We start from the raw sequence: 57,671 nt of genomic DNA, 5'->3' as shown, positions 1-57,671 counted from the left end.
TCTTCTGCAAGCTTTAATACTTCATTCGCTACAATCGCAAATCCTTTCCCATGCTCACCTGCTCTTGCAGCTTCAATATTTGCATTTAAAGCTAGTAAACTCGTCTGACTTGAAATATTCGTTATTACATCTACAATCTCATTAATTTGCTTCGACTGCATCATTAAATCTCTAAATATAACTCCTGATTGTGAAACAACATCATTTAAACTTTTCATATTTACTTCAAAGTTTCTTAAAGTATGTACACTACCCTTTGAAATTTCTAAGCTTTCATCAATACGAATCGATGCATTTCTTACTTGAGAAATGATTTGTTCAATATTTCCCTCCATATCATTCAATACTTCTACCGAACGATACATCATCTCTGATTGTGATTGAGTGCCAACTGCTACCTCTTCAAAAGCAAAATTGATTTCACTCATCGACTCCATCGATGTATTCATATTTTGTCTTAAATAATTGAAATTACGATCTAGTTTCACAACCGTTTCCTCAATAAGTCTTTGCGTTTCTTCTAACTCCTGAGCTTTTCTCATTACTTCTTGCTTCTCATCGCTTAAGCGAGCCAGCAAGTTAGAGCCAATCTTCGTGACGCCCCACATTGCAATCGTAACAATCGCTAACAAACTTGCGAAGTTTGCAGCTTCAGATGCTGCTGTATAAGCAAAAAATTGCTCCGGCCAATAACTACAAAGAATAAATGTGATCACAACCGCTACTCCGCCGAGAATTACAACGAGACGCTCACTTAAATAAATAAGTGAAACGGCTAGTGTAAAATAGACCATTTGAAATACAGCCGGGCTTTCATTAAAAGCTTGTACCATAATGAAAGACATCATAAGCAACATAAATGTCATGATATATTTATACATCGCTTCCATGCTTTCTATAAAAGTAAGAAGTGTCCCAAATACAACGACAGAAATACCACAAACCCAAAACGCGATTGCTCTCGCCGTAAAAATATATCCGTAATACCCAATCGCGATGATTCCAAGGAAGAAACTACAAATCGTAATAAACAGCAATAAATGATTTTTCTGCGATTCTTTCTCCAGGTTAGAAAAACAAGTTTTCTTTAACCATTCCATATATAGTCCCACCTTCTGCACTTAATTACTTCAGCTTAAATACCGCACTCACTGGGTTATGATCACTATTCTCAAACTTTAAATCTTTTCCTTGCACATTTACAATCTCAACATTCGGTGAAACGATAAAGCCATCAATAATCGTGACGAAGTTTTCACCTTCTACATATTTCTTCACATCGTCTCTCACCGTCATAACAGAAGGATCTACCGCCCATTTAAAGCCACCGTCAGTAAAGTCCTTCGGTAACTCTACTAACCACTCAGGACGCTCCTTCACAAACTTTGGATCACTTAATTGAACATCGGAAACTAATTGATTCCAATCTCCGCCCATTATTACGTAATCACCATTTTTATAATGCTTGTTCATATATTCTTTTAAAAACTCTACTTGCTGTTTTCTAATTTTTCCGCCTTCATCGTACGCAGACAAATGTAAGTTTACAAGTCTAACATACTTTCCATTATTAACAGGGATTGTATATTCAACAATCGCTCGATCTAAATCGAATAAACGCTTCGGCCAAGGCTCCATTCCAGGAAGCTGGAATCTCTTCGCTGTTTGAACTGTATATTTAGAAAATGTACTTAATCCAGCCTCCGCATATCCCATTGGATTTGTTATTGGCACTGGAACCCATTTCGTATCGTAGTTCTTGCCAAATGACGAAACATAATCAGGTAATCCTTTTTTCAAAAATTCATGTTCATTCACATCAAATGATCGAAGTGATTTTATATCAACTTCTTGTAGTAGCGCAAAATCACTATTCTCATTTTGTAAAAACGAAAGCATATTCTTTAGGTTAACTTCCGTTTGCTCTTTACTACTTGAACCAGATCCCTTTCCCCCATCCATAAAGAAATCTTGCTCCTTATCTAATCCAGCATATCCAATATTAAATGTTGTAACTTTAAATTCATTTCCTGTCGCTAATACGCGCTCTTTATTATTTTCCACCTTCAAACTTACACTATCCGCAGGCTGTTCTTTAGTAAGTGTCATATACCCTAAAAAACCACCTACAACTCCCACCCCTACTAAAATACATATAAGTACTATTTTTAATAACTTCTTCAAATAAACGCCCCTTTTCTAAAACACACAACTTAATTATCTTTATTTTCAGTTAACTAAAACTGAATGACAGACATAAGAAATATTTTATCACACCAAAAACCTTATATCACTATATTTAGTTTATAAGCAATATTTCTTACTCTTACATTATCAAAAATACAAAATGCTCCAACTCCTTCACTGGAAATCAAGCGCAATGTTTAGTACACTATATGTAATAATCATAGGCGATGGAGTTCGCCATAAACGCTGCTTAGCTAATGACTCCTACCAGTATCACTACTGGTAGGAGTCTATTTTTTTGAGCAAGCTATTTAAAGAGGTGAGAAAATTGATTTATATTATCGTCGGCATTGCCGGTATATTAGGGGCCCTTTCTCGTTATTATTTAGGTCTTACTATTCATGAATCTTGGCATCATACATTTCCACTAGCTACATTACTGATTAACTTAGTCGGCTGCTTCTTATTAGCGTGGCTGACTACGTATATCGCTAAGCTCAACATCTTAACTTCAGATGTAATCACAGGCATCGGGACAGGATTCATTGGTTCTTTTACGACGTTTTCAACATTTAGTGTAGAAACTATTCAATTGATCAATCATTCCGAGTGGAGCATAGCCTTCTTATATGTATCATGTAGCATACTTGGTGGCCTCATTATGTCTGGACTTGGCTATACACTAGGTAATTTCTTACTTAAGAAACATCTTACGGAAGGTGATCACTTATGATAGAAGCTTTATTAGTCGCAACAGGAGGATTTTTCGGTGCGATTACACGATTTGCAATTAGCAATTGGTTTAAAAAAAGAAATAAAACTTCCTTTCCAATTGCTACATTTCTCATTAATATAACAGGAGCTTTTTTACTCGGATATATAATTGGCAACGGAGTCACTACAGGTTGGCAATTATTATTAGGTACTGGATTTATGGGTGCCTTCACGACATTCTCGACGTTTAAACTAGAATCTGTTCAGCTTCTCAATCGTAAAAGCTTTAGCACATTCCTTTTATATTTAAGCGCTACTTACATAGTTGGTATCCTCTTCGCATTCCTTGGAATGAAGCTAGGCGGAATATAAAAAAGAAAGCGACTCTTATCAGTCGCTTTCTTTCATAAGAAATAAGTCCCACCATATGGAATGGAAAAGAAACTAGCTGGATACACATCATAATTCACACTTTGCATCGGAAATTGTGAGTAGGGCATATACTGTCCTTGCATCATTTGTGCCAAATATGCTTGTTGCTGCATTTGAATCGCTTGATTCATAGCATGAATGGTCTCCTGCGCCCCAGCGAGCGTAATAGCTGCTCCCACTTGTCTACCACTATAAAAATAATGATTCATCATTATTCAACTCACTTATTATTTTTCTTCCATATCGTATGTTTCTATTTCATGGTGAGTGTTTTATTTCAATTAACGGATTCCCTACTATAGCTCTTCCAAACGGTTATTTTGTGCCAAAGTATGCCTTTTGGAACATACACATTCTTATCGCATTATGATAGTTACCGTCAACGAAAAACTCGTCTAACAGTTCACCTTCTACCATAAATCCAACCTTTTTATAAACATGTACCGCTTTTTCATTTTCCTTATCCACCACTAAATAAATCTTATGCATATTTAATACAGAAAAAGCATAATCCATCGCTAAACGCGTCGCTTCCGCTGCATAACCATATCCTTGATAATTTGGATCAATAATAATTTGGAATTCTGTTCTACGGTGAATATAATCGATTTCCACTAACTCGACTAATCCAACCATTTCATTGTCTTTTTCAACGATAAATCGGCGTTCGCTTTGATCATGTATATGTTTATCGTATAAGTCTTGCAGCTCCACAAATGCCTCATACGGCTCTTCAAACCAATACGACATAATATGTGCATTATTATTAAGTTCGTGTACAAACTTTAAATCTTCTCGCTCTAATGGACGCAATTTCAATTCCTGACTCATTTCTATAACCTCCAAGTAAAAGAAACCTCTTCACTTAATTTCTCAATTTTTTTCAATTTCAAACGCCCTAATTTTATTGTAAACCTTTAAGTAACTTGAAGGTCAAGATGTAAAAACTAATGTAAAAATATTATGCCAAAATTTATAACTAATTAATAAAGAATGTAGGTATTTACAGTAACTTAACGAAAAAAAAACAGTCTTTTTGTTTTCCAAAAAGCTCAGTAAGATAAAATAAAATTATAAATATATGATCGCTAAAAATTAAGAAAAGGAGCTAAATCTATGAAAATACAATATAGAAAGTATGCGTTATCTATAATCTCCCTAGCCTTATTTACTCTTATTGGTTGTACTAATAATGAGAAAAAAAACAATACAAACGAGACATATACTTTTGAGGCTTCTAAAAAACGTGGTGATGTTATTGAAAAAAACGATAAAGTTTATAACTTAGAGAAATTAGATACTTTCGTAAAAAACTATAATTCAAATAAAGACGATTCCGTGAGAATTACTAAATTTAATACCAAGAACGAGCCTGTTATTATTGATTTAACTGTAAAAAAAGAAAAGGAGTCTACCTCCGTCTATTATGATGTTGACTATACAAAAACAAATGAGAAACATAGTGAAAATCAAGAAATTCAATATTCGAACAATACATGCCAAAAAATCACAAAAGATATTGAAGACAACAAAGTAACTTATAAATTAGAATGTCCTGACACTATTCATTTGATTACAGCCCCAAAATAATAAGATGACAAATTGCAAATAAAAAGTAGTGCAAACTTATGTCTGCACTACTACTCTTTTCTCAAATCTCTCATATTTGATATGTATAAAGCGATAACTAAAATAAGAATTGCTCCTGCGTATAATAACGTCTCCATCGGTTCCTCATGAGACACAATAATCAATCGAATTAACGCCGTGATTCCGATATAAATGAAATAACGTAACGGGAAATGATAATTCGATTTAAAATACTTAATGATTAATGCTATGAACTCGAAGTATAAGAAATAGACGATGATACTTTCAACTAATTTATATGACGTATACTTCTTCGCTGAAAATATGTATTGAATAAAAGTAATCGTCTCATTAATTAAAAAGATAGATAAGACAATGGATAATATAATTAGCGCTATATTTAATATCCACTGTAAAATACTCGCGATAAAATGATCGATATTGAATGATTTCATTTTCTCATTAAACTCCCCTTCGTATAAGTACATATTTATTATAGCAAAATTATAATTGGAGGTGGGTTAAATCATAGGTTCGTCCTTTGTTGGTGCCGGTGTGTGGGATGTTCATTGTTTGGAGGAGTCTTTTAACCGCAGAACTAGATTGCATATTAAGAAAATCCCTCAACTTGCTATTAGTAGTTATCATTCCAAACAGAAGTGTGTAGTCTTGTGAAGCACGTAAATGAGCATTTTTAGACGTACTATTACAGTTTGAGCAGCGCCATCCCTGTTTTTCTTTTAACATTGCCATTGTAAAACATTCCTCACATTGCACGCCCTTTAGCAATTCCTCTTTTTTCACTTTATATTGTGCAAGAATATTTTGTCGCTGCGGAATGTGCTCATTCATAATTTGATTTATAAGTCCATCTACATTATCAATTACGTCTTCTTTATATTGACTTTCCATTTGCTTAATTCTATTAGGTAAATTTGCACCGTGGATAATTTTATTAGGAAGCATTTCATCTGAAGTTTTAATAATTGTACGAGGAGAACTAATTACAACGAGAGATTCAATCGGAATATTATATAAACCATGCAAACTCAGCCATTTTCTCAGCTGCATCTCTTGCCGTTTCACTTGTAAAAGCGGATCTGGAAAACCCTCTTCTGAAGTACCATCTGCGATTCGAATGAGTTGATTAAACTTTGCATCAAAAATTAACGTACCAATGATATTTTTTATTTCAAGAAAAAGAAGAAAACATGAGGAAACTATGAGGGCATCAATTTGAAAATAATGTTTCTGATCAAACAATCTGATGTCATGTAAAATGCTATATTTTGTTTCAGATAGAAAACTAAGCGGATATTCAATTGCCTGCTCTCCTTTATAGCCAGCCATAAATTTCGCTAGACTTTCAACCACCACATTCCTTTTTGGATGATGAGCAGGCAATCTTCTAAGTAAAGCTTCTAATTGAAGCAAATGTACGGACATTTTCCGTTCTTTCACAATCATCTTTATTCCCCTCCAAAATATATCAGCGATTTTTCAAATATATCAGCGCAACTCAAATTATATCGGCGATTTTCGAAATATATCGTCGCAACCCAATTTATATCAGCGATTTTCATAATATATCGACTTACCGACAAAAACCGACACAACATACACCCATAAAATCCTATACACAGTATATCACCACATCTAAAATCGCACTGTAAACATAATATGAATCCGCCCATTTAATTACGCCGTTTTCAAAATGAGAGATTTACATTCACCTCATGTAAAAGACCTTTTTATAAGTATGAAAAAATTTTAGGAATTAGTTTATCTTTTTTTAATGTTTTATTTAGAGGCAGTTAATACTCGAGTATTAACATAATAAACGTAGTAACTATTACTATAATCACAAACCGTACTACTTACATTTATAAAATGAGGAGACGATAAAACATGAACAAAAAAACGAAAGCACTATCATCTATATTGCTCGGATTCACACTAGCACTAACAGGGTGTGTTGGTACGAAAGCCGAAGAAAATCATAGTAAGCCGAAACAAGAACAAGCTGCTAAAGAAACAAAAAAGGAAAATAAGTTAACGAAAGGCCAAAAAATGGCTAACATTCTTAGCGATACAAATTGGCAAGGTACAAGAGTGTTAGACAAAGATAAAAATGACTTAACAAAAGAAAATGCAAACTTCATTGGTCTTGCAAAATATGATGCAAAATCAGGAAGATATGAATTTTTTGATGCTAAAACAGGTGCAAGTCGTGGCGATAAAGGAACTTTCTTTATCACAAATGATGGGAAGAAGAGAATATTAATTTCAGAATCAATGAAATATCAAGCTGTTGTTGACATGACAAAACTAAATAAAAATGTATTTACTTATAAACGAATGGGGAAAGATGCTAACGGTAAAGATGTAGAAGTTTTCGTTGAACATGTTCCATATAAAGAAAAAGAGCTTTCTTTCACTGATCCGGACAAGCAGCTGAACACGACTACAGGCGATATCGTTAAAAACGTTGATGGAGATAAGATTTTAGGTGGAACCCTTTGGCACGGAACTAAAGTATTAGATGAAGCTGGTAATGATATAACACAATTTAATTCGAATTTTATAAGTCTAGCAAAGTTCGATGACAAGTCTAATAAATATGAGTTCTTCAATAGCGAAACAGGCCAAAGCCGCGGTGATTATGGCTACTTCGATGTTGTACACGAAAATAAAATAAGAGCTCATGTTTCAATTGGAAATAATAAATATGGTGCGGCTCTTGAACTTACTGAACTCAATAATAAGAAATTTACGTATAAAAGAACTGGTAAAGACCAAGCAGGTAAAGACATCACTGTATTTGTTGAACATGAACCTTATACAGGTGATATAAAGCCACAATTTAGCTTTTAAAAACGTTTGATTACAAATCCTGTACTTAAAATGAATCCACTTTTTATATTCGAAACATGAATTAGCATAAGCTGACCGTTTTTGGTCAGCTTATGCTAATTTTTACATGTAACAACCACTACAGCTCTCCAATTACTTTCGTTAGCTTTTGAAGCGCTGATAAAAGGTTTGTTAATTCTTCAGATAAAAAAACTGCTGCCTACAAAATATAGACAGCAGCTACAGTATACATTTTATAACTAATAAACAGCAATCGGCCCATAAGGACCTTTAATAATTTCTATTCTTGTTTCAAAAATATCTGTCAAAAGTGTTGAGTCCATAACTTCTTCTACTGTTCCAAAAGCAGCAATTTGTCCATCTTTCATCGCACAAATTTTGTCAGAGTATTTAGCTGCAAAATTTATGTCATGCATAACAGTCAAAATTGTTCTTCCAAATTCATTAGCCGCACGTCTCAAATGCTCCATCATTTGAACAGAACGCGCAACATCAAGATTGTTCAGAGGCTCATCCAACAGCACATATTCAGTCTCTTGGCACAATACCATCGCTACATATGCCCTTTGTCTTTGACCACCAGAAAGCTCATCTAAATATCTATTCTCTAAATTAGTTAAATCTAGGAAGTCGATATATTTAGAAATAATAACTTCATCCTCTTTCGTTAATCTTCCCTTTGAATAAGGAAAGCGTCCAAATCCAACTAATTGTCTAACAGTAAGCCTCGTTACAAAATGATTTTCTTGTCGCAGTATAGTCAAAACTTTTGCTAAGTCTTTTGATTTGGATTCAGAAACATCCATATTTGCTACCTGGATTTGACCTTCATCCATATCTAAAAGTCTGCCAATCATCAAAAGTGTCGTTGACTTTCCAGCGCCATTTGGTCCGATTAAAGAAGTAAAGCCTGCTTTTGGTATTTCAATATCCAAAGGTCCTATTTTTACCTTATCCGTATAGAACTTTTTAACATTATCAATTTTTATCATAAAGCCCTCTTCCTTAAAACTATAGTTAAGAATATAATTCCACCAAATAATTCAATAATAACTGAAACTACACCTTGAGCATGGAATACATGATACATTAAAAAGTATGCACTCGTCATTATTAAAAATCCGATTGCAAAAGCCATTGGGAAAATATATCTGTGATCATACGTCGATGCCGCCTGATAACTCAAAGTTGCTACTAAAAATCCATAGAAAGTAAGTGGCCCAATTAGAGCTGTTGAGATAGACATTAAAATAGCTACTAACACAAGCGTATAAATTACACTAGGTTGATATTTAACCCCAAAAGAAGTAGCAACATCCTTTCCTAGTGACAAAACATTCAATTTCTTAGAATGAGTAAAAATTAATAACGCTACAATTATGATCATTGGAATTACAACAGGAAAATATGCAGGGTCTGCATGATTAACAGAACCAAATAATCTCGCTTGTAAAATATCAAATTCTGAAGGCGCAAGTAGTTTTCTCATGAAAGTTGACACAGAATTTAGCCCGGTACCAATAATAATTCCAACTAAAAGCATAAGTTGTAAATTCCCGTATTTACCGGAAAGTAACCATCCATAAAGTATCAAACTCATGAAGACCATCACAACAACTTGAAATAAAAACGATCCAATTCCATTAAAGTTTATTAATGCACTAGCACCAAAGAAGAATATTGTACTCGTTTGAATTGCCGAATAAAGTGATTCGAAACCTAAAAGTGAAGGAGTAATAATCTTATTATTCGTAATAGACTGGAAAGCGACTGTCGATAAGCTATGGCAAACTGCAGCAATAATCATTGCAACAATAGCTACTATCCTTCTCTTAACAACTGGGATAAAAGAAGGTGAATCTATCGGAACTGGATTGTTATAAACTAAAAGTCCATATGAAGAAAGGAGACCTAAAGCAATCAATGCTATGAGTAAAATCCAATAACGTCTTGCTTCCTTCTTAGAACGAAAAGCACTAGCTGATCTACTTTCATTATGAAGGCTAGAATCGACTTCGACATTTTCTTTATTTCTATAATCTAATGTGATCATCGCAGCCTCCTTGGTTTTCTTTGTCTCAATAGAATAGTAATAAACACGACCGCTCCCACTGTTGCAAGTATTAAAGAAACAGGTAATTCAAACGGCTTTATAATTGTTCGAGAAATGATGTCACAGGCAGTAATTGCCCCCATTCCGATCACACATACCCAAGGTAAATTACTTCTAAGATCATCACCTCTAAACATGGAAACAATATTTGGCACAATTAATCCCAAGAAAGGTAAGTGTCCAATAACAGCTGCAACAATTCCAACTGCCACAGAGATAAGAGCAGTCCCAAAAAGAACAATTCTATTGTAATTAACGCCAAGGCTTGTTGCGACATCTTCTCCTAGTCCAGCTAAAGTCAATCTATTCGCATACATAAAAATAAGCAAAGTAATGATAACAATCAGCCATAAATATTCATACCTTCCCACCTGAATGTTAGCAAATGAACCTACGAACCAAGTTTCAATGCTTTGCGTCATTTGAAAAAGAAGTCCCATAAAAGTAGACACTGCAGAAATAACTGCTCCAAGCATCAATCCAATAATCGGGACAATTAAAGACGAACGAAGCTTAACTCTTCTTAAAAATAGAAAGAAAATCATAGTTCCTATAAAAGAAAAAATGATTGCACCAGTCATTCTTTGAACTAAAGTCGGGGCAGGAAATAATAAATACACAAAAAGCAGGCCTAAGCCTGACCATTCAATCGTCCCCGTTGTAGTAGGTTCAACAAAGCGATTCTGTGTAATGAGTTGCATTACGAGTCCTGCCATCGCCATTGCAGCTCCAGTAAGCATTAATGCAACTGTTCTTGGAACACGAGTGATGAAAAACATCTCCATTCCGTCCTCTTGTCCACGTATATCATAAACTCCAGTAAACAGTGATATAATCCCTAAAATTATAACAACTATAACCGCTATTATAAAAGGTTTTGTCCATATTTTATTGTGATTATAAAACTGGGGTTGAGAAATATTCTCAACCCTAGAAATCATATTTTTTGACACTGTTTCGTACCCCTTTACACTACTTAGCTAAAGTTTTTGCAATATTTCCAAATAACTCTACATAAGTCTGAATTGATTCATTTGTGTAAGTATCTTCTGGTGCATAAACAACTTGTTGTTTAGAAACAGCAGTTGTGTTTTGAAGAGCTGGTGATTTAGAAATAACATCCTTAGCAGGTGTTGACTTAGCTGCATCAGATGTTGCAGCATCACGATCTAATACGAAAAGCCAATCAGGATTCGTTTGTGCGATCGCTTCAACAGAAACGTCATCACCTTTATGACCTGCAGTAGAATTCGAAACTTCTAATGCTGGAGTCCAACCGAAAATTTCATACATAGGTCCCCAAACGCGACCAGAGTGCGGCGCAGCAAAGCCAATATTTCCACCAGTAACAATAACACTCATAACTTTATCTTTTCCGTTATAAGCAGATTTTGCTTTTTCAATAGATTTATCGAAATCAGCTATTAATTGTTTAGCTTCTTTATCTTTATTAAAGATTTTTCCTAAAGTAACTGTAGAATCTTTAAGTCCTTTTACTAAGTTTTCGCCAGGCTTAGTAGCTTTCTCAGAAACATCAAAATTAAGATCAATAACTGCTGCATTTGGTACTAATTTTTTGATTTCTTCGTAATGGTCAGCAAATCTTTGACCAACAATTACAAGTTCAGGGTTTGCCGCTGCAATAATTTCAAGATTTGGTTCGCGGTGATTCCCGATATTTTTAACTGAATCATCTTTTTTATATGCTGAATCCGCAGGCATGATATCCTTTGGAGCAGCCGCTAATTTAATTCCCCAATCAGCTAAAGTTTCAAACGTTCTATTATCTAAAGCAACTACATTCTTTGGATTTACAGGAACAGTAACTTTTCCATGTGCATCAGTGATTTCAACCGTTTTTGGCTTATCACTACCATTATCTTTAGTAGCCTTCGAAGTTTCTTTACCTGAATCTGAGCAAGCTACTAACATTAAAGTGAAAATTGCTAGAATACTTACTAATTTTAAAAGCATAGTTTTTTTCATACGTATACTCCTTATTATGTAATTTATTTCGAAAATGATGACTTCCAAAGATTGAATTAGATAATAACTGCTATTCACCTAAATCAATATTGATAATCATTTTCATTTGAATATCCTGTAAATAAGTATAGTCATTAATCCTGTGAAAATCTTGTGAATGGTGTGAGTTAATAAAATTAAAAATGAATTTGATACGGCCTCAACTAATACGCATCAGATCCATCCTCCACACCTTATAAAACATGCTTTCTACTGCAAAAAAATGACCATTTCCTGATAGCAATCTTCTTTTTATAGTTTCTGTCTTTTCATATTTCACAGAAACTACTTTATGATCTTATTTTTATCATTCAACCATTGAATAGCCTCTGCCATGTATTGTTTGAATATATCTATTTTTCTTCTCACACTTTAACTTTTTTCTTACATACCCAATATATAAGTCTACTACATTTGGATTTACGACTACGTTATGTCCCCAAACTTGGTTCAAAAGCATTTCACGGCTCAATATTGTATTTTTATTCTTGATTAAAAATACAAGTAAATCGTACTCACGCTTCGTAAGCGAGAGATTTTTACCACCTTTTTTCACAATATTGCTAGATGCATCAACAAAGAGATCTTTAAACTGATAAAAGGTTATCTCATTTTGCTGGTTACAGTCGCTTCTCCTTAAAATAGCTTGAACCCTTGCTACTAGTTCTTCTTTCGCAAATGGTTTTCTTATATAATCATCAGCTCCAGCTTGTAACCCTGCTACGCAATCCTTGCTAGAAATATTGTCGGTCACAATAATGATGGGTGTCATTTTAACAAGTCGTATTTGTCTGCAAATTTCTGGTCCGGATATGCTTAATGAATCCCAATCTAATATGATAATATCCCAATCTTGTTCATATATTATATTTAAACCTTCGTTTTCATTGTGAAGTTTTAAAATAAAATGGCCTTCTTGCGTTAAACCGCTTACGATTTTCTTCGCTAAAGACCGTTCATTCTTAATTACTAACACCTGCCTCACCGATGGTTCACCTCTACTTCAATATAACTTAGTTACATAAAAAATTATTTAAGATTTATAAATATTAAATCCCTAAAAAATCCATTAAAACAGCTTATTAGGAGAACTCTATATAATCTTACAATAGGTATAGATAGAAACACAAAACATATTAACATTTGAATAAAATGAATTTTTAATTTATCTCAATTGGACTTTTACAGGCATCTTGGCAGATAATAGGATAAAAGAAAACATAACAAAAGCACTTATCCATAAAATAAGTGCTTTTGTTATGCCTTCGCGATTGTATGATATTGATTTCCTTTAGGGAAATGTATTGTCACTTTTGTATATTCATTCTCTTTCGATTCGATAGAAACTTCATGCCCTAATTTATAAGACAAGCGTTTCGCTAAATATAATCCTAATCCCGTTGATTTCGTATGGACTCTCCCGTTCGCTCCTGTAAAACCACGCTCAAACACACGCCCAATATCCTCAGGCTTAATACCAATTCCATTATCTTGAATAATGAGGCGCTTTTCCGCTTTATCTTCTTCCCCGATAAACTTAATTTCTCCATGTGAATCAGTATACTTCAATGCATTTGCTACAATCTGATCGACAATAAAAGATAGCCATTTTGTATCACTCTCTACTAGAAGTTGTAAGTTTGTATGTTCAAATTGAATGCGGTTTGAAATAAATGACTTAGCATATTTCTTCATACTAGCACCCGTAATCGCCTCTAGAGAAACTTCTTGAATGAAATAATCTTTTGAAAAGGAATCAAGCCGTGAATAATACAAAGCTTGTTCAACGAAGTGATCTATTTTCCCTAACTCATCTTCTAATTTATCAATTAAAATATCCGCTGGTTTGTTGCTACGCATCAATAGTTGACTAGCAGCAATCGGTATCTTAACTTCATGAATCCAAGACATAATAAAATCATGATATTCTTTCTTTTCCTCATGCAATACGTACATTTTCTCTTGTTGCTCTAAATACAGTTTTTTTAATATATCTGTATACATTTCCTGTTCATATGTGTGTGGATTTGGGATTGCAATCACTGTATCCTGCTCTAAATGAAGAGCAATATGAAGTTCTTTATAAAATCTTTTATGATAAAAATACCCGATTATAAGATAGATAAGAATAAAAATTGCACTTACAACATTGATATATATAAGATTTGCTTTTGTATTACTTAATCCCTCACTTAAATAAATCATGGTAGAAATAAATAACATAATCAAAAAGTAAAGAAGCATAAAATACCGACGTTCTTTTATGTAACGAAAAATACTCATGTAATAATGTAACCTTGCCCTTTCTTCGTATGGATAAATTCCTCTTTTCCAAGTTCAGCAAGCTTCTTCCTTACACGAGCGACGTTTACTGTTAATGTATTATCATCAACAAAACTTTCATTTTCCCAAAGTTTACGCATAATATTATCTCGACTTACAATCGATCCTATATTCTGCATTAATATCTGTAAAATTTTAAACTCATTTTTTGTTAATTCCAATATTTGATTATGATAGGTTACTTCCCCGCTCTGTAAATTTAATACGACACCTTCATATTCAACAACATTTGTTTCCGTTTGTGTATAAGAATATGTACGTCTCATAAGAGCCTGAATTTTAGCAACTAAAACATCTGTATAAAATGGTTTCTGCATAAAATCATCTCCCCCCATATTCATAGCCATTACCATATCCATAGGATTATCACGAGATGACAAGAAAATAATTGGTACTTTCGATACTTCACGAATTTTTCTACACCAATAAAATCCATCAAAATAAGGAAGGTTAATATCAAGTAAAACAAGTTGCGGAGATTGCGCCAAAAAATCGTTTAAAATATGTTCAAAGTTTGTACTCGTCCATACTTTAAATCCCCATTTCTCTAACTCATCGGCAACCGTTTCACGAATGGTTGGTTCATCTTCAACTAATAAAACTTTCATAAAAAGTTTGCCTCCTAGCACTATTTTAACCTTACAAGTTTGTAAGGTTTGAATTATAATTTGTAAGGTTGTCCTATGGTTTAGGGTATAAAATTACCATACAATAAGCTTATCATACAATAGAGGAGGATCCATATTGAACCCCGTATTACAGGCAAAACACATAAGGAAGGTCTTTAGTAATAGAGGTAACATATTTACTGCCCTCCATGATATTGATCTAACAATTTTTGAAGGTGAATTCGTTGGCATAATGGGTCCATCTGGATCTGGAAAATCTACTTTATTAAATATATTATCGACAATTGATATACCAACCACAGGAGAAATTATTGTTAATGGAAAAAATATTATAAAAATGAAAGATGAGCAGCTTACTACATTCCGTAGTGACACATTAGGCTTTATTTTTCAGGACTACAATTTACTTGATACGTTAACGATAAAGGATAATATACTTCTACCACTTGCTTTAAGAAATATAAATGCACACGAAATTGATGCGCGTGTAGATGAAGTTGCAACAATGTTTGGCATTCAAGAATTGCTAAATAAATATCCGTATCAAATTTCTGGTGGACAACAGCAGCGTACTGCGGCAGCGAGAGCTATTATAGGAAAACCGAAATTAATTTTAGCTGATGAACCTACAGGTGCACTAGACTCTAAATCAGCAGCTGGTTTACTGCACAGCCTACAAGCGTTAAATAAAAAACAACTTGCCACCATTTTGATGGTTACGCATGATCCCTTTGTAGCAAGTTATTGCAAACGCATCCTCTTTATTAAAGATGGAAAACTCTTCACGGAACTTGTAAAGGGCGAGATGCCACAAGAGGAATTTTCCCAAAAACTATTACGTATTCTTTCTGCTCTTGGAGGTAGCGGGCATGACACCATTTAGTATCATCAAAAAAAACTTACAAAGAAATCTTAAAAATTATGTACTATACTTTGCATCTATGATACTTAGTATTGTCATTTATTTCATTTTTGTATCCTTACAATATAATGATTATATCGTAGAACAAACAAATACAGCCAAAGGAATTGCAGATGTTTTTCAAGCTTCTTCTGTTATTCTAATCATTTTTGTAGCAATATTCATCTGGTATTCAAACTCATTTTTCACAAAGAAAAGAAAAAAGGAAATTGCACTATATTCCTTACTAGGCGTTCCAAAACGGCAAATTGGTACCATGTTATTTTATGAAAATCTCATCATAGGAATTATTGCACTCATTATAGGAATGAGCATCGGAGCTTTACTCTCAAAGGTGTTTTCCATGTTACTTTTAAAAGTAATGCAATTATCAACTACTATTTCATTTTCTTTTTCTTTAGAAGCAATAATACATACCACGCTTGTATTTACCATTATTATTTTAATAACATCTTTTCACGGTTATAGCATCATTTACAAGTTCAAATTGATTGAATTACTTCAGGCTGAAAGACAAGGTGAGCTCATTCCAAAAGGATCCATATGGACTGCTTTATTAGGAATTATTTTAGTTATCTCTTCTTACTGGTTCGTACTTCAACCTATTTTCTCTTCTACATGGCTGGATCATAAGACACGGAATATGTGTATTATTTTAGGTGGTTCTATAATCGGTACATATTTCATATTTCGTTCTTTTACTGTTTTTTTATTACTTGGCTTACAGAAGAATAAAACACGCTATTACCGCGGGATTAATGTGGTTAGTGTATCTCAACTATTAGCACGCATTCAAGCAAACGCAAAAACTCTAACTGCCATTGCACTATTAAGCGCAGTCACACTATGCGGAATCGGTGCTTCTTATAGCATGTATTATAAAAATAAAGTGATGATTGATAAAACAGAACCGTTTAGTTTTATGTATGTAAAAACAGATTCACAAGTAGATCAACAAATTGAAAATACAATAAAAAATTCTAATCATACAATAAAAGAGAAGATTACTATTCCTTTAATAAAAGTAAAAGCGGATTTACAGGTGAATGGTCTCATGCCAATTAATTTTGAAAGAAATCCTAATGAGTTAAATCTATTATCTGAGAGTACATTCAATATGCTAGCCGATAAGACTAATAAGGATATAAAAGTATCCCTTCAAAATACAGAAGTGGTTGCTCTCGATGCAAATAAAAGTCATACGTTTCAAACTGAATATAAAAACGGCAAAGTAGACCTGCATCTTTCAAATAGTGATTATTCATTGCAATTTGTAGGAAAAATTCAAGACAACATCCTAAATGATTCATTACACGAATTCACTATCGTCGTGCCCGACCAAATTTTTTATGATATGAGCAAACAACAAAAACCTTATATGCTACAAGCATATAAAGTATCCGATGACAAAAATACAAAGAAGCTAACAAAAGCTATTCAAATACTCCTTAAAGATATTCATTTAATATCCAAATACGGTGCTTATAAAAGTGTCGTGGAAGCATCAGGATTAGTCATCTTCGCTGGTGTATTTTTAGGACTCGTCTTTTTAGCTGCAACTGGAAGCATTATTTACTTTAAACAATTAACAGAAGCAACTATAGATCAAGACAAATATATCATTTTACGTAAATTAGGTGTAAGCAAGCAAACCATTTTTAAATCGATTGCAAAACAAATTGCCTTTATATTTATTCTGCCACTTACTATCGGTAGCTTGCATAGTATTGTCGCTTTAAAGGCACTTTCTAATACACTTGGCATAGATATTTTCATTCCAGTTTTAACTACCATTGTCGCATATACACTGATTTATTTTGCTTACTATATACTGACAGTAAAATCCTATAATAATATCGTGAATAAATAAAAAAGCATCTCAACAGATGCTTTTCTTGTTTTATTGAATCACCTTATTTCTACTAGCTGCAATTTGTTCTCTCAACTTCATACCTTGGATATGTTTAAAAGGATATATCCTTCGAATGAATGTACCCAATTCTCAGGACGCTTCATATAACGTGTTTTCTTTACTATTATTACTCCGCTTTCTGAGAAGTGTGGAAGGCAGTATCCTCCCAACTTTAATAGACAATACAATTTAAAATACATATCAGTAATCATTTCAAATTAATTCCCGATCAACTACATCATTAAATAAAGACGTATTTTTGTTACAGTCATCGGCATGCTATAATAAAAAAATTGGAAATTAAGAGTAAACAAACACTCTAAAGTTTCATTTCTTTTTGTTTTAAATCGATTGTATAGCTAGGGGGTATATGAAAGAAGTTTTAAAAGTTGCTATAACGTATCTGTATAATATCAATTTATTGAGGTGTTAAAAACTTATGTTTTACGCATTTATTCCAATCATTTTACTCATTCTTTTTCTAGGTTTTTATTTAACAGATCCTAGAAGAATAATAAACGGTTTTTTATTTAACTTGTTTATAATTTCAATAATTATTGCCAGTTCGTACTTCTCTATGATTACAGGGAATCAGTATTTACTGTTCATCGCCCTAATCCCTGCTGCAGTCGTTCTCTTTATGTTAAGTTTCGGCTTAGTAGCCTTAATATTGGGGCTGTTTTTAAATGCTAAGATTCTTATGAGTAAAGAAAGCCGACGTTTTGCAAATAGTTTAACTTTCGTTCTCGGTATAGGCCTTGCAATCTTTTGGGTAATTTCTTTAGTTGAACCCGTTAACTTCTTCCCCGAATCAATTCGAACACTTTACTGGGGAGCAGTTCTTATTTCTATATATTTATTTGTAGATCTATCTAATTTCCTAACAGCCTATTTCCTGTACCAATTCAATAGACCGAAATACAATCAAGATTTTATCATTGTTCTTGGGAGTGGTTTAATTAATGATAAAGTTCCACCACTTTTAGCTAGCCGCATTAACAAAGCTATTGAATTTTATCGGAAACAAGAAGCAGTCTCTTCACCACCTAAAATTATTTTTTCTGGTGGACAAGGACCAGATGAAAATATTTCGGAAGCGGAAGCTATGCAGGATTATGCTGTAAAAAATGGGATTCCTTTAGAACATACAATAAAAGAGAATCGTTCTACTACAACATATCAAAATATGCTGTATTCAAAGGAAATTATGGAATCATTAAAAGGCTTTCAGTATAACTGTATTTTCTCCACAAACAATTTCCATGTGTTTCGCGCAGGATTATACGCTAAAATAGTAGGGCTAAATAGCCAAGGAATTGGTTCAAAAACAGCCTTTTATTATTGGCCAAATGCGATGATTCGAGAGTATATTGCTATTTTTGTTATGAATCGTGTACGTCACAGTATTGTAATAGCAATTATTATGGGATTCTCTATCTTAGCAACCGGAATAAATTATTTGTTGTTTTGAGGATGCTGTGCAATTTATGAATAAGATTCAATTGTAATGAATAAGAAGACCGTTTCATTTTATACGTTATAGTCGAAGAGAATATTAATAAATTGTATTTACTGTTTAACCAAGTCATTCATTAGTCAGGATTGATTTTTTTATTCATCATATGCATTATCTCTATTTTAAAGAAATCAAGCCTTACGGTATAAAATGCTTTTATCCCTTCTTTTAAAAAATGCCCTGAACCATCAGGGCATTTTTATTTTTTTACTAAAAGGCTTTCAGGTAAGTACCTTTTTAATTGTATTTCGGATGACAAATAGGTTTCCATGATTCCATATTATAATTTTGAAAAAAACCTAAAGAATTACTAAACCAGTAACTCTTTAGGTTTTTTTTCATGTAAATAAAAAGCAAAATGGTTCCTTACAAAAATGTAAGATTCCAGTTAGATACATCGATGTTTGCAACCTTTAATCACTTGTAAACTAACAATAGTTAATCAAGCAATACCGGGGCGTTAATCTGTTATCGTCACAGACTTAATATATGTACTAAAAATCATCATAGAAAGGATGTATGGATTATGAATGCAATAAAACAAAGTTTACCTCAAAAGAATCGAATTGTTGATTTAGATGTCATACGAGGTTTTGCCTTAATTGGTATTTTCTTAGTGAATATAAATATGTTTTTTACCGAAGCGGGTGTCTCCAATAAAGGATTACCAGGTGCCAAGTGGATTGACATTCTTGTTGATGCCAAATTTTACGCGATTTTCTCTTTATTATTTGGTGCAGGGGTATCTCTATTCCTCACTCGAGCAAAAACAAAAGGTCAACCATATTTGGTATATATACGCCGCATGGTTGTACTAGTCCTCATCGGTTTATTACATGCTAATGTTTGGGGTGGAGATATACTACGTTCATATGCAATCATTGGCTTGTTATTATTAGCTCTTCATAAATTACCAGGTAAATGGTTGTTAGTAATTTCTTTAAGTTTACATGTAATGGGAATTGTCGTTAATACATTATCCTATGATTATATACTAGGCGGGCATCCGAACATGCCACCTTTACTCAATATTCTTCAACTCATTCTCTCATTATTTGCACCTTTAATATACTTTATAGAAGGTTTCTCATTAATGCAGATTGATGCTCTAAAGAAATTAAAGAAGAGCCCTAAGCTTCATACAGCACTCATTATGATTCTTAGTAGCATTTGTATCGTTGGAGTAGCTATACAGTTTCTAACACCTAGTGCAAAAGCATATTTTATCCTAAAAATTATTTTACAACCTCTTCTTGCATTACTTTACACTTTAATCCTTGTAGCTCTACTGAAGAGTACGATAGGGAGCACTGTGTTAAAACCATTACAAGCTTACGGAAGAATGGGAATGAGTAATTATTTGGGACAGACTATTATGGGGATGTTTATTTTACCACTATTCCTAAACGTATTTTCATCAGCATTCGCTATGGTGAGTGTGTGTTTCCTAACATGGATTCTCCAAATCGTGCTTAGCAACGTTTGGCTAAAATATTTTAGTTTTGGACCTATAGAATGGATTTGGCGCTGCTTAACTTATTGGAACTTAATGCCTATCCGAAAAAATAATAGTAAGAAATAACATATAGGAGGATATAAAAATGCAAAGACCTGTTGTAGACGTAAAAAATGTTCAGAAAGTATATGGTAAAAAAGGTGAGAATCAATCATATGCCTTAAAAGGTGTATCATTTTCAATCCGAGAAGGTGAATTTGTCGGTATCATGGGACCATCTGGATCTGGAAAAACAACATTACTAAATGTAATTTCTACATTAGATAATGCAACGGACGGAAAAGTTGAAATTGCTGGAACTGATATTACAAAAATGAAGCAAGGTGCACTCTCTGATTTCCGCTCCAAAAAATTAGGATTTATTTTTCAAGACTTTAACCTTTTAGAAAATTTATCAATCTATGAAAATATTGCATTGCCACTTTCCTTGCAAGGTGTTCCTTCTCGAAAGATTGGACCAAAAGTAACGAAAGTAGCAGAGATGTTAGGAATTTCATCATTACTGCAAAAGTATCCTTCAGAAGTATCTGGTGGACAAAAGCAACGTTCTGCTGCTGCACGTGCACTCGTTCATGAACCAGCGATTATTTTAGGAGATGAACCAACAGGAGCACTTGATTCTAAAAATGCAACTAGCCTTTTAGATGCAATGAAAAGTCTTAATGAAGAGCAAAATGTTTCAATTATGATGGTTACCCACGATCCATTTAGCGCAAGTTACTGCCAGCGCATTTTGTTCATTCAGGATGGAGAGCTGTATAAAGAACTACATCGTACAACAAACCGCGAAATGTTTTATAAAGAAATTTTAAATGTACTTGCTGATTTGGGTACACAAAAAGCATAAGAAAGGAATTTACAACATGTTACTCAAACTTTCCATGTCAGGACTAAAAAGTAAAATAAGAGACTATATTGTCTTATTAATTGGGCTTGTTATGTCCATTTCAATCTTTTACATGTTCCAAACACTAGCAATGAATGATTCATTTATTAAAGCAAATTCAATGATTAGCTCTATTGGGATCATCTTCCAAGTTGGTTCATTTTTATTGGCAACTATCACGTTCTTCTACATCTTATACGCTAATTCATTTTTACTATCATTAAGGCAAAAAGAGTTCGGTATGTATATGATGTTAGGTGCGAAAAAATATAAAATTACGCTACTCATGTTTATGGAAACTTTAGCTATCGGGATCACTTCACTTATTATTGGGATTGGAATCGGTATCGGACTTTCTAAAGGAATTGGACAACTTCTTATGAAAGAATTAGAATTTGCTTCCGATGGATACCACGCTCTTTATATTCCATCTATTCGTGTAACAATAATATTTTTCTTCATCCTGTTTTTCTTAGCTGCCATTATGAATATAGCGAAACTATCTCGCATTACAATATTACAACTTGTTCATTCTGAGATGAAAATAGACAAACCTTCAGTAAAAGGGATTAAAACATTCTTTGTAGCAGTAATGGGTGCTGGTTCATTAGCAATTGGATATGCAGCATTAATAAATATAAAGGCTTTATCATTAGCTGGATTTCCTATCGCTACAGTAGCAACGACATTAGGAACATATCTTATTTTCATCTCTTTATTACCACTAACTATTAAATTACTGAAAAAAATTAAACCATTAAATGAAAAGGGATTAAATTCATTTACTTTTTCTCAATTAAGCTTCCGCGTAAATGATTTAACAAAAGTATTAGCAACTGTAGCAATGTTAATTGCACTTGCAGTTGGAGCAATTGCTGGCGGAATGGCTTTTAAAAACAATATTAGCCTAACTACTGATATTGCTAGCCTATACGACGTATCAGTTCATAATCCAACAGCAGATGAGAAAAAAATATTAAACAAGATCAAATTTGAAGAAAAAGCGAACTATCGCTACAAAGTAGATCAAAAATTCGTTTATTACTTGAAAGAAGACTTAGAAAAAAATCGCCCTCTTGTTCAAAATGGTTTCGGGCAAAAGAAAGTCGGTCAAGTAGAACGAACTGCAAATGAGCTTCCAGTGGGAGCAATTGTAAAGAAAGGCGCAAATGATACAATTAATGGTCTCGCTCTTTCTGAAGAATGGAAAAATGCATTCAAAGAAATACAACCTGATTACTTATACAAACAACAACATATAAAAATTGTAGACCAAAAAATGTACAATCAAATAAAAACAAAGGAACAATATGTTGTAATTGGAAAAACAAATGATTTCGCAGCGTATAAGAAAGAATGGAAAGAACTTGATCAACTACAATTGGAAAAATATAAAGATGTAACTAAAGATCAGTTAAATAGTAAATTTAGCTTTTACGAAATTATGTACACTTTCACAAGTGGCACAGTCTTTATGGGCTTTTTCTTAGGAATTGCTTTCTTAGCTATGATGGCGAGTTGCTTAATGTTCAAAATCCTATCTGGTGCAACGAAAGATACAAAGCGCTATCAAATGTTACGTAAAATAGGAGTTCGTCGTGAGCTATTAGCGAGATCAATCTATAAAGAGTTATTGTTAGTATTCTTATTCCCAGCTACCATCGGTATCTCCCATGTAATTGTTGGTATGAATATGTTCTCTTTCATTTTGATTGACCCATACTTCCGTATTTGGGTTCCACTCGTAATTTTTGCGGTAATCTATACTATTTACTACTTAATTACAGTTCAATTATACAAAGGTATTGTACTTCCGAAAGAAAGATAATAAAAAAGCTGATGACATGCTGTCATCAGCTTTTTTATATCCCATACCAGTGATTTATTTACTATACTAGTATATGTACTTGATTTTATTACTAATTTTCAACACCTTATATAAATGAAAGAAAGGAGCTATGTTATTGCAACATGTGAAACAACTACTGAGAAATTTTTTATATTTTTTCTTCAGTAAACAAATTGAAAAGTTTCTAACCTATAATTTAAGAAAAAAAACAAATACATTTATTCGTATCGCTATTTATATTTATTTGGGAACCAAAATTATTTCCGTACTCTTTAATCTTAAGACATCTTACGGAGTAGGACTCTTTAATATTGGCTGGCTTATAAGCATGTCACTCTATCTATATTTCGCTAAAAATATTTACTTCGAAATGAAACAAGAGCATCAAAAAGTGAAAGAACTAACCTTCTTTTCTCTCTTTGACTCCAATAAAGATTTACCTTATCGAAGATATATTTACAAGTGTTATACAAAAATATTGTATAGCTTGCTTATCGCTGCATCAAGCTTCAATAGCTTATTACAAATTAATGCATCCATCTCACCGTCTATTTCAGACCTAGTCTCTAATGTGATGCATATGATTTTACTTTTAAGTGCGGTCACAGTAACCAGCCTTTATCTTGCACTACAATGGACAAATATATTAATGACCATATTATTAATACTCTCTTCAGTAATCACTGGAGCGATAATAAGTACTGGTTTATTATCAACAATAGGTAGTTTAACTCATTTTGATCTTTTAAATAACTTTTCCATCATCTTAACAATTTTCATTGGCATTATTGTTCAAATGGGAATTGTATGGATACGCCCTCCTTATCAGCTAAGTCGTACAGAAAATGCTTTTTTTATATCCAATTCAATGATTGCTACAACGTTATTATTACTAGTTATTTTTATTCAAGATATTTCTGTACTAACTGGCGGGGAAACGAATTTAGAAAAGAAAGCTCAATTAGCCTTATTACCTTATACAATTGGCGCAACGATTAATTTTATGTATATAAAGTTTAAATCTAATCGTATCGCCCAAAAAGCAGAAAAAAACATGCTAGAAGTTATTTATTTGTTAGAAGAAAATGATATTGATCGTCTTTCACCTTCACAAAAACAAAAAATAGTTACTAAAATCAAGAAATGTATCTATTACGGTGGAACATCATTCCGCTTACTTCTCCTTATGAATCCAGAAACGAAACAATTTATAAAAAACATGAAATTAGATGATAGAACTTCATAAAAGCATCTACTTCAGACCTCGGCTATTCTTTCAATAGAATAGCCTTTTTTCATACTTCTGTAAGATTTCTTACAATACTGTAAGCCAATCGTTAGTTACTTCGATGTTTCCAATCTTACATTTTATATAAACTAAAAGTAGATAATCAATCAAAAATAAAAACACTATTAAAGGAGCGAATTCTCATGAAAGAAAACCAAGACTTATTATTCAACCAAATCGTTACTGTTTCTTGCTTAGGCGGCTTCGTTTTACTATCTGGTGTTGCAGCTGTTATTAAAATCGCTCAACAACTTTTCATGTAATATATAAATTCATTGCAATTATAAATTATCAAATCACTTAAAGGAGCGAATTCTCATGAAAGAAAACCAAGACTTATTATTCAACCAAATTGTTACTGTTTCTTGCTTAGGTGGCTTTGTTTTACTATCTGGTGTTGCGGCTATTACTAAAATTGCTCAACAACTTTTTATGTAATATATCTTCATTACTACTTTAAATTTAAAATCATTCAAGATGACTAAAAATCACTTTTTATATAGATAGATTTCAAAATAAAGGTTCCTTACAAAAATGTAAGTTTCCAGTTAGATACATCGATGTTTGCAAACATTTATTCCTTGTAAACTAATAACTAGTTAGTCCAATTTAAACACACAAATAACTTATAGAGGAGTTTTCATATGAAAAAATTACTTGCTTCATGCGCTACTTTTGCACTATTCGCTAGCTTTGCGGTTGGTTGTGATTTATCTTCCCCAATCAAAATGGGTTCAAAGGAATACTACGTTCAAATCCAAGGTGAGGGTAAAATGGAAGATAATCAACGCCTTTATACTTTACCTACTTACGATGAAAACGGAAATGAAAAAACAGTTACATTTAGTAGCCAAAAGAGAGAAAATGATAAAAAACTTAAAGAAAATGCATTTTTACGCCTTTACATTAAACAAGAGGATGAAAAGAAAACAGATATACCAAACACAGAAGTTAAATCTTATGAAGAAGTACAGAAATCAGATTTACCTGCAAAAACAAAAGAAAAATTAGGTGTAAAATAATTATTAAAACAAATAAAGGGGGTATCTCTTACTTAACAAGAGATACTCCCTTTATTTTTGGAATCATAAATTTGCCGCAAACAAAAAGAACCATAACCTCACCAAACTGGCAAAATTATGGTTCATATCATACAAAATAAAAAACCACCAAATATGTATTGGTGGAGACGGTGGGAGTCGAACCCACGTCCAAAAATATCGGCACTTAAGCTTCTACGAGTGTAGTCGATATATTAGCATTTCGCGAACTCTTCGGCCTATCGACAGGCTTCCAAGTTGCTAGTCTGGTTGTTCTCTTCCTTTGTCCTCAGACGGCGAACTCCGGCGTAGTCCACTTAGTTTGAGTCCCTTACCCTACCACATGGACGATGGAGGGAGGAACCTTTAGTGCAATTAAGCAGCTAAAGAAAGATTGTTTTGTTTGCCAATTATAGGCTTTGACGTTTTAACGAGGCCGATCCCCTCGACTCGCAACCTAAGCTCGAACTATCCCTGTCGAATCCGTAACGTCCCCATGATAAAAATGGAGCATACGAAGAAAATTTCGTGATAGCTACTAAGAGCTGTTTTTCAATGTGCAACAACCTTACATAAGTTATTATAACATACGCGCGCCGTTTTACAAATGTAAATATCTGTATTACATCTTTTGACGATCACGGAACGCGCGTGCAATTTCACGTTTAGCTTCTTTCTCTTTTAAATCGTGACGCTTATCATATTGTTTCTTACCTTTTGCTAAACCAAGTGCCATTTTCGCAAATCCATTTTTCAAATAGATTCTAACTGGAACTAGTGCATATCCTGTTTCTTTTGAAGCACCCGCTAACTTCTCAATTTCTTTTTTATGCAGAAGTAACTTTCTCGTACGAAGCGGATCGTGGTTGAAACGATTTCCTTGCTCGTACGTACTAATATGCATATTATGAACCCATACTTCACCATTATGTACACGTGCAAACGCATCTTTCAAGTTCACGCGTCCAGCGCGAATCGACTTAATTTCCGTTCCTTGAAGGACAAGCCCTGCTTCGTATGTTTCTTCGATGAAATAATCATGAAAAGCCTTTTTATTTTGTGCAATAACCTTACCTGAACCCTTTGGCATATAACGTCCCTCCTCTATTTTTACTATTGTAACAAATGTGAACAAAAAGCGAAAGTGGCTCGCTTAGAATCTTTGGACATTGGAACTCCCGACAGAGAAGCGCTTTTTGCTTCGTCCGAGGGAGTGAAATGGCCAACAGATTCTAGCCACTGTAGCTGGATTCTATAAAAAGCGAAAGTGGCTCGCTTAGAATCTTTGGGCATTGGAGCTCCCGACAGAGAAGCGCTTTTTGCTTCGTCCGAGGGAGTGAAATGGCCAACAGATTCTAGCCACTGTAGCTGGATTCTATAAAAAGCGAAAGTGGCTCGTTCAGAATGTGAGGTGGATGGAGCTTCTGACCTTGAGGCGCTCTTTGCCTCTCGGGAAGAAGCGAAGCCGCCGAACATTCTAGCCACTGTAGCTAGATTCCAACAAAAAGCGAAAGTGGCTCGCTCTCAAGCCACCAATAAAAAAGAAAAAGCCTCGCTTTTCATCAAAGCGAAGCCATCCTTTTCTTACTTACGCTTTTTCTTCTTCTTCTTGAATCCTGGTACGTTTTCGAAGAATGCTTTTTTCTTCTTGCCGTTACCATCTTTTTTCCCTGGTTGGCTAGCGGACGCGGATGCAGATCCTCTTCCTTTACCTTTGCCACCACGGTCAAATTTTCTACCTGTGCCACGTTCTCCGCCGCGCTCATTACTGCGTTCGCTACGTCCACCGCGTTTCTTTCTGCCTGTTCTTGGCTGTTCGATCACGACTGGACGATCTTTGAACTTACGACGAGGCGTACCTTTCATGCCAACGATTTCAAAGTCGATTGCTCGCTCGTCTTTGTTTACATTAATAACGCGAATTGTAATTTCGTCACCAATGCGGAATACGTTACCTGTACGTTCTCCGATCATTGCGAAATGCTGTTCATCATAACGGTAGTAATCATCCGTTAAGTAGCTAACATGTACAAGACCTTCAATTGTATTTGGAAGCTCTACGAATAAACCGAAGTTTGTTACAGAGCTAATCATACCGTCATACTCTTCGCCGATCTTATCAACCATATACTCTGCTTTTTTCATTTCGTCTGTTTCACGCTCAGCTTCAACAGCACGACGTTCCATATTAGAAGAGTGCTCTGCAATCTCAGGTAATTTCTCACGCCATTTTGCTTGCGTTTCATTGTCGACTTTACCATTAATGATGTATTCACGAATTAATCTATGAACAATCGTATCTGGATAACGACGAATTGGTGATGTGAAATGCGTGTAGAACTCCGTTGATAAACCGAAATGTCCTAAGCTATCTGCATCGTAACGTGCTTGCTTCATTGAACGAAGCATAACTGTTGAAATGACTACTTCTTCAGGCTGTCCTTGAACCATTTCAAGAATTTGTTGTAGCGCACGAGGATGTACTTCATTTGCACGTCCTTTTACCGCATATCCGAAGTTCGTTACAAACTCGAAGAAGCGCTCCAGCTTATCTTCTTTCGGATCTTCATGGACACGATACATGAATGGTACGTTCATCCAGTGGAAGTGCTCTGCTACTGTTTCGTTCGCAACAAGCATAAATTCTTCAATTAACTTCTCTGATACAGAACGATCACGCATGACAACATCTGTCGGTTTTCCTTCTTCATCCACTAATACTTTCGCTTCTTTAAAGTCAAAGTCGATTGCACCGCGGCGCATACGTTTTTCACGTAAAATTTGTGCTAATTGCCCCATCTCTTTAAACATAGGCACTAACGGCTCATAACGCTTGATTAGCTCTTCGTCCTCATCTTCTAAAATGCTTCTTACGTCAGCATACGTCATACGCTCTGTCGTTTTAATTACACTTTGGAAAATCTCGTGTTTGACAACGTCACCTAAATTGTTGATTTCCATTTCACAAGATAACGTCAGACGGTCTACTTTCGGATTTAATGAACAAATACCGTTAGATAGACGATGCGGAATCATCGGGATTACACGGTCAACAAGATACACACTCGTCGCTCTCTCCGCTGCTTCTACATCAATTGGAGAACCTTCTTGAACGTAATGACTTACATCCGCAATGTGAACACCAAGCTTGTAGTTACCGTTCTCAAGTTTCGTTACTGTAACAGCGTCATCTAAATCTTTCGCGTCTGCACCGTCAATTGTTACGATCATTTGATCACGTAGGTCACGGCGATCTTTTAAATCTTCTTCTGAAATCGTTTCTGGTACACTGTTTGCGTGTTCCATCACTTCTTCAGGGAACGCTAAAGGCAAGTGATGTTTATGAATGACAGATAAAATATCTACTCCTGGATCATTTTTATGACCTAGAATTTGAATAACTTCACCTTCTGCACTTAAACGATTCTCTGGATAGCTCGTAATTTTCACAACTACTTTATGACCTTCTACAGCGCCCATTGATGCGCTTTTCAATACGAAAATGTCACTTGTCCAGCGCTTATTGTCAGGTATAACAAATCCAAAGTTTTTCGATTCTGTATATGTACCAACTAATTCTTTCGTTCCACGTTCTAAAATGCGTACAATGGAACCTTCTTGACGCGAACCACTCGATTGGGAACTAAGGCGTGCTAATACTGTATCGCCATGAAGTGCACCGTTTAATTCTGTAGGCGGGATGAAAAGATCATCGTCTCCTGTTTTCTTCTCGTCTGGTACAACAAATGCAAAACCACGCGCATGTCCAATTAACTTACCACGTATTAAATTCATCTTTTCAGGAAGACCGTAACGGTTGCTACGAGTACGAATAACAAGTCCCTTTTCTTCCATCGTTACAAGTGCTTTTACGAAATCTTTAAAGCCCTCAGAACCTTCAATCCCAAATGCCTCTTCTAACTCTTGTATCGTTAGCGGTTTATACGCTTCTTCTCTCATAAATAATAACAACTTATCAATATGTTCTTGTATGATTTCTTCCAAGCAAAAATACCTCCTTTAAAACCTTATATTATTTAGTGTATCCGAAAGATAGGGGATGTATAAAGCGAAACTTCAATACTCCCCTTATGATTTTTACAGTTTTCACAAAAAATTCCTTATGAAAAAAAGAGGCAACTAGATCTTACCAATCTAGTTGCTCCAAGAAGTTATATACATCCTCATGTAGCTCGTCACGCTGCTTATCAAGTGTAATGACATGCGTAGAGTCTTCATACCATTTAATGTCTTTTAACGTTGATTCTACACCGTTATAAATAATGTTCGCACTATCTGTATTAATCATTTCATCATGACGCGCTTGTACAACAAATGTTGGTGCATAAATCATGTCCACATTGTTACGTACGTCAGCAATTAATTGTTGTAATGCTTTTAATGTATTCATCGGTGTCTTTTGGAATTCCAACATTTCTTGTTCGATTTGCTCTGGTGATTTTTGCTCACGCTTTTTATATTCGCGGGCATATGCCAATATACCTTGGTACATCGTTTCTTCACTCTTAATATACATTGGTGCACACATTGGTACTACACCTAAAACCGGTACTGTATAACCTAATTTTAGTGAAAATACTCCGCCAAGTGACAATCCAACGACAGCAATTTTCTCAAAACCTTTATCTTTTAAAAGCTGATATGCCTCTGTTACATCTTGCCACCAATCTTCAGGACCTGTATGAACAAGCTCTTCTGGTGGTACACCGTGCCCTTTATAAATTGGCGCATGACAAGTGTAGCCTTTCTTTTCTAAGAAACGCCCTAACATACGTACATCAGCTGAGTTTCCTGTGAATCCATGTAGTAATAAAACAGCGCGGTCTCCACCCTCAAATGTAAATGGTTTCGGAGATGCTAATTTCATCATGTACTTCTCCTCTTTCTCTTCTGTAATCTAGTCGTATTCTTTCTATATCTAGTGTACCATATTTATATTTCTATAATCTAATTAGAAACATCTTTCAAATGACAAAACAAAAAAAGAAGAACCATTAGTACATCTTACTAACGCTTCTTCTTTCGATTTTATAAATTGAAGTACGTAACACCAATTGTTAATACAAAGAACAATACAGCTAAAACAATTGTAATACGGTTTAATACCGCTTCAATTCCACGTGCCTTTTGCTTACCAAATAATTGCTCCGCACCGCCTGAAATTGCACCTGAAAGGCCTGAGCTATTACTAGATTGCATAAGTACCATAACAATCATTAAAATCGATACAATAATAAGTAAAACTGATAATAACGTATGCACTTGGCGTACCTCCTACAAAGATTCAGTTATTGTAACTGTAGCATAAATTCTATAGAAAAGCGAGAGCTATAGAGGCGCTCTCGCTTTTCTTCCCTTACATAAACATCATTGCAAATAACGGTCCGAGCAAACATGTTAAAATGGCTGTTAATGTCATTGTTACCGATCCAATAACACCTTCATGTTCGTTATTTTTCATCGCTCTCATCACACCCATAATATGAGAAGCACATCCAAATCCGATACCTTTACCAACTGAATTTGTAACGCGGCTCCATTTCAATAAAAGCGGGCCAGTAATCGTTCCTGTAATACCTGCAATAACAACGAAAGCTGCTGTTAATGACGGTACACCACCAACTTGCTCCGAAACACTCATCGCAACTGGCATTGTCACTGATTTTGGTAAAGAAGATAAAATTAAGCTTTTATCTGTTCCCATAAGTGAGGCAATAGCAAAATCACTTGCAATGGCAACTGTTGTACCTACTAGTACCCCACCGGCAATTGGTACAACATATTTTTGCAGAACGTGACGTTGTTTATATAGAGGAATTGCAAATGCTACAACACCGGGTCCAAGTAGCTTCGCAATCCAGCCACCACCACTTTCCATATAATGTTGATAAGGTATATCAAGCACGATAAATAAGAAAGCCATTAATCCTGTTGCTACAAGCATTGGAATGGTGAATGGTGTTGGAAATAATTTATAGACTTTTTTAGATAATTGATATAATAGCACCGTAAAAAGAACCCAACCGATCCCGATTAATATTTGACTCATCGCGACTCTCTTTCCTTTCTATTCGCAAGATATTGTCCTGTATGTCCTGCGACAATAATAATTAAAAATGTACTCGCTACAACTGTAATGAAAAGAGAAATTCCTTTACTCATAAAAAAAGCACCGTAATTCATTAGGCCAAGCGTTGGCGGAATTAATAAAAACGGCATAATAGCAACGAGTGTTTCTGCTCCTAAATCGAACCATTTCACTGGAAGAACTTTTAGGCTAAGTAAAACAAGTAAGAGGAACATTCCAATCAAACTTCCTGGGATCGGAATATTTAACATTTCTTGTACCCAAGTTCCAACCATATAAAAAACGTAAAGAGCAGCAATTTGGACAAGAATCTTTGTAAATTTCATGTTCATCATCCCTCTTGTTTATACGATCTTCTGTTAATATCTTTATCATAGTATAAATTGTAAAAAGCTGCAATTTATCAACTTGACAGCAAAAAACACCTATGTTATACGCTTACAACCTTGATATGACTACATTTTCAACAGAAAATTAAGTCAAAAACCTTGACCTAATATAAGAAGTTTTTATTTTCTGAATTTTAAAGGTTATTATTTCAATAAAATAATCTTTTTACCTTTAAGCTTACATATATATAAAGTGAAACTTTAATCAGTGGGGGGTTCTTTATCCCCCACTGATTATCAGCCCTCACCAATCGGACTTTAATGGGCAGCCCGACCCCACCTAAATTCTTTGCTTTCGCTGAATTTTGAGGTGGGGGTCTTACTGCCCATTAAAGTGGGATAAATAAGATAGGTGGTGAACATATGCCCAAAAAAGTTCTCATTTTTTGTGATCCTGGGATTGATGATACGATGGCTCTCCTCTTAGCGTTCTTTATCGATGAAATAGAAATCATCGGCATTGTTGCTGATTACGGCAATGTTCCAAAAGAGATGGCCGTACAAAATGCTCATTTTCTTAAGAATGAAACAAGGAATAGAAATATTAAGATATTCGGTGGTTCAGAACGCCCTCTTACTGGTGCCCCGCCTGCTTTTTTTACAGAAGTACACGGGAAACAAGGGCTTGGGCCAATTATTCCAAATGGGAATGTGACTAACGGAGAAATGGAGAATTTCTTTGAAGTGATTCCTCTTATTGAACAGTATAAAGATGAATTAATCATTGTAAGTTTAGGAAGACTTACCTCTCTAGCAATTTTATTTATCATGTGCAAACAGTTAATGAAACAAATTAAATCTTACTACGTAATGGGCGGTTCCTTTTTACATCCTGGTAATGTTACCCCTATTTCTGAAGCAAACTTTTATGGTGATCCTACTGCCGCTAATATAGTCCTTCAATCCTCACCTAACATGTACATCTATCCATTAAACGTCACCCAATATTCCATCATTACACCAGAAATGGCTGAATATATTGAAGCAAAAGGAAAAGCCCCACTCGTCAAACCGTTATTCGATCATTATTACTACGGCTATTATAAAAATGCTCTACCACATTTAAAGGGTAGCCCCTTCCATGACACAATGCCAATACTCGCTTTACTTGATAACTCTATGTTTACGTATCACAAATCCCCTATCGTTGTCATGACAGAATCCTCTGCACAAGGAGCAAGCATAGGGGAATTTCGTTCTTTAGTGAACCAAAAGCCATTTATTGATTGGCCGGGTCATCAAATTGCAATTGATTTTGATTATAACCGTTTCTTTAAACATTTCATGTCACTTATGACGGGGGAACAATTTTAGCATAAAAAAACAGACCGTGATTTCTCACGGTCTGTCGTTATTTTCTACAATTATCGTTTGATGTTGTAGAAAGATTTGATACCATCGTAAACAGCGATTTCGCCTAGTTCGTCTTCGATGCGTAATAATTGGTTGTACTTAGCAATACGGTCAGTACGGCTCATAGAACCAGTTTTGATTTGGCCAGCGTTAGTTGCAACTGCGATGTCAGCGATTGTAGCATCTTCAGTTTCACCAGAACGGTGAGATACAACTGCTGTGTAACCAGCACGTTTAGCCATTTCGATAGCTTCGAAAGTCTCAGTTAAAGTACCGATTTGGTTAACTTTAATTAAGATTGAGTTAGAGATACCTTTTTCGATACCTTCAGCAAGTTTTTGAGTGTTAGTTACGAATAAGTCGTCACCAACTAATTGTACTTTGCTTCCAAGACGCTCAGTTAATAATTTGTGACCATCCCAGTCGTTTTCGTCTAAACCATCTTCGATAGAGATGATTGGGAAGTCTTTGCAAAGCTCTTCGTAGAAATCAACCATTTCTGCAGAAGTTAAGCCAGTACGGCCTTCGCCTGCAAGGTCATATTTACCAGTTTCTTTGTTGTAGAATTCAGAAGAAGCAACGTCCATTCCTAAGAATACGTTCTCGCCAGCTTTGTAACCAGCTTTTTCGATAGCTTCGATGATTACTTCTAATGCTTCACGGTTAGAACCAAGGTTTGGAGCGAATCCACCTTCGTCACCTACTGCAGTGTTAAGACCTTTGTCATGTAATACAGCTTTAAGTGCATGGAATACTTCAGCACCCATACGGATTGATTCTTTGAATGTTGGAGCACCAACTGGTAAAATCATGAACTCTTGGAAGTCTACGTTGTTATCAGCGTGAGAACCACCGTTGATGATGTTCATCATTGGAGTTGGTAATTGTTTTGCATTGAATCCACCAAGGTAACGGTATAATGGAAGACCTACGAAGTCAGCTGCTGCGTGAGCTACTGCCATAGATACACCAAGGATAGCGTTAGCGCCTAGTTTACCTTTGTTTGGAGTGCCATCTAATTCGATCATAGCACGGTCGATACCAGCTTGGTCAGTTACGTCGAAACCAACGATTTCTGGAGCGATAATTTCGTTAACGTTGTTTACTGCGTTAACAACACCTTTACCAAGGTAACGAGATTTGTCACCGTCACGTAATTCTACTGCTTCGTGTTCACCAGTAGATGCACCACTTGGTACGATAGCGCGTCCGAAAGCGCCACTTTCTGTGTAAACTTCTACTTCTACAGTTGGGTTACCACGAGAGTCAAGGACTTCGCGAGCATAAACATCAATAATTGTTGACATAATAAATTCTCTCCTTTTTATATAAGCAAATTATTTAATAATTGTTTTACCTGTCATTTCTTTCGGTTGCTCAACACCAAGAAGTGTAAGCATAGTTGGAGCGATATCACCTAAGATACCATCTTCACGTAATTCTACGTCGTTTTTAGTAACAATGAAAGGAACCGGGTTAGTTGTATGAGCTGTCATTGGCTCTCCTTCAGAAGTTAATTCTTCATCCGCATTACCATGGTCAGCAGTAATAAGTGCTACACCATCTTTTGCAAGAATCGCTTCTACAACTTTTCCTAAACATTCGTCAGTTGCTTCTACTGCTTTAATTGTTGGTTCCATCATCCCAGAATGGCCAACCATATCACAGTTCGCAAAGTTAAGAATGATAACATCATGTTTATCATTTTCGATTTCATTTACTAAAGCGTCCGTTACTTCGTAAATGCTCATTTCAGGTTTCAAGTCATACGTTGCAACCTTCGGTGAGTTAATTAAGATACGCTCTTCTCCTGGGAATTCAGCCTCACGACCACCGCTAAAGAAGAATGTAACGTGCGGATACTTTTCAGTTTCCGCGATGCGAAGTTGCTTTAATCCCGCTTGCGCAACAACTTCACCTAAAGTGTTATCAAGGTTCATTGGCTTAAATGCCACGTAACCATCTACTGTTTCACTAAAGTGTGTCATACATACGAATTCTGGAATGCGAGGTACTTTTTCACCACGATCGAACTCACGGAAGTCTTCGTTTGTAAATACACGAGCAATTTGAATTGCACGGTCTGGACGGAAGTTATAGAAGATAACTGCATCATCATCATTGATTGTTGCAACTGGCGTGTTATCTTCGTTAACAATTACAGACGGCAATACGAATTCATCGTAGATACCATTTGCATAAGAGTCTTCTACACACTCTTCTGCTGATTTATAAGTAGGGCCTTCACCATTCACCATAGCACGGTAACATTTTTCTACGCGATCCCAACGCTTGTCACGGTCCATGGAGTAATAACGACCAGAGATAGTCGCGAATTGTCCTACTCCTGTTTCTTTAATTACTTCATTTGTTGCATCGATATAGCTTTGTGCTGTTTTTGGTCCAACATCGCGGCCATCTAAGAATGCATGAATGTATACTTTCTCAACGCCTTCTTTAGCTGCTAAGCGAAGAAGAGCAAACATGTGGTTCATGTGACTGTGCACACCACCGTCAGAAAGTAAACCGAATAAATGAAGTGCAGTACCTTTTTCTTTTACGCTTTTAATTGCACTTTGGAACGTTTCGTTCTTATCGAACTCACCTTCACGAATTGCAACGTTTACGCGTGTTAAGCTTTGATATACAATGCGGCCAGCACCGATATTTAAGTGACCAACCTCAGAGTTACCCATTTGACCTTCTGGAAGACCTACTGCCTCGCCACAAGCTGTAAGCGTTGTGTGAGGGAATTTGTTCCAGTAACCATCAAAATTAGGTTTCTTAGCTTGTGCTACAGCATTCCCGTAAGTTTCTTCACGAAGTCCGAAACCGTCAAGAATGATTAAAGCTGTTGGCTTTCTCATTTTACCGCCCCCAGAAGACCTAAGAACGAAGCAGGCTCTAAGCTAGCACCGCCAACTAAAGCGCCGTCGATGTCAGATTGTGCCATGTACTCTTTAATGTTTTCTGGTTTTACGCTACCGCCGTATTGGATACGAACAGCTTCTGCAGCTTCTGGAGAAACAGCTTCTGCAACAACTTTACGGATGTGCGCACATACTTCGTTTGCATCTGCAGAAGAAGAAGATTTACCTGTACCGATAGCCCAGATTGGCTCATAAGCGATAACAGTTGCTTTAACTTGCTCTTCTGTTAAACCTGCAAGTGCTTTTGTTACTTGACCTGCTACTAGATCAAATGTTTTTCCGCTTTCACGCTCTTCTAAAGTCTCACCACAACATACGATTGGTGTTAAACCATGTTCAAATGCTGCGATAGTCTTTTTGTTTACTGACTCATCTGTTTCAGCAAACATTTCACGACGCTCAGAGTGGCCAAGTACTACGTAGCCTACTTTTAAGTCGCTAAGTGCTACTGGGCTAATTTCGCCAGTGAATGCACCATTTTTTTCGAAGTGCATGTTTTGTGCACCTACTTGTAAATCAGTTCCTTCAGTCGCTGCTACAAGGCGCTCTAAGAATAGAGCTGGAGAGCAAACTACTGCATCAACAGCTGAAGCTGCTGGGATTTGACCTTTAACTTCCTCTACGAAGCTAACTGCTTCAGATAGAGTTTTATTCATTTTCCAGTTACCTGCGATAATTGGTTTACGCATGCTTTGCACCGTCCTTTTTCTTTGGCTGCTACTTATTTGTCGTTAAGACAAACTACACCTGGAAGCTCTTTACCTTCCATGAATTCTAATGACGCACCGCCGCCAGTAGAAATGTGGCTCATTTTATCAGCCATACCGAATTTTTCAACAGCTGCTGCAGAGTCACCACCGCCGATAACAGAGTATGTACCTTCTGCATCTGCTAATGCTTGTCCTACTGCTTTTGTACCTTGTGAGAATGGAGTCATTTCGAATACACCCATTGGTCCATTCCATACAACAAGCTTAGAGTTTTTAATTACATCTGCATAAATTTCACGTGTTTTAGGACCGATGTCCACGCCTTCCCAGTTAGAAGGGATAGAATCGATATTAACGATTTTAGTTGTTGCAGTTTCAGAGAATTCCTCAGTGATTACAACATCAACTGGCATGTAGAAGTTTACGCCTTTTTCTTTTGCAAGTTGCATAAATTCTTTAGCTAGTTCAATCTTGTCGTCTTCACATAGAGATAGACCAATTTCATGACCTAAAGCTTTAACGAATGTGTAAGCAAGTCCGCCACCGATGATTAAGTTATCTACTTTGTCTAATAGATGACGAATTACACCGATTTTATCTTTTACTTTCGCACCACCGATGATAGCTGTGAATGGACGTTCTGGGTTAGAAAGTGCTTTACCTAATACTTCTAACTCTTTTTCCATTAATAGACCAGATACTGCTGGTAGGTAGTCTGCGATTCCTGCTGTAGAAGCATGAGCACGGTGAGCTGCACCGAATGCATCGTTTACGAAGATGTCAGCAAGAGCTGCAAATTCTTTCGCAAGTTCTGCATCGTTCTTTTCTTCGCCCGCATAGAAACGTACGTTTTCAAGAACTAATACGTCGCCTTCGTTCATTGCTGCAACCATTTCTTGTGCAACTGGTCCGAATGCTTCGTCTGCTTTTTTAACATCTTTACCAAGAAGCTCGCCTAAACGTGCTGCTACTGGAGTAAGACGTAATTCTTCTACTACTTGACCTTTTGGACGGCCTAAGTGGCTTGCTAAAATAACTTTCGCACCTTGCTCTACTAAATATTGAATTGTAGGAAGAGCTGCACGGATACGAGTTTCATCTGTAATTTTGCCTTCTTTCATAGGTACGTTGAAGTCAACGCGGCAAAATACACGCTTACCTTTTAAATCTACGTCACGAATTGATTTTTTGTTCATTGGATTTCCCTCCGACTACTAGTTAGGATTGACAAAACCCACTCAAAAGCTTAACACATTTGCTTTTAAAACGAAAGAAGAGAGAGAGGGAACAAACCCTCTCCCTCGTTTTGTCATTGATAACTTATATAATTAAGAATTAAAGACCTTTTGAAGTCATGTAAGCTGCTAGGTCTACTACGCGGTTAGAGTAACCAGTTTCGTTATCGTACCAAGAAAGTACTTTAACCATGTTACCTTCCATTACCATTGTAGATAATGCATCGATTGTAGAAGAAGCTGTACATCCGTTATAGTCGATAGATACTAATGGCTCTTCGCTGTATCCAAGGATACCTTTTAATTCGCCTTCAGCTGCTGCTTTGAATGCTGCATTTACTTCTTCAACTGTTACTTCTTTATCAAGTTCAACAACTAGGTCAACTAGAGAAACGTTAGCAGTTGGAACACGTACAGCGCCACCGTTTAATTTACCTTTAAGTTCTGGTAATACTAATGCTACTGCTTTAGCTGCACCAGTAGATGTTGGGATCATGTTTTCAGCTGCTGCACGAGCACGACGTAAATCTTTGTGTGGTAAGTCTAAGATTTGTTGGTCGTTAGTGTAAGAGTGAATTGTTGTCATCATTCCGCGTTTTACGCCGAATTTTTCGTTTAATACTTTAGCGAATGGAGCTAGACAGTTTGTAGTACAAGAAGCGTTAGATACTACGTTGTGGTTAGCTGCATCGTATTGTTCGTGGTTAACACCCATAACTACAGTGATATCTTCGTCAGAAGCTGGAGCTGAGATGATAACTTTCTTAACTGATCCACCTAAGTGTTTTTCAGCGTCTGATTTTTTAGTGAAACGGCCAGTAGATTCTACTACTACTTCTACTCCGTAGTCGCTCCATGGTAATTGAGCTGGGTCACGCTCAGCGATAACTTTAATTTCTTTACCGTTAACAACGATGCTGTTTTCGTTAGCAGATACTTCTGCATTTAAAGTTCCGTGAACTGTGTCATATTTTAAAAGGTGAGCTAATGTTTTAGCATCTGTTAAGTCGTTGATTGCTACTACTTCTACCTCAGAGTTGTTAAGAGCTGCGCGGAATACGTTACGTCCGATACGTCCAAATCCATTAATACCAATTTTAGTCATTTGAATTTCCTCCTTGGGGGATTATATTAAAGGGTAATACCCTTTGTTAACTGTTTTGCTGCACCTTCATCTGTAATTAGAATTGAAGTGTGCCCTTGTTTAATTACAGCCTGTATTGCCTTTGCCTTTGAAGAACCTCCAGCGACCGCAACAACGTGAGATACATTTTGTAAATCCTCTAGTTGCATACCAACTGTTCTTACTTTATGAACAACATTTCCTTGTTCATTAAAGTAGTAACCGAAAGCTTCGCCAACTGCTTCGCTTGCCTGAATCTTTAACCAATCTGCTTCCGAAGTATTTCTGCGACGTGCCATTGTTAACGCATCACCTATTCCATGAATGACGATATTGGAAGATCGAATCAACTCAAGAACTTCTTTCACGGAAGGCTCTGTCACAATAGACGCATATGCTTCGCTGCTAACATGATCTGGAACATACAATAAGCGATAATTACTCATCGTATTTTGCGCCATCTTGGCACAAATGGTATTGGCTTCTAACTCGACGCCTTCTCCAATTCCACCACGTGCTGGGACAAATAGCATATGTAAATCTTTGCAATCAAGCTGCATCATGTCCGCAACAGCAGCTAGCGTAGTTCCTCCAGCCACAGCAACGATATTATTCGCTGTCAGACGGTCTTTTATACAAGTCACACAAGCACGGCCCATCTCCAGTTTGACCCAAGGCGATTCATCACTATCACCAGGGACAACGAAAACTTCATCCAAGTCTAATGTTTCCTTAAGTTGCTTTTCTAAAACCTTTAACCCGGAAATTTCTTTCATAAAGTCTTCCAAAGCAAGAACTAAAGCTGTTCCTTCTTCTGTCAATGTCATTCCAGAAGAAGCGACGTGAACTAAGTTTTGTTCTTTCAAAACTTGAACTTCACTTCGCAATACTCGTTCTGTCATACCGAGACTTGCTGATAAGTTTCTTCTTCCAATTGGCTGCATGAGCCTAATGTATTGAAGAATTTGCATTCTCGTTTGCATAACAGGTAGCAGATCAGGTAATAATTTTTTTGTGTTCTGAATCCATGAGCGCATATCTTTTCTCCTCACTACATCGGTTCATTTTCCCTCTTGGTCACTTTACGTCCCGTAGTGACATTTTGTGTCCCACATAGGTTAAAAAAATAATCCCTGCTACGTGTATTATTGTAACAGGAGATAGAAACTTATTCAACTCTTAACTGCATTCTTTATATAGTTTATTATGACACCTTTGTGAATGTTACCATATTCTACTTGTTTTCCGTCTATTTCTACAACCGGAATCATTAGATGATATTTTTCTAAAAGGTCATTATCTTCATATATATCTATTTCCTCAATTTGAAAAGAATATTCACATTGTACTTCCTGTAAAACTTGTTTTGCCTTCACGCAAAGGCCACAATCTTTTTTTGTATACAGTACAACTTTCATCTTCTTCACCTATCCGATTGTTTTTCGTAATGACGACGCTGGGATGTGCATTTGCTCTCTATACTTCGCCACTGTTCTTCGAGAAATAACGATTTCATGCTCTTCTTCTAATAATTTTGAAATCTTTTGATCTGAAAGTGGCTTTTTCTTATTCTCTGCCTCAACAAGCGTTTGAATAAATTGTTTTACACGCTTTGTAGAAACTGCTTCATCTTCAGTAGTCGAAACGGCATTACTAAAGAACGATTTCATCTCAAATAAACCGTGTGGTGTTTGCACATATTTATTTCGCGTTGCACGACTAATTGTCGATTCATGCACGCTTAACTCTTCTGCTACTTCTTTTAAAGCAAGTGGCTTTAAATACTCCGGACCTTTCCAGAAGAAATCACGTTGTTTTTCCATAATAATGGTCATCACTTGCAGAAGGGTTTGTTTTCTCTGTTTTAAACTACGCATAATCCACTGCACATGCTGATACTTTTCTGATACGTAAGATGCCACTTCACTTTCACTATTATTAAGAAGCGCACTATATTCAGAATGAATTTCAATTCTTGGCATATTTCTCTCGTTCATTTGTAAAACGAGACGATCACCATCTTTTTTCACCGCCATATCAGGTACAATATAAAGTGGTTTATCAGAAGAAAACGCAAGACCTGGTTTTGGTTGTAATGACGTTATACAATTCACAGCACTCTGTAATTCCTCATTACTACACTTCAACACTTGAGCGAGCTTTCGCCAATCTTTCTTAACGAAATAAGCGAAGTGATCCTCTATAACCTCTTCTGCTAATCCATTCCGCCTTTGTAAGCGCTTCAATTGCAAGGTTAAACATTCCTGAATATTACGCGCTCCTACCCCTGCTGGCTCGAGTGATTGGACAAGCTCTATAGAGCGGTCGACTACATGAAGCGGTGCGGAAAGAAGATTTGCTAACTCTTCGTTCGTCTCTTGTAAATACCCATTTCCATCCATGTTCATAATAATGAAAGAAGCTACTTTTCGCTCTTCTTCCTCTATTTTATAATACTGTATTTGATTTAATAAATGTTGCTGAATCGTTGTAGAATCCACACTGTAGATTTCCATCTGATTCTCGACTTGTTTGCTGGTACTTTTACTTGTGTTAGAGCTCTTTTTCTTCTCCCTCTCAAAACCACCTAACTCAATAAGGGGATTCTCTAACGATTGCTCATACAAAAACTCCGATAATTCTTGTACATTATACTGGAGCATTGTAATCGCTTGCCTTAACTCTTGTGTCATTGCCAAACGTAAGCTTTGTTCTTGTAAAAGACTTGCCTTCAAACTAATCTCCCCCTTGTTTCTATTGTACAATAAGTTTGGTAAAAGGAGAATGCTATCACAGACACCCATTCCAAAATATTATTAATTTATATGTATTAATGAGATTTACAACTTACAACCGAAATTTGAATAATATTGAAAGAAAATATTAAACTCATTTTTTATTACCACGTACTAATAGTAACTTTTAATTTTATATATAACAACATTAAATTTATCTCTTTTCAATCCCAAAATAAAAAGAGCAGTTTAGGTATAGTGACTCTTCACTATGCCTAACTACTCTTTTATGATTACTATTAAGGAAGAAACCTCTTATTTAAAGCTAAGGAACTTTGATTCCTAATTACATAGGAATCATAGAGATAATCGTTCGATTCACTAGACGCTCCTTGAATTCCTCTCATCTCTTCCACAGATAACTCAACTATTTTCTTCGCACTTCTCTCGCCACTACTATCCATCATTTTTTGTTTTCTTTTCGAAAAAAATCTCATTATTTATTCCCCCCTACAATTAATTATTTTTTAACAATTGACTAAATTTAAGGCTCTTACCACTTCTTAATACACCTTTTGGATAGACCTTCGCTGCAAACATAGCAATTAAGCTGATGCTAGCCAATAATACAACCATAGATGTAATAATTTCTAAATTCCCAACCGATCCATTAATAATCCTAACTACCATACTAATTGGAGCTGTAAACGGAACATATGATGTCACCCTTGATACTAGCCCTTCAGGGTTATCAAGTACTACTAATAACTCCACCACTAAGCTTCCCATCAATATAAGAGTAATCGGCATCGTTGTTCCGGATAATTCTTCTGGCCTGCTTACCATAGAACCAAACACTGCGAAAAGTGCCGCATAAACGAAGTAACCGAGAACAAAATATAACAAGAAATATGCAGCATGCTCACCTGTAATCAAATTCACATCAATATTCACTCCAAAAAACGAATCCGACACCTTAAAAATTCCAGATTTAATATATAGCGCCATACTAAGGAAGAAAATAAATAACTGTGTCAAACTAGCAAGACCGACTCCTAATATCTTCCCAAAGACCATGTGAACAGGCGACACCTTCGTTACCATCACTTCCATAACACGCGACGCCTTCTCTGACGCTACCGCTGTAGCAATCGCATTTCCATACGAAGTAATTGCTAAGTACATAATCGCTACTAATAAATACACCAGTAAGAATGAGCTTGTTTCTTCGTTATTTAAGTTTTGCTTTTTCGCTTGCACGTTCATCGTCAGTGATTTCACAGCCTCTTCTGATAACTGTTGTTTAACTACCGCACTTTGAAAATAATGATTTTGTACAAATACCTGCGCACTTTGAATCAACTTAGGATTATCCACCTTCATAAAGTAATCTAATACTGGTTCAGCACCCGCACCCTCTTTTAATATAAAGAGCGCTTCGACTTTCTTATCTAACAAATCTTGCTTATATTGATTTAATTTTGTTTTATCTCCTAAAGACCAATCCCATTCCGGAAGAGCTTTACTAAGATTAGATTGATCCACCGTAACATTAGGCGCTTCAGAAATAAATACAACCTTTGCTTTTTCTTTCTCTCCAGAAAACTTTTGTACTAAAGTTGGAAAGGAGAATAAGAATATCCCTCCCCCTATTAATAACAATGTCATCCCAATAAATATTTTCGTCCTCACACGATCCCAGTACGTTTGCCCTAAAACAATCCAGAAATTCCTCATTACTTATGCACCCGCCTTTTCAACAAAGATTTGATGTAAAGAAGGTTCTTTAATAGAAACGTCTCGGATATATTGTTTCGTTTTAATATCTTCAAGCAGCGAAAATGCATCCTCTCCATCATTAACTTTAATCATGAACGTACGATTAACTTTTTCAAAATTGAAATTTTTCTTCTTAAGAATCGGTTCAATATCCCCTTCCGTTTGCAACGTCATATATTTATATTGATAACTTTTCTTAATATCTGACAAGGCACCCGATAATACAATTTGACCGTTTTTCATAATACAAATTTCCTCACAGAACGTTTCTACACTGTCCATTTGATGACTACAAAAGATAATCGTTTTTCTTTGCGCGATTAACTCAAGTACAACATTTTTTAACATCTCTGCATTTACAGGATCCAATCCACTAAATGGCTCATCTAGTATGATGAATTCCGGATTATGCAATATCGCTGAAATCAATTGGATTTTTTGTTGATTTCCCTTTGACAATTCCTCTGTTTTCTTCTTTAAATGTGGTGTCATTTCTAATTTTTCTAGCCACTGTAACGCATGCCTTTTTGCAAGATTTGCTGGCATTCCTTCTAACTTGCCGAAATACACTAATTGCTCCACTACATTCATTTTCGGGTATAATCCACGCTCTTCTGGTAAATAGCCGATAGACAAGTCTTTCTTTGAAAAAGGGCGATTATTCCATAGAATTTGGCCGCTATCCGGTTTGATTAAATCTAAGATCATACGAATTGTTGTCGTCTTACCAGCACCATTCCGGCCCAGCATCCCTAAAATTCCACCTTCTTCTACACGTATATTTAAATCATCAACAGCTTTATATTCACCAAATGTTTTATTTAAACCTTGAATTTCAAATGCCATATATAACATCCCCTTTTACTGTTTAATAAAGTAAATAACTGCCATTCCTAAAGCAATTCCGCCAATCATAAGTAAAAACTTTTTAAAATTCATCCCTATCTCTCCCATTTTTTAAAATTTGTATTTCGAAAATCAAGTGCACCCTTCGCATTTACAATGCCTTTTCCAAAGTATTTTTTCCCGTCACCCAATGCCGGTTTAGCCCCCTGATATAACCTCGTTTTAACAAATCCATTACTAGGCTTCAGCCTAAACTTTTCTTTATATTCCGCAATTACAAGTGCAGCTGTAGCAGATACTTTAGGAACTGCTAGACTAGTTCCAATCATCAGCTCATATCCTCTATCAAATCCTAACCATTCACTTAGTTGAGATTGTGGAAGATTTGTAGGATATGTGGTTAATACCATAGCTGTTTCATCTCCCACTTTTTCACTTTCCCACAAAGATCCATAATCTCCTGATGGAGCAGCAATATCAACATTTGTTCCATAATTAGAGTAATAAGATAATCGATCCTCTTTATTTGTTCCCGCAACAGTGACTACCCCCGGTAACCCCCCAGGCATATGAAGTTGCAAGTCGTTTTCATATCCTCTTTGCTTAGCTAATTGAAAAGGATTTGAAATATCGAATCCTTCTGTTCCAGAGGAAGCCACTAGCAAACTCCCTTTACTATTCGCATATTCTATTGCTCTTTTGTAAGCTAAATACACAGCTCCTTCTTCTGGGTCTTTAATGGACTTGTATGTTCCTAAACTTAAATTGATAACATCCATACCATCATTTGCAGCCTCTACAATAGCTTTAATAATCCAACTTGAATCTGCAGAACTACCTTGAAATACTTTATATGGTACAATCCCAATTTTGGGCGCTACCCCCTTTATTTTCCCATCAGCAGCTATTAACCCCGCAATCATTGTTCCATGACCAATATTATCTTCAATTGATTCTACATTCGGAACTAAAATTTTCCCCTGACTAACTATATTTCCCTTTAACGCAGGATGATTTACATCAATCCCACTATCAATAACACCAATCTTTACACTATGATTTCCTTGTTCAATTTTATAGCTCTCCCCATTTTCTGTTACCTTATCGACATCCCATTTCCATTTGCTATAATCGGCCTCTTCTTGTTCTAATTGTGAAGGTGCGTATTTTATTTTATTTGAAGGATTCTTTACTATAGTGGGCGGCTTTAATTCCACTACATCCTCTCTACCTGCTTTTTCAATTATCCCTTTATAATTTTTTAATAAATGCTGCTTCGCTTCTTGTACTCTTTCTAAATTATCACCTTCAATATTCAGCACCTTAATTTCTTTTATTACTTCTAGCTTTAAATCGGGATATTTATCTCTAATTTCCTTTATCATCTCATCCGTATTTTCACCTTGCCTCAATGTAAACACATACGAATTTTCTTTAATTTGATTATGTTTCATTTCTTCAGCGCTTATCGTACTAACTCCAACTATAGGAAGGTTTAATAATAATCCCACAGTAATTCCAGCACCTATTTTCGCTATTGTGTTTCGATATTTAAGCCAATCTTTCACTTTTAATCCCTCCTTTTACTTCCTGAGCTTTTGACAATTGATAATAATATCCTTGCTTCTCAAGTAGCTCTGTATGTGATCCTATCTCTACAATTGCTCCCTTATCCATAACAATAATCTTATCTGCATTCTTAACCGTGCTTAATCTATGTGCAATAACAATCCTTGTACATAACATATCAGTTAAATTCTCATCAATAACTCTTTCAGACAATGTATCGAGTGCACTTGTCGCTTCATCCAATATTAAAATAGATGGGTTTGTTACCAATGCTCTAGCTAATATTAACCTTTGCCTTTGCCCACCAGAGAAGTTAACTCCAAATTCAGATACCATCGTTTGAAAATTTAATGGTAGCATCATAATATCTTCTAATATATTTGCTTGCTTTGATGCCTCAATTACTCCATTTGGAGGTACACCTTTCCTTTGTGCAATAATATTTTCTCCTACCGTTTTGTTAAACAATCTCGCTTCTTGGAAAACAACGCCTATTGATTTCCTTAAAAATTTCAAATTTAACTTTTCACTTTCAATCCCATCAAATCGGATTTTCCCCTTCGTTGGTGTATATAGTCCGAGAAGCATCTTTACAATTGTACTTTTTCCAGAACCGGACGCCCCAACAATTGCGACCTTCTCACCAGCTTTGATTTTAAATGAGACATTCTGAATTGCATCTTCACTGAAATAATTGTGACGATAAGAAACGTTGTCAAACTCAATATCACCATTCAGTTTCTTAATGCCTGAAAATTGATTTACCTCTCTCTCCGATCTCGCATGCATTACATCGTAAATCCGCTGAATATAAGAGCTAATATAAATCAATTCACCATAGCCACTCCCAATGGAAATAATCGGTGTTATAAACGAAATCGCTAACGCGTTAAAGCCGAGTACACTTCCTAATGTCATATTTCCAGCTAGCACCTGTTGTCCACTGAACCAAAGTAGAAACAACGGTAAGATAAATTGAATAGAACCCGCTAATGTATTCATCAATGCCGTCCATATAGATCTCTTCTCTGCATGAATAAGTTGAGAACCAAAGCGTTCTTTCCATTCTTTATACACTTGCTTTTCCAATCCCATAACCTTCACATCACTAATCCCATTAATACTCTCAGACAAAATCCTTTGAACTTGAGCTTGAGCCGAAACCTCTTTATCAGCTAACTTCTTAGAAACAGTCGTGCTCATGACAAGTAAGACGAATATAACAATCCCAACTGCTAACACAACGAGTCCTAATAAAGTCGAATAACGAAACATGAAGAATAAGTAAGTGAAAAGCAGAATTCCATCTATAAGAAAGGAAATTACCTTAGTAGATAATATTTGTCTAATATATACATTGGAATTTGCTCTAAATAACAGTTCTCCCATGGATCGATTCTCAAAAAAGTTATAAGAAAGACTTAGTAGTTTTTCTATAAAACTTTGCATTAAAGACATATCAATTGCCGTTTGCAATTTCGCTATTAGAAAGCCTCTTAACGAAGCAAATACTTGATAACTTATTAGCAATACTAAAATGCTGTAACCTATCATATTCATATAACTCGGATCTCTCGGAACAATTACGTGGTCAGTCATCCAACTTGTTACAAATGGAATCACCAGCGCAAAAGCCTGAATTATCAAAGAAGCTAATACAATTAAAGCTATTAATTTCTTTTTCCCTAACACAAACGATAAAAAGAATTGCAAATGAGAGACACCTTTTTGTTTTTGAAATGACTCATCTGGTTCCAGTGTTAATACAAATCCAGAATACTTTTCCTCCATTTCTTTTTTAGAGATTTTATTTCTTCCGTAAGCAGGGTCTATAACTATAGCCCCCTTTTTTGTCAATTTCTCCAGGACTACATAATGTTTATGCTCCCAATGGATAACTGCTGGTAATTTAACTTCACTTAAAGCCTCATATTCAGCTTTATATCCTTTTACATGAAAACCATTTTTTCTAGCAATATGCATAAGCTGATATAAAGATGTCCCACCTTTTGGAACACCAAACTCTTCTCTTAATTCAGCTAACGAAACATGCTTTTCATAAAAACTAAAAACCATCGCTAATGAGGCTAATCCACATTCGCTATGTTCCATCTGCTCTATAAAGGGCACCTTTGCCATTTTTATTCCCCCCTATCTCTTTAACTATTAATCATAGCAACACCCTCATGGTTACCATGATTAAAATTAAATTCAAATGTAATTAATCCTAAAAAATATGCAGCTATTCCAATTTGGACCCTTGAATGTATTTCTAATTTTCTTTTAATTGAGGCTACTAATTCCCCCACCCTCCTTCTACTAATAAATAACTCCCTGGCTATTTCAACATCCTTCAAACCTCGTGCAATCAACACAGCTACTTCTTTTTCTCGATCACTTAAAACTTTCTTCATCATTCTCCTCCTTTATTCTCAATCCATATTAGATTATTTTTTTCTCGTTTATTAAACTGTGTTGTCTTAATCTGTACTCCTATCATATCCTTCTTTTAAACGTTATTGTCCGCAATGCACGTTGTAGTTACCGCAAACAAATTAGCGGGATTCTCCGCAACATCTTCATAAAAAAAACATATCGCATTTGCGATATGCTTAATTGTGAAGATCTCCCTCTTATGTTACAATTGGAATATTCCGAATTTTTACAAAAGGGGAGCTGCGAGTGATTTATTCATTACAAAATGAATTAATTTTGCGTGCAAAAAAACTGGTTTATGGACATTTTTTCGAATCTACATTACGTCAATGTTCTTCAGAATATATTGAATACAAATTCAATGATTCTACTCGTTTTGCCAACATCACTCTCGTACATTATGAAATATTTCAAGATAACCAAAATGAAGAAGAAAAACAATTACTGCTAACAATTATAGAATTACTTATGCTCTCTCTAGATATTATGGATGATATTCAAGATGAAGATTTCTTAGAAGGACCTTGGACAAAACATCCAATTGCCACAAATCTCAATATAATTATGGGATTCTTACTTATTTGTTTGCAAGAAGTTGACAAATCTTCCCTTTCAATTCAAATGAAAAACTGGCTCAAAAACGAAATACACTCTTGTATTTTAAACTCTATTAATGGACAACAGCTAGATCTTAAAAATGAAATCCATTCTGAGAAAGACTATATTGATATGGTAACTCACAAATCTGGATATCTAATTAAACTTGCATGCTTATTAGGAACAGGGAATATTAACCCTATCCAGCGTTCTTTAATTGAAAACTACGCAATATGTATAGGCGTTATTAATCAAATAAAAAACGATATGCGTGATATTATGCAATGGGATAAGAAAAATGATTTTCTTAATTTAAAGAAAACTTTACCAATACTATATTATTTAAATAGTAAAAATGATAACTTTATACTTATAAAAAAATTCTTTAATCAAGAGATACAATATAACGAATTAAATAATCAAACATTAGAAACTTTAAAACACATATTACTATACGGTGGATCGATGGAGTATTGCTCTGTTATGCAAAACCTATATGTATACAAATGTCAAAGATACATCGAACAACTTTCAATCAGTCAAGCAAATAAGGATAGGTTAATTGATACTCTAATTTAGTTTACTTCCATGTCTCAGCAGCTTTACTAAGTAAAGTCGATTTATCTAAAGTACCTAATATAATTTCTAATTCTTGTTTTGATATACCATCAATGGCTATGGTTCCTTGACTACACACATTTTTAAATTGAATATCTTCTAATATACGTTCAACTAATTCCCTAATCATATATCGTTCACCCCACCAATTTTTATAGTTTTATATTATTACATATTCTTTTGCTATTATCCGCAATCCTATTGCGGGATTCCGAAATTATATATGATAGTGAGGTATTTCTAGCAATGATTAAACAACGTCCAATTTATTTCGTAATTTCATTAATAATTTTTTACTTAATCATACAAAGTTACATCCTCTACAAATTTTATCAGCCTTACAGTGGCATTATCGCTTCTAAAGAAAACGAGAAGACATATACAATCAGTCAAATTGATACGTCGGGTTGGGCTGCAAAAACAGCATTAAAAGTAGGCGATGAAATCTACAAAGTAGATGGGGAGAATCCTTATTTAGGGGTTTTCAAGCGGTACCAAAATCAATTTTTAAATGCAACCGAAATTCAATCTATAAAGAATGATAAGATTTCTACTTATAGTACAGCAGCTACTTCAGACAACGAAGAGCTACTTATTACATTATATCTACCAATGATTTTTTCTCTAACCATTCTAAGCTTATGTTTTATTCTCTATAGAAATAAAGCTATAAGGCGAGAAGAGCGTTATTTTATGCTTTTTTTATTAGCAACCTCTATTAGCCTTTCCGCCTCTTCTATATCTAGTAAATCTGATTTTGGCGGACTCTTGATTATAAGTATCTCTTTTCAAAGTGTATCTTTATTTCTTACTTTATTTTTATATCAGCTGTTTAAGCGGAAGGAAATTATTATTATACATAAAAATGTGGTTAGATTTCACCTTTGTCTATACATGACGGTTGTTACTACTGGCTTATTATCCGTTACCTTTTTTCCAAATTTGCAACAAGTCTCTGCTTACACAGATTTAGCTTATTTATGCTTTAGTATTCTTTTAAGTGTATATTTTCTTTTAAAAGGATACATAAAATATAGAAATACTTTACACAGACCTTTTTTTAAATTTATGTTAGTTATCCAATGTATTTCTTTCGGGCCATTTATCATGCTATATGCGCTTCCAAGGATATTATTAAATGCAGCCATGATTAGAGCTGATATTGCAGCCTTATTCCTATTTTGCATTCCAATTGGCTACTTTTATTTAATATTAACAAAGCAAATCTTTGATATTGATTTTATGTTTGATCGTGTTCGTTACTACTCTATGCTTTCATTAATTCCAACTATCATTATTACATTAATTATAAGCTGGGGTATTAATCCTGACGAACGCTTCTTAATTAGACTCATGCAAAATTTTATTATCATTTTCCCTTTAAACATACTGTTTCTTGTAATAAAGGAACGATTAGATTTCACATTTCGCAATCAATTATTCAGAAGCAAAACCAATCTACATGTAAGTATTGATCAGTTCGCACAACAACTTTCTTCCATTATGAAAGTAAAAGATTTAGAGAAGAAATTTATGAATGAAATTATCTCCCTACTAAAACCGTGTTTTATACAATTTATTGAATTTGATATAAAACACAATACATATAATTGTTATAAGAGTTACGGGGAAACAGAAAAATTTAATCTTTCGAAAAAGAAACAATGGGGAATGGAATCGGGATATATAAATGATTTATTAGAAGATGACGGATGTATCGGTATTTATTTATATTCTACTCAAAATACAAAGCATTACATTTGGGTTGGAAATAAAACCAACAATATTAAATTTAATATCAATGAAAAGACTTGGTTTATCGCTATCGTCAAATATGTACGTCTCGTTTATGAAAACCTAAATTCAGTTAACCAAATCATTCAATCTTTAGAAAAAGAAAGCCTAGCAAATAAAACACACTCAGCAACTCTTTCACGCCTACTATTTCAAATCTCAGAGACTGAAAGGCGTCGACTCGCTGCAGATCTTCATGACGCTGCCCTGCAAGACCAAATTGTCTGGTATCGTAAACTAGAAACTGTATTAAAAGAGCATACTGTACCAGGTGAATTGCAGGGACAATTAGAAAAAATAAAATTCGGTATGTTAGATGTTATTCAACAAATTCGTGACACTTGTAATGAATTAAAACCTGCTCTTCTATCTGAAATCGGTCTTATAGGTGCGCTTAAAGAGCTATTAGCACAAATGCAACTACGTACTAATTTCCGAATTCAATTTGAATACGACTCAATACAGGAGAATCATTACGAATTTGATAAAATTCTATCTATTTATCGTATTATCCAAGAATTATTAAACAATGCTGATAAGCACTCTAATGCAACTTTAATTAATATATTCTTATGGGAGGAGAATAATTGTATTTATCTAGATTATCGTGATAACGGCATCGGCTTTAATACGCAAGTCCCCTATTCTTCAAATAAACATATGGGTTTATCTGGGATTAAAGGGCGTGTTCAAGGAATAGGAGGCGAAATTCAACTTATTTCAGAAATTGGAAATGGACTACAAGTAAATATTACTATACCGAGGTGAATAAAATGATACACGTTTTGATTGTAGACGATCACCAAATAGTTGGTGAAGGCACAAAAAATATGATCGAATTAGAAGCAGATATTCAGGCAACATACATTTTAAACGAACAGGAAGCAATTTCTCAAAGTTCAAAAACACCTTTTGACATATATCTTTTAGACATGAACATGCCTAATTATAGTGGACTTGATGTGGCTCAAAAACTTTTACACATACAACCAGATGCAAAAATCATTCTCTACACAGGCTTCGAATATTTATCTCAATTTAATTTATTAATAGATTCTGGTATTAGCGGTATTGTTAGCAAATCAGCATCACAACAAGAGTTATTAATGGCTATTCGTGCTGTCTTAAATGGGTATACTTTAATCCCAATTTCTCTATTGCGACAACTTCGAGTTGAAGATATGACTGTTGATAACTTAGATACGAAAAGAGCATCAAGCCATGTTACAATTACACAAAAAGAATTAGAAATTCTTGAATCCATTGCGAAAGGAAAAAGTAATAAACAAATTGCAGATGAATTATATATGAGTTCTAGGGCTGTTGAATATAATTTAACGAAACTATTTAAAAAGTTCAAGGTGAGTTCTCGTTCTGAAGCGCTAGCTGAAGCTGTTCGAAAAGGTATAATAAATGTAAATGTATAATAAAGACATTCTACCAAAAGGTAGAATGTCTTTTCATTTATCCTTTTACATTTTCTAATGTCATAACAGATGGAATTTCATTCGGTTGTAATAGTCTTAATAACTGCATACCAACTCCTGCTATTCCTACAAACATGCCGAATGATTGAATATCATCTGGTGCATCACATTGATAACTACCCGTTTCTCTATAATTATTAATAACTTGTATGCCAATTTGTATCGCCTGTTCATACAATTCTTTATTACCATATAACTGTGAAACAGCCAATAGTAATTCCGTGTCCCCCATATTCCCATGGCATAATGTATCATTATTTTTAAATCCATACTTTCGTACATTATCTACAGCTACTCGAATTTCTTCGTCCATTTCTACATCTTCTTCATAGCTTCTTACTAAAACCCTGCTCAATCCTATTCCGGTGGAACCGTGGCACCATTGATGTAAGCACTTCTTCTCACTCTCTCTCGTGTCTTTCCACGCACTTTCTTCTTTATCAAACAATGATCGATCATAAGCAAGCGCTTTTTTAGCTAAATCAATATATTCTTGATTCCTATTCATAATCCCCGAACGCCATAAGCTCCAAGCGATACCACTCGTTCCATGAGAAAAACCACCTAAATAACTGTTAGTATGTTTATTCTTCCACGCTACTCCATTTTCTAATATTGATACATTTTCCGCCAAATGCTTACTATACATATCAGCAAGATCTAAATAATCTTGATCCTTTGTCATTTCAAATACATTAAGGGCCACTTGAATAACTCCCGCTGAGCCACTTAACAAATCAAACTCTTCTTCTTCTTTGAGCCTTTCTTTTAATTCTACTTTTATTTCTTCTAAAAAATCCTGATATTCTTTTCTAGGACTTATAGATTGAAAATGTGCTAATGGATATAACAATGAATATTTACCCAAGAAGGTCGATAGCAGCCCCTTCGCTTTCGATAAAGGGTTCATCGCTGATTTCAACGCCTTATGAGCAACCTCTAAATATTTTTCGTTTCCTGTAACTTTATTTAGATACAATAAGAATAGTGCTACGCCACCTAAACCGTCATATAAATTTTGTTTCATAGGGGCAACATACCACTTGTCGTGAATAACATTTGCTTGTAACCATGAAGCTGTTGTTTTATCATCAGATAATACTACATTCTCTACTAAAGACTCTCCGATATTTATTGCTTCCTGCAAGATTGTCTCCTGATGATTTTCTAATAATTCACTTCTGTAACTCTCTTTCCTTCTCACTTTAATATCAATTTCTCTATTTCCCTGTATTGCCAACTTCAGCCATCCTCGTTGCTTTTCCAATTCCTTCTCATCAAAATGATAAATTCTATTATATACTTGCTCATAACCGCTCTCCTTAAAAAAATCTTCCATCTTTTCACCTGTACTACTATATAGATCTCGTGAATCTGTAAAAGTCGTAAATATAGGAACATCCGCACGTAATAAGTCTTGAATCTCATGAATGACTAGTTCCTTATTTTCATATGGGTAATACCATACTCTTTCAAATAATTGTTCCAATAAAATTGAATCTCTCATATAGTCTGGATGTGTAGACTCTTGTAGGAAATTACAATATTGTTGAGTAGCCCTAGCAACAATGCGAATTTTATTTTCTTTAAATGTAATTAAAGGTCCTCTTTCTGATAAAATCTCATCCTTATACTCAATAAAAAATTTACACATTTCCTGAAAACCATCAATAATAAAGTTCAAATAATCCTCTACATAAATCTCTTCTACTCCAAGTTTCGGTAGATTTTTAGCACTTTGACTTTTGGCTTCTTTCATAGTAAATTCCATTTCATCTTTACTATTTTGATTTAAAGCCAACACCTTAAACGGCAAATCTTGCTCTTTTCCATTTAAAGCACTTAAATCGATACCTTTTCCATCGATATTTTGAAACATAGCTTGCGGCAGCAATCCAGATCCTATCACTGAGTCGCTTTGTTCATATTTCAATTTTACTTCCGCACTATCTGGAAAATTCAGTTTTGGATATTGATGAAAAATCGTCTCCGAATCAATAATGTATGGATACTCTCCATGAGCAATTATATTTTCAAAATGCAAATCCGCACCCTTTAACATATGCATTAAACCAATCAACTTACCAAAACGTGAATAGTAGCGCTCTACCTCTTCTTTAGAAGAACACGGTTTATACAATATTTTCTCTTCCCATCCATATTCACCACAGTCTAAAACTTTATATGATGGAAGTTGTATACTTCCACTTACCTCATTCATCCATTCTAAAAACGCATGGTACGATTTCGTAATTTCCATAGACTTTGGCTTATATAAAATTTCTTTACCTGAAGAGAATACAAGCTGAACAACCGTTTTTCCTTCTTGATGTGTATCTCCTAATCCAACCTTAATTTCGCTTAATGACGCATCCTGCAATTGAAATTCTTTTTGTAATTGTAGCCAATTTTCATTCAAACGAAATAGTAACATTTGAACATTTTGTATAAAATACTCTGTTCTCAAAATTAACCTTCGCGTTAATGTTGCGTATTCCTCATAGAACGCAATTAAATTCTCCTTATTCCTAGCTTTCTCTCTGACAAAGGAAAGAAATCGCTCTTCTGGAGTCTCTCCTACCAGTTCCTCCCTTAGTTTTGCAATATTAAATTCTAAGACTAGTGAGCGCACCGCATTATTTAATAACTCTTCTACTAAAGATCGTACTAGCATTTCTTTAATTTCTTCATGCTCATAACATATCTTATTTAATCTATATTTCAACGAACTATCTATCATTTCGGCTGCATAAAGTGCAAACGGCCTAACAAATTCTATAAACCCTAAATCTTCCTCTGCACTTAATGGCTTACTATCACACAACTCTATTCCCATTTCTAACACGCGCAAATTCACATGTTCATTTAATTCATCTATATATAAATGCTCTTTGGATTCAGGAATTTTCTCAATTAAACTCGCAAAATCTTCTTTTGTCATTTCATTCATCTTTAATTTAAAATCAAAATCAGCTTTATTACTTCTAAACATTTTATCTATCCATTTATTTAATTGGGCCAAATTTAAATCTTCCGATAATAATAAATCTCTTCTACTCATTAGCGTTTTATAACGCTCTTTCAAATTAAGACTCTTCGCAAATGCCTTTTCATTTATATATGAGTGAATTAACATAATAATTTAATCCCCTTCCTTATTTTAAAATCCATATTCCAATAAATCGGTCCCCCTTCAGGAGAAACAGATTCCAACATTCGATTTTTCACATTCGAATATTGGAATCTGTTTCATTCAAAAGGAGATGAACACCCCTTTCGAATGAAACCTATCTACTTACAAATTTTAATTGATGCCGTTATTCCTATAATGACTCCCACACAAAGCGGTGTTGTTTCTGGTTGTACATCTGATGCCCCTTGAATTTCCGCTAGTTCTTCTTCGCTTAATTCATTTAACGCTTTTCCAGATGGGTGGTTTGGTAAATCTTTCAACTTCTCTCTTACTTGTGGATCTTTCCACGCTTCTACTAACTCTTCTTTTGTGAACTTGTATCCTTTTGACATTTCATTCATCCTCTCGTTTTGGTTTTTTATTTTATTTACAAATCTTAATTGACGTTGTTAACCCGATAATGACTCCCACACAAAGTGGTGTTGTTTCTGGTTGTACATCTGATGCCCCTTGGATTTCCGCTAGTTCTTCTTCGCTTAATTCATTTAACGCTTTTCCTGATGGGTGGTTTGGTAAATCTTTCAACTTCTCTCTTACTTGTGGATCTTTCCACGCTTCTACTAACTCTTCTTTTGTGAACTTGTATCCTTTTGACATTTCATTCATCCTCTCGTTTTGGTTTTTTATTTTATTTACAAATCTTAATTGACGTTGTTAACCCGATAATGACTCCCACACAAAGTGGTGTTGTTTCTGGTTGTACATCTGATGCCCCTTGGATTTCCGCTAACTCTTCCTCACTTAATTCATTTAACGCTTTTCCTGATGGATGTTTCGGTAAATCTTTTAACTTCTCTCTTACTTGTGGATCTTTCCACGCTTCTACTAACTCTTCTTTTGTGAACTTGTATCCTTTTGACATTTCATTCATCCTCTCGTTTTGGTTTTTTATTTTATTTACAAATCTTAATTGACGTTGTTAACCCGATAAT

The 57,671-nt window shown here is 35.0% G+C and carries 56 protein-coding genes, 1 other RNA gene, 1 pseudogene and 1 riboswitch (1 of these 59 running past the window's edge); of the genes and pseudogenes, 18 read left to right on the top strand and 40 right to left on the bottom strand.

Features of this window, described 5'->3' with window-relative positions:
- Positions 1–1,100, bottom strand: the 5' portion of a protein-coding gene (locus ACTFNE_RS20635) for a DUF4077 domain-containing protein (RefSeq protein WP_046198739.1). It extends 403 nt beyond the left edge of the window; only the first 1,100 of its 1,503 coding nucleotides appear in the window; it begins with the start codon at positions 1,098–1,100; the stop codon falls past the left edge of the window.
- 25 nt (positions 1,101–1,125) lie between these two features.
- A complete protein-coding gene (locus tag ACTFNE_RS20630; protein ID WP_046198740.1) occupies positions 1,126–2,184 on the bottom strand; it encodes an endonuclease/exonuclease/phosphatase family protein in 1,059 nt (352 codons plus the stop codon).
- A 217-nt stretch (positions 2,185–2,401) separates the two neighbouring features.
- Positions 2,402–2,461, top strand: a riboswitch (Fluoride riboswitch).
- A 54-nt stretch (positions 2,462–2,515) separates the two neighbouring features.
- Here ACTFNE_RS20630 and crcB (ACTFNE_RS20625) point away from each other — a divergent pair.
- Both crcB (ACTFNE_RS20625) and crcB (ACTFNE_RS20620) read left to right on the top strand, forming a co-directional pair.
- Entirely contained in the window at positions 2,516–2,920 is a 405-nt protein-coding gene (crcB, locus tag ACTFNE_RS20625) for a fluoride efflux transporter CrcB (RefSeq protein ID WP_046198741.1), read from the top strand.
- The gene (gene crcB / locus ACTFNE_RS20620) at positions 2,917–3,273 is read left to right on the top strand and encodes a fluoride efflux transporter CrcB (protein WP_000568596.1); all 357 of its coding nucleotides are present in this window, start codon (positions 2,917–2,919) and stop codon (positions 3,271–3,273) included. The genes crcB (ACTFNE_RS20625) and crcB (ACTFNE_RS20620) overlap by 4 nt, the downstream gene beginning before the upstream one ends.
- A gap of 32 nt (positions 3,274–3,305) precedes the next feature.
- Here the strand turns inward: crcB (ACTFNE_RS20620) and ACTFNE_RS20615 are convergent, their stop codons facing one another.
- A complete protein-coding gene (locus tag ACTFNE_RS20615; protein WP_033671843.1) occupies positions 3,306–3,545 on the bottom strand; it encodes a DUF3947 family protein in 240 nt (79 codons plus the stop codon).
- 103 nt (positions 3,546–3,648) lie between these two features.
- Entirely contained in the window at positions 3,649–4,164 is a 516-nt protein-coding gene (speG, locus tag ACTFNE_RS20610) for a spermidine N1-acetyltransferase (RefSeq protein ID WP_000076824.1), read from the bottom strand.
- Positions 4,165–4,449: 285 nt separating this feature from the next.
- Between speG and ACTFNE_RS20605 the strand changes: the two genes are divergently transcribed.
- A complete protein-coding gene (locus ACTFNE_RS20605) occupies positions 4,450–4,923 on the top strand; it encodes a DUF4362 domain-containing protein (protein ID WP_046198742.1) in 474 nt (157 codons plus the stop codon).
- Between the two features lie 50 nt (positions 4,924–4,973).
- Here ACTFNE_RS20605 and psiE read toward each other — a convergent pair whose 3' ends face one another.
- Positions 4,974–5,378 carry a phosphate-starvation-inducible protein PsiE gene (psiE, locus tag ACTFNE_RS20600; protein WP_046198743.1) on the bottom strand — a complete coding sequence of 135 codons (405 nt, stop codon included), beginning with the start codon at positions 5,376–5,378 and terminating at the stop codon, positions 4,974–4,976.
- Positions 5,379–5,427: 49 nt separating this feature from the next.
- Positions 5,428–6,390, bottom strand: a complete 963-nt coding sequence (locus ACTFNE_RS20595; RefSeq protein WP_270706206.1) for a nuclease-related domain-containing protein — start codon at positions 6,388–6,390, stop codon at positions 5,428–5,430.
- 441 nt (positions 6,391–6,831) lie between these two features.
- Here ACTFNE_RS20595 and ACTFNE_RS20590 point away from each other — a divergent pair, with 441 nt between their 5' ends.
- Complete coding sequence (locus ACTFNE_RS20590) at positions 6,832–7,797, top strand: DUF4822 domain-containing protein (RefSeq protein WP_046198745.1); 966 nt, start codon at positions 6,832–6,834, stop codon at positions 7,795–7,797.
- A gap of 239 nt (positions 7,798–8,036) precedes the next feature.
- Here ACTFNE_RS20590 and ACTFNE_RS20585 read toward each other — a convergent pair whose 3' ends face one another.
- The 7 genes from ACTFNE_RS20585 to ACTFNE_RS20555 all read right to left on the bottom strand — a co-directional run bounded on the left by ACTFNE_RS20585 (position 8,037) and on the right by ACTFNE_RS20555 (position 14,886).
- Complete coding sequence (locus tag ACTFNE_RS20585) at positions 8,037–8,789, bottom strand: siderophore ABC transporter ATP-binding protein (RefSeq protein ID WP_000590068.1); 753 nt, start codon at positions 8,787–8,789, stop codon at positions 8,037–8,039.
- Positions 8,786–9,850 carry an iron chelate uptake ABC transporter family permease subunit gene (locus ACTFNE_RS20580; protein ID WP_046198746.1) on the bottom strand — a complete coding sequence of 355 codons (1,065 nt, stop codon included), beginning with the start codon at positions 9,848–9,850 and terminating at the stop codon, positions 8,786–8,788. The genes ACTFNE_RS20585 and ACTFNE_RS20580 overlap by 4 nt, the downstream gene beginning before the upstream one ends.
- Positions 9,847–10,863: an ABC transporter permease gene (locus ACTFNE_RS20575; RefSeq protein WP_042514534.1), complete on the bottom strand. Its 1,017-nt coding sequence runs from the start codon at positions 10,861–10,863 to the stop codon at positions 9,847–9,849. The genes ACTFNE_RS20580 and ACTFNE_RS20575 overlap by 4 nt, the downstream gene beginning before the upstream one ends.
- A 19-nt stretch (positions 10,864–10,882) precedes the next feature.
- Complete coding sequence (locus tag ACTFNE_RS20570) at positions 10,883–11,896, bottom strand: siderophore ABC transporter substrate-binding protein (protein WP_270706203.1); 1,014 nt, start codon at positions 11,894–11,896, stop codon at positions 10,883–10,885.
- Between the two features lie 346 nt (positions 11,897–12,242).
- The gene (locus ACTFNE_RS20565) at positions 12,243–12,920 is read right to left on the bottom strand and encodes a response regulator transcription factor (protein ID WP_046198748.1); all 678 of its coding nucleotides are present in this window, start codon (positions 12,918–12,920) and stop codon (positions 12,243–12,245) included.
- 272 nt (positions 12,921–13,192) lie between these two features.
- Positions 13,193–14,218: a sensor histidine kinase gene (locus ACTFNE_RS20560; protein WP_270706201.1), complete on the bottom strand. Its 1,026-nt coding sequence runs from the start codon at positions 14,216–14,218 to the stop codon at positions 13,193–13,195.
- On the bottom strand, positions 14,215–14,886 hold the full coding sequence (locus ACTFNE_RS20555) for a response regulator transcription factor (protein WP_000866334.1): 672 nt from the start codon (positions 14,884–14,886) through the stop codon (positions 14,215–14,217). Before ACTFNE_RS20555 ends, ACTFNE_RS20560 begins: the two co-directional genes overlap by 4 nt.
- Positions 14,887–15,022: 136 nt before the next feature.
- Here ACTFNE_RS20555 and ACTFNE_RS20550 point away from each other — a divergent pair, with 136 nt between their 5' ends.
- Both ACTFNE_RS20550 and ACTFNE_RS20545 read left to right on the top strand, forming a co-directional pair.
- The gene (locus ACTFNE_RS20550) at positions 15,023–15,790 is read left to right on the top strand and encodes an ABC transporter ATP-binding protein (RefSeq protein WP_046198750.1); all 768 of its coding nucleotides are present in this window, start codon (positions 15,023–15,025) and stop codon (positions 15,788–15,790) included.
- Entirely contained in the window at positions 15,777–17,699 is a 1,923-nt protein-coding gene (locus ACTFNE_RS20545; RefSeq protein ID WP_270706200.1) for an ABC transporter permease, read from the top strand. The genes ACTFNE_RS20550 and ACTFNE_RS20545 overlap by 14 nt, the downstream gene beginning before the upstream one ends.
- Before the next feature lie 39 nt (positions 17,700–17,738).
- Here ACTFNE_RS20545 and ACTFNE_RS20540 read toward each other — a convergent pair.
- Positions 17,739–17,930 (bottom strand): annotated as a pseudogene (locus tag ACTFNE_RS20540) (Tn3 family transposase); the annotation flags it as partial.
- Positions 17,931–18,180: 250 nt separating this feature from the next.
- Between ACTFNE_RS20540 and ACTFNE_RS20535 the strand changes: the two are divergent.
- The 8 genes from ACTFNE_RS20535 (at position 18,181) to ACTFNE_RS20500 (ending at position 25,818) form a co-directional block, all read left to right on the top strand.
- Positions 18,181–19,212: a YdcF family protein gene (locus ACTFNE_RS20535; RefSeq protein ID WP_270706199.1), complete on the top strand. Its 1,032-nt coding sequence runs from the start codon at positions 18,181–18,183 to the stop codon at positions 19,210–19,212.
- Positions 19,213–19,783: 571 nt separating this feature from the next.
- Entirely contained in the window at positions 19,784–20,839 is a 1,056-nt protein-coding gene (locus tag ACTFNE_RS20530) for a DUF418 domain-containing protein (protein ID WP_046198753.1), read from the top strand.
- A gap of 19 nt (positions 20,840–20,858) precedes the next feature.
- Entirely contained in the window at positions 20,859–21,620 is a 762-nt protein-coding gene (locus ACTFNE_RS20525; RefSeq protein WP_001189526.1) for an ABC transporter ATP-binding protein, read from the top strand.
- Between the two features lie 16 nt (positions 21,621–21,636).
- Positions 21,637–23,487: an FtsX-like permease family protein gene (locus ACTFNE_RS20520; protein ID WP_046198754.1), complete on the top strand. Its 1,851-nt coding sequence runs from the start codon at positions 21,637–21,639 to the stop codon at positions 23,485–23,487.
- Between the two features lie 130 nt (positions 23,488–23,617).
- Positions 23,618–24,754, top strand: a complete 1,137-nt coding sequence (locus ACTFNE_RS20515) for a hypothetical protein (RefSeq protein ID WP_046198755.1) — start codon at positions 23,618–23,620, stop codon at positions 24,752–24,754.
- A 185-nt stretch (positions 24,755–24,939) separates the two neighbouring features.
- On the top strand, positions 24,940–25,059 hold the full coding sequence (locus ACTFNE_RS20510; RefSeq protein ID WP_000662454.1) for a DUF4027 family protein: 120 nt from the start codon (positions 24,940–24,942) through the stop codon (positions 25,057–25,059).
- Positions 25,060–25,114: 55 nt separating this feature from the next.
- The gene (locus tag ACTFNE_RS20505) at positions 25,115–25,234 is read left to right on the top strand and encodes a DUF4027 family protein (protein ID WP_000662451.1); all 120 of its coding nucleotides are present in this window, start codon (positions 25,115–25,117) and stop codon (positions 25,232–25,234) included.
- A 206-nt stretch (positions 25,235–25,440) separates the two neighbouring features.
- On the top strand, positions 25,441–25,818 hold the full coding sequence (locus ACTFNE_RS20500; RefSeq protein ID WP_046198756.1) for a YxeA family protein: 378 nt from the start codon (positions 25,441–25,443) through the stop codon (positions 25,816–25,818).
- Positions 25,819–25,977: 159 nt separating this feature from the next.
- On the opposite strand, the gene ssrA is transcribed toward ACTFNE_RS20500, so the two are convergent.
- The 7 genes from ssrA to ACTFNE_RS20465 form a co-directional block, all read right to left on the bottom strand.
- Positions 25,978–26,332, bottom strand: a transfer-messenger RNA (tmRNA) gene (gene ssrA / locus ACTFNE_RS20495).
- A 126-nt stretch (positions 26,333–26,458) separates the two neighbouring features.
- Positions 26,459–26,926 carry an SsrA-binding protein gene (gene smpB, locus ACTFNE_RS20490; protein ID WP_001123905.1) on the bottom strand — a complete coding sequence of 156 codons (468 nt, stop codon included), beginning with the start codon at positions 26,924–26,926 and terminating at the stop codon, positions 26,459–26,461.
- A gap of 494 nt (positions 26,927–27,420) precedes the next feature.
- Positions 27,421–29,841, bottom strand: a complete 2,421-nt coding sequence (gene rnr, locus ACTFNE_RS20485; RefSeq protein WP_000391088.1) for a ribonuclease R — start codon at positions 29,839–29,841, stop codon at positions 27,421–27,423.
- 142 nt (positions 29,842–29,983) lie between these two features.
- Positions 29,984–30,724 (bottom strand): carboxylesterase, encoded by a 741-nt coding sequence (gene estA / locus ACTFNE_RS20480; RefSeq protein WP_000761976.1) that lies wholly within the window; start codon positions 30,722–30,724, stop codon positions 29,984–29,986.
- A gap of 161 nt (positions 30,725–30,885) precedes the next feature.
- Positions 30,886–31,119, bottom strand: coding sequence for a preprotein translocase subunit SecG (gene secG, locus ACTFNE_RS20475; RefSeq protein WP_000557264.1), 234 nt, complete (start codon positions 31,117–31,119; stop codon positions 30,886–30,888).
- Positions 31,120–31,213: 94 nt separating this feature from the next.
- Positions 31,214–31,906, bottom strand: coding sequence for an LrgB family protein (locus tag ACTFNE_RS20470; RefSeq protein ID WP_046198757.1), 693 nt, complete (start codon positions 31,904–31,906; stop codon positions 31,214–31,216).
- On the bottom strand, positions 31,903–32,271 hold the full coding sequence (locus ACTFNE_RS20465) for a CidA/LrgA family holin-like protein (RefSeq protein WP_000673222.1): 369 nt from the start codon (positions 32,269–32,271) through the stop codon (positions 31,903–31,905). Before ACTFNE_RS20465 ends, ACTFNE_RS20470 begins: the two co-directional genes overlap by 4 nt.
- 426 nt (positions 32,272–32,697) lie before the next feature.
- On the opposite strand from ACTFNE_RS20465, the gene ACTFNE_RS20460 reads away from it, so the two are divergent.
- Positions 32,698–33,648 carry a nucleoside hydrolase gene (locus tag ACTFNE_RS20460; protein WP_270706400.1) on the top strand — a complete coding sequence of 317 codons (951 nt, stop codon included), beginning with the start codon at positions 32,698–32,700 and terminating at the stop codon, positions 33,646–33,648.
- A gap of 50 nt (positions 33,649–33,698) precedes the next feature.
- On the opposite strand, the gene eno is transcribed toward ACTFNE_RS20460, so the two are convergent.
- From eno to ACTFNE_RS20390, 14 genes are all read right to left on the bottom strand, one after another.
- Positions 33,699–34,994: a phosphopyruvate hydratase gene (gene eno, locus ACTFNE_RS20455; RefSeq protein ID WP_000103957.1), complete on the bottom strand. Its 1,296-nt coding sequence runs from the start codon at positions 34,992–34,994 to the stop codon at positions 33,699–33,701.
- A gap of 30 nt (positions 34,995–35,024) precedes the next feature.
- Positions 35,025–36,554 (bottom strand): 2,3-bisphosphoglycerate-independent phosphoglycerate mutase, encoded by a 1,530-nt coding sequence (gene gpmI / locus ACTFNE_RS20450; RefSeq protein WP_046198759.1) that lies wholly within the window; start codon positions 36,552–36,554, stop codon positions 35,025–35,027.
- Positions 36,551–37,306 carry a triose-phosphate isomerase gene (gene tpiA, locus ACTFNE_RS20445; protein WP_001231038.1) on the bottom strand — a complete coding sequence of 252 codons (756 nt, stop codon included), beginning with the start codon at positions 37,304–37,306 and terminating at the stop codon, positions 36,551–36,553. Before tpiA ends, gpmI begins: the two co-directional genes overlap by 4 nt.
- 32 nt (positions 37,307–37,338) lie before the next feature.
- On the bottom strand, positions 37,339–38,523 hold the full coding sequence (locus tag ACTFNE_RS20440) for a phosphoglycerate kinase (protein WP_270706398.1): 1,185 nt from the start codon (positions 38,521–38,523) through the stop codon (positions 37,339–37,341).
- Positions 38,524–38,662: 139 nt separating this feature from the next.
- Complete coding sequence (gene gap, locus ACTFNE_RS20435; protein ID WP_000161236.1) at positions 38,663–39,667, bottom strand: type I glyceraldehyde-3-phosphate dehydrogenase; 1,005 nt, start codon at positions 39,665–39,667, stop codon at positions 38,663–38,665.
- A 26-nt stretch (positions 39,668–39,693) separates the two neighbouring features.
- The gene (gene cggR / locus ACTFNE_RS20430) at positions 39,694–40,722 is read right to left on the bottom strand and encodes a gapA transcriptional regulator CggR (protein ID WP_001258187.1); all 1,029 of its coding nucleotides are present in this window, start codon (positions 40,720–40,722) and stop codon (positions 39,694–39,696) included.
- Between the two features lie 135 nt (positions 40,723–40,857).
- Complete coding sequence (locus ACTFNE_RS20425) at positions 40,858–41,103, bottom strand: glutaredoxin family protein (RefSeq protein WP_000869729.1); 246 nt, start codon at positions 41,101–41,103, stop codon at positions 40,858–40,860.
- Between the two features lie 9 nt (positions 41,104–41,112).
- Complete coding sequence (gene rpoN / locus ACTFNE_RS20420) at positions 41,113–42,420, bottom strand: RNA polymerase factor sigma-54 (protein ID WP_270706397.1); 1,308 nt, start codon at positions 42,418–42,420, stop codon at positions 41,113–41,115.
- A gap of 299 nt (positions 42,421–42,719) precedes the next feature.
- Entirely contained in the window at positions 42,720–42,917 is a 198-nt protein-coding gene (locus tag ACTFNE_RS20415) for a hypothetical protein (protein ID WP_001210631.1), read from the bottom strand.
- A 19-nt stretch (positions 42,918–42,936) separates the two neighbouring features.
- The gene (locus ACTFNE_RS20410; protein ID WP_270706395.1) at positions 42,937–44,157 is read right to left on the bottom strand and encodes an ABC transporter permease; all 1,221 of its coding nucleotides are present in this window, start codon (positions 44,155–44,157) and stop codon (positions 42,937–42,939) included.
- A 3-nt stretch (positions 44,158–44,160) separates the two neighbouring features.
- Positions 44,161–45,045, bottom strand: a complete 885-nt coding sequence (locus ACTFNE_RS20405; protein ID WP_000863488.1) for an ABC transporter ATP-binding protein — start codon at positions 45,043–45,045, stop codon at positions 44,161–44,163.
- A gap of 95 nt (positions 45,046–45,140) precedes the next feature.
- A complete protein-coding gene (locus tag ACTFNE_RS20400) occupies positions 45,141–46,613 on the bottom strand; it encodes a S8 family peptidase (RefSeq protein WP_270706394.1) in 1,473 nt (490 codons plus the stop codon).
- A complete protein-coding gene (locus ACTFNE_RS20395) occupies positions 46,597–48,753 on the bottom strand; it encodes a peptidase domain-containing ABC transporter (protein WP_270706392.1) in 2,157 nt (718 codons plus the stop codon). Before ACTFNE_RS20395 ends, ACTFNE_RS20400 begins: the two co-directional genes overlap by 17 nt.
- Positions 48,754–48,773: 20 nt before the next feature.
- Positions 48,774–49,028: a response regulator transcription factor gene (locus ACTFNE_RS20390; RefSeq protein WP_000757186.1), complete on the bottom strand. Its 255-nt coding sequence runs from the start codon at positions 49,026–49,028 to the stop codon at positions 48,774–48,776.
- Positions 49,029–49,296: 268 nt separating this feature from the next.
- Here ACTFNE_RS20390 and ACTFNE_RS20385 point away from each other — a divergent pair, with 268 nt between their 5' ends.
- Positions 49,297–50,226, top strand: coding sequence for a polyprenyl synthetase family protein (locus ACTFNE_RS20385; RefSeq protein ID WP_000640555.1), 930 nt, complete (start codon positions 49,297–49,299; stop codon positions 50,224–50,226).
- Between the two features lies 1 nt (position 50,227).
- Here ACTFNE_RS20385 and ACTFNE_RS20380 read toward each other — a convergent pair whose 3' ends face one another.
- The gene (locus ACTFNE_RS20380; protein WP_000617613.1) at positions 50,228–50,395 is read right to left on the bottom strand and encodes a hypothetical protein; all 168 of its coding nucleotides are present in this window, start codon (positions 50,393–50,395) and stop codon (positions 50,228–50,230) included.
- 116 nt (positions 50,396–50,511) lie between these two features.
- On the opposite strand from ACTFNE_RS20380, the gene ACTFNE_RS20375 reads away from it, so the two are divergent.
- Together ACTFNE_RS20375 and ACTFNE_RS20370 are read left to right on the top strand one after the other, a co-directional pair.
- Positions 50,512–52,827: a sensor histidine kinase gene (locus tag ACTFNE_RS20375; protein WP_270706390.1), complete on the top strand. Its 2,316-nt coding sequence runs from the start codon at positions 50,512–50,514 to the stop codon at positions 52,825–52,827.
- Positions 52,828–52,832: 5 nt separating this feature from the next.
- The gene (locus ACTFNE_RS20370) at positions 52,833–53,486 is read left to right on the top strand and encodes a response regulator (RefSeq protein WP_000582193.1); all 654 of its coding nucleotides are present in this window, start codon (positions 52,833–52,835) and stop codon (positions 53,484–53,486) included.
- Positions 53,487–53,523: 37 nt separating this feature from the next.
- Here ACTFNE_RS20370 and ACTFNE_RS20365 read toward each other — a convergent pair whose 3' ends face one another.
- The 4 genes from ACTFNE_RS20365 to ACTFNE_RS20350 all read right to left on the bottom strand — a co-directional run bounded on the left by ACTFNE_RS20365 (position 53,524) and on the right by ACTFNE_RS20350 (position 57,601).
- Positions 53,524–56,682 carry a type 2 lanthipeptide synthetase LanM family protein gene (locus tag ACTFNE_RS20365; RefSeq protein ID WP_046198764.1) on the bottom strand — a complete coding sequence of 1,053 codons (3,159 nt, stop codon included), beginning with the start codon at positions 56,680–56,682 and terminating at the stop codon, positions 53,524–53,526.
- Positions 56,683–56,837: 155 nt separating this feature from the next.
- Positions 56,838–57,071 carry a mersacidin family lantibiotic gene (locus tag ACTFNE_RS20360; protein ID WP_000033705.1) on the bottom strand — a complete coding sequence of 78 codons (234 nt, stop codon included), beginning with the start codon at positions 57,069–57,071 and terminating at the stop codon, positions 56,838–56,840.
- 31 nt (positions 57,072–57,102) lie between these two features.
- A complete protein-coding gene (locus tag ACTFNE_RS20355) occupies positions 57,103–57,336 on the bottom strand; it encodes a mersacidin family lantibiotic (protein ID WP_046198765.1) in 234 nt (77 codons plus the stop codon).
- A 31-nt stretch (positions 57,337–57,367) separates the two neighbouring features.
- Positions 57,368–57,601, bottom strand: coding sequence for a mersacidin family lantibiotic (locus ACTFNE_RS20350; protein ID WP_000033704.1), 234 nt, complete (start codon positions 57,599–57,601; stop codon positions 57,368–57,370).
- Positions 57,602–57,671 lie beyond the last annotated feature (70 nt).

This window comes from Bacillus cereus group sp. MYBKT111-2 (genome assembly GCF_051915205.1).
Classification (GTDB): domain Bacteria; phylum Bacillota; class Bacilli; order Bacillales; family Bacillaceae_G; genus Bacillus_A; species Bacillus_A paranthracis.
This window is presented reverse-complemented; position numbering and strand designations above follow the sequence as displayed.

Coding starts and splice junctions, on each gene's coding strand:
- ACTFNE_RS20605 (WP_046198742.1), top strand. CDS start 4,450: ATGAAAATACAATATAGAAAGTATGCGTTATCTATAATCTCCCTAGCC.
- ACTFNE_RS20375 (WP_270706390.1), top strand. CDS start 50,512: ATGATTAAACAACGTCCAATTTATTTCGTAATTTCATTAATAATTTTT.
- speG (WP_000076824.1), bottom strand. CDS start 4,164: ATGAGTCAGGAATTGAAATTGCGTCCATTAGAGCGAGAAGATTTAAAG.
- ACTFNE_RS20405 (WP_000863488.1), bottom strand. CDS start 45,045: ATGGCATTTGAAATTCAAGGTTTAAATAAAACATTTGGTGAATATAAA.
- tpiA (WP_001231038.1), bottom strand. CDS start 37,306: ATGCGTAAACCAATTATCGCAGGTAACTGGAAAATGAATAAAACTCTA.
- psiE (WP_046198743.1), bottom strand. CDS start 5,378: ATGAAATCATTCAATATCGATCATTTTATCGCGAGTATTTTACAGTGG.
- ACTFNE_RS20350 (WP_000033704.1), bottom strand. CDS start 57,601: ATGTCAAAAGGATACAAGTTCACAAAAGAAGAGTTAGTAGAAGCGTGG.
- ACTFNE_RS20560 (WP_270706201.1), bottom strand. CDS start 14,218: ATGAGTATTTTTCGTTACATAAAAGAACGTCGGTATTTTATGCTTCTT.
- ACTFNE_RS20460 (WP_270706400.1), top strand. CDS start 32,698: ATGCCCAAAAAAGTTCTCATTTTTTGTGATCCTGGGATTGATGATACG.
- ACTFNE_RS20500 (WP_046198756.1), top strand. CDS start 25,441: ATGAAAAAATTACTTGCTTCATGCGCTACTTTTGCACTATTCGCTAGC.
- ACTFNE_RS20530 (WP_046198753.1), top strand. CDS start 19,784: ATGAATGCAATAAAACAAAGTTTACCTCAAAAGAATCGAATTGTTGAT.
- gpmI (WP_046198759.1), bottom strand. CDS start 36,554: ATGAGAAAGCCAACAGCTTTAATCATTCTTGACGGTTTCGGACTTCGT.
- ACTFNE_RS20555 (WP_000866334.1), bottom strand. CDS start 14,886: ATGAAAGTTTTATTAGTTGAAGATGAACCAACCATTCGTGAAACGGTT.
- ACTFNE_RS20370 (WP_000582193.1), top strand. CDS start 52,833: ATGATACACGTTTTGATTGTAGACGATCACCAAATAGTTGGTGAAGGC.
- ACTFNE_RS20380 (WP_000617613.1), bottom strand. CDS start 50,395: ATGATTAGGGAATTAGTTGAACGTATATTAGAAGATATTCAATTTAAA.
- ACTFNE_RS20395 (WP_270706392.1), bottom strand. CDS start 48,753: ATGGCAAAGGTGCCCTTTATAGAGCAGATGGAACATAGCGAATGTGGA.
- ACTFNE_RS20590 (WP_046198745.1), top strand. CDS start 6,832: ATGAACAAAAAAACGAAAGCACTATCATCTATATTGCTCGGATTCACA.
- ACTFNE_RS20515 (WP_046198755.1), top strand. CDS start 23,618: ATGTTATTGCAACATGTGAAACAACTACTGAGAAATTTTTTATATTTT.
- estA (WP_000761976.1), bottom strand. CDS start 30,724: ATGAAATTAGCATCTCCGAAACCATTTACATTTGAGGGTGGAGACCGC.
- ACTFNE_RS20595 (WP_270706206.1), bottom strand. CDS start 6,390: ATGATTGTGAAAGAACGGAAAATGTCCGTACATTTGCTTCAATTAGAA.
- ACTFNE_RS20580 (WP_046198746.1), bottom strand. CDS start 9,850: ATGATCACATTAGATTATAGAAATAAAGAAAATGTCGAAGTCGATTCT.
- ACTFNE_RS20615 (WP_033671843.1), bottom strand. CDS start 3,545: ATGATGAATCATTATTTTTATAGTGGTAGACAAGTGGGAGCAGCTATT.
- ACTFNE_RS20510 (WP_000662454.1), top strand. CDS start 24,940: ATGAAAGAAAACCAAGACTTATTATTCAACCAAATCGTTACTGTTTCT.
- smpB (WP_001123905.1), bottom strand. CDS start 26,926: ATGCCAAAGGGTTCAGGTAAGGTTATTGCACAAAATAAAAAGGCTTTT.
- ACTFNE_RS20525 (WP_001189526.1), top strand. CDS start 20,859: ATGCAAAGACCTGTTGTAGACGTAAAAAATGTTCAGAAAGTATATGGT.
- ACTFNE_RS20390 (WP_000757186.1), bottom strand. CDS start 49,028: ATGAAGAAAGTTTTAAGTGATCGAGAAAAAGAAGTAGCTGTGTTGATT.
- ACTFNE_RS20425 (WP_000869729.1), bottom strand. CDS start 41,103: ATGAAAGTTGTACTGTATACAAAAAAAGATTGTGGCCTTTGCGTGAAG.
- ACTFNE_RS20545 (WP_270706200.1), top strand. CDS start 15,777: ATGACACCATTTAGTATCATCAAAAAAAACTTACAAAGAAATCTTAAA.
- crcB (WP_000568596.1), top strand. CDS start 2,917: ATGATAGAAGCTTTATTAGTCGCAACAGGAGGATTTTTCGGTGCGATT.
- ACTFNE_RS20535 (WP_270706199.1), top strand. CDS start 18,181: ATGTTTTACGCATTTATTCCAATCATTTTACTCATTCTTTTTCTAGGT.
- ACTFNE_RS20520 (WP_046198754.1), top strand. CDS start 21,637: ATGTTACTCAAACTTTCCATGTCAGGACTAAAAAGTAAAATAAGAGAC.
- ACTFNE_RS20440 (WP_270706398.1), bottom strand. CDS start 38,523: ATGAACAAAAAATCAATTCGTGACGTAGATTTAAAAGGTAAGCGTGTA.
- ACTFNE_RS20355 (WP_046198765.1), bottom strand. CDS start 57,336: ATGTCAAAAGGATACAAGTTCACAAAAGAAGAGTTAGTAGAAGCGTGG.
- ACTFNE_RS20415 (WP_001210631.1), bottom strand. CDS start 42,917: ATGAGATTTTTTTCGAAAAGAAAACAAAAAATGATGGATAGTAGTGGC.
- ACTFNE_RS20585 (WP_000590068.1), bottom strand. CDS start 8,789: ATGATAAAAATTGATAATGTTAAAAAGTTCTATACGGATAAGGTAAAA.
- ACTFNE_RS20365 (WP_046198764.1), bottom strand. CDS start 56,682: ATGTTAATTCACTCATATATAAATGAAAAGGCATTTGCGAAGAGTCTT.
- eno (WP_000103957.1), bottom strand. CDS start 34,994: ATGTCAACAATTATTGATGTTTATGCTCGCGAAGTCCTTGACTCTCGT.
- ACTFNE_RS20470 (WP_046198757.1), bottom strand. CDS start 31,906: ATGAGTCAAATATTAATCGGGATCGGTTGGGTTCTTTTTACGGTGCTA.
- ACTFNE_RS20410 (WP_270706395.1), bottom strand. CDS start 44,157: ATGAGGAATTTCTGGATTGTTTTAGGGCAAACGTACTGGGATCGTGTG.
- gap (WP_000161236.1), bottom strand. CDS start 39,667: ATGACTAAAATTGGTATTAATGGATTTGGACGTATCGGACGTAACGTA.
- ACTFNE_RS20360 (WP_000033705.1), bottom strand. CDS start 57,071: ATGTCAAAAGGATACAAGTTCACAAAAGAAGAGTTAGTAGAAGCGTGG.
- ACTFNE_RS20505 (WP_000662451.1), top strand. CDS start 25,115: ATGAAAGAAAACCAAGACTTATTATTCAACCAAATTGTTACTGTTTCT.
- ACTFNE_RS20465 (WP_000673222.1), bottom strand. CDS start 32,271: ATGAAATTTACAAAGATTCTTGTCCAAATTGCTGCTCTTTACGTTTTT.
- cggR (WP_001258187.1), bottom strand. CDS start 40,722: ATGCGCTCATGGATTCAGAACACAAAAAAATTATTACCTGATCTGCTA.
- ACTFNE_RS20570 (WP_270706203.1), bottom strand. CDS start 11,896: ATGAAAAAAACTATGCTTTTAAAATTAGTAAGTATTCTAGCAATTTTC.